55 protein-coding genes and 2 tRNA genes (1 of these 57 cut by a window edge) are annotated in these 55,882 nt (G+C 60.8%); 19 read left to right on the plus strand and 38 right to left on the minus strand.

Features of this window, described 5'->3' with window-relative positions; translation table 11 throughout:
• Positions 1-295: 295 nt before the first annotated feature.
• From R1W01_RS16820 to R1W01_RS16835, 4 genes are all read right to left on the minus strand, one after another.
• Positions 296-1,090 carry a MaoC family dehydratase gene (locus tag R1W01_RS16820; protein ID WP_297756709.1) on the minus strand — a complete coding sequence of 265 codons (795 nt, stop codon included), beginning with the start codon at positions 1,088-1,090 and terminating at the stop codon, positions 296-298.
• The gene (locus R1W01_RS16825; RefSeq protein ID WP_243614412.1) at positions 1,083-2,294 is read right to left on the minus strand and encodes a beta-ketoacyl-[acyl-carrier-protein] synthase family protein; all 1,212 of its coding nucleotides are present in this window, start codon (positions 2,292-2,294) and stop codon (positions 1,083-1,085) included. The genes R1W01_RS16820 and R1W01_RS16825 overlap by 8 nt, the downstream gene beginning before the upstream one ends.
• Positions 2,291-2,563 carry an acyl carrier protein gene (locus tag R1W01_RS16830; protein ID WP_243614411.1) on the minus strand — a complete coding sequence of 91 codons (273 nt, stop codon included), beginning with the start codon at positions 2,561-2,563 and terminating at the stop codon, positions 2,291-2,293. The genes R1W01_RS16825 and R1W01_RS16830 overlap by 4 nt, the downstream gene beginning before the upstream one ends.
• A gap of 223 nt (positions 2,564-2,786) precedes the next feature.
• Entirely contained in the window at positions 2,787-3,179 is a 393-nt protein-coding gene (locus R1W01_RS16835) for a rhodanese-like domain-containing protein (RefSeq protein WP_243614410.1), read from the minus strand.
• Positions 3,180-3,399: 220 nt separating this feature from the next.
• On the opposite strand from R1W01_RS16835, the gene R1W01_RS16840 reads away from it, so the two are divergent.
• The gene (locus tag R1W01_RS16840; RefSeq protein ID WP_297756706.1) at positions 3,400-3,537 is read left to right on the plus strand and encodes an entericidin A/B family lipoprotein; all 138 of its coding nucleotides are present in this window, start codon (positions 3,400-3,402) and stop codon (positions 3,535-3,537) included.
• Positions 3,538-3,600: 63 nt separating this feature from the next.
• On the opposite strand, the gene R1W01_RS16845 is transcribed toward R1W01_RS16840, so the two are convergent.
• The 8 genes from R1W01_RS16845 to R1W01_RS16880 all read right to left on the minus strand — a co-directional run bounded on the left by R1W01_RS16845 (position 3,601) and on the right by R1W01_RS16880 (position 10,959).
• Entirely contained in the window at positions 3,601-4,284 is a 684-nt protein-coding gene (locus R1W01_RS16845) for a LicD family protein (protein WP_297756705.1), read from the minus strand.
• Positions 4,285-4,369: 85 nt separating this feature from the next.
• Positions 4,370-6,169: a translation elongation factor 4 gene (gene lepA / locus R1W01_RS16850; protein WP_243614407.1), complete on the minus strand. Its 1,800-nt coding sequence runs from the start codon at positions 6,167-6,169 to the stop codon at positions 4,370-4,372.
• Positions 6,170-6,201: 32 nt separating this feature from the next.
• Positions 6,202-7,470: an organoarsenical effux MFS transporter ArsJ gene (gene arsJ / locus R1W01_RS16855; RefSeq protein ID WP_297756704.1), complete on the minus strand. Its 1,269-nt coding sequence runs from the start codon at positions 7,468-7,470 to the stop codon at positions 6,202-6,204.
• Between the two features lie 13 nt (positions 7,471-7,483).
• A complete protein-coding gene (locus R1W01_RS16860) occupies positions 7,484-8,494 on the minus strand; it encodes an ArsJ-associated glyceraldehyde-3-phosphate dehydrogenase (RefSeq protein WP_297756703.1) in 1,011 nt (336 codons plus the stop codon).
• A 12-nt stretch (positions 8,495-8,506) separates the two neighbouring features.
• Positions 8,507-9,556, minus strand: a complete 1,050-nt coding sequence (arsB, locus tag R1W01_RS16865; protein ID WP_297756702.1) for an ACR3 family arsenite efflux transporter — start codon at positions 9,554-9,556, stop codon at positions 8,507-8,509.
• A complete protein-coding gene (locus tag R1W01_RS16870; protein WP_243614403.1) occupies positions 9,553-10,068 on the minus strand; it encodes an arsenate reductase ArsC in 516 nt (171 codons plus the stop codon). The genes arsB and R1W01_RS16870 overlap by 4 nt, the downstream gene beginning before the upstream one ends.
• A gap of 12 nt (positions 10,069-10,080) precedes the next feature.
• On the minus strand, positions 10,081-10,413 hold the full coding sequence (locus R1W01_RS16875) for an ArsR/SmtB family transcription factor (protein ID WP_297756701.1): 333 nt from the start codon (positions 10,411-10,413) through the stop codon (positions 10,081-10,083).
• 78 nt (positions 10,414-10,491) lie between these two features.
• Entirely contained in the window at positions 10,492-10,959 is a 468-nt protein-coding gene (locus R1W01_RS16880; protein ID WP_297756700.1) for an Lrp/AsnC family transcriptional regulator, read from the minus strand.
• Between the two features lie 110 nt (positions 10,960-11,069).
• Here R1W01_RS16880 and R1W01_RS16885 point away from each other — a divergent pair, with 110 nt between their 5' ends.
• The gene (locus R1W01_RS16885) at positions 11,070-12,458 is read left to right on the plus strand and encodes an aminotransferase class V-fold PLP-dependent enzyme (protein WP_297756699.1); all 1,389 of its coding nucleotides are present in this window, start codon (positions 11,070-11,072) and stop codon (positions 12,456-12,458) included.
• On the opposite strand, the gene R1W01_RS16890 is transcribed toward R1W01_RS16885, so the two are convergent.
• The 6 genes from R1W01_RS16890 to R1W01_RS16915 all read right to left on the minus strand — a co-directional run bounded on the left by R1W01_RS16890 (position 12,455) and on the right by R1W01_RS16915 (position 18,108).
• Positions 12,455-12,868 carry a PaaI family thioesterase gene (locus R1W01_RS16890; RefSeq protein WP_243614399.1) on the minus strand — a complete coding sequence of 138 codons (414 nt, stop codon included), beginning with the start codon at positions 12,866-12,868 and terminating at the stop codon, positions 12,455-12,457. The genes R1W01_RS16885 and R1W01_RS16890 overlap by 4 nt on opposite strands.
• A gap of 24 nt (positions 12,869-12,892) precedes the next feature.
• Complete coding sequence (locus R1W01_RS16895; protein WP_297756698.1) at positions 12,893-13,678, minus strand: SDR family NAD(P)-dependent oxidoreductase; 786 nt, start codon at positions 13,676-13,678, stop codon at positions 12,893-12,895.
• Positions 13,671-14,696, minus strand: a complete 1,026-nt coding sequence (locus R1W01_RS16900) for a phosphotransferase family protein (RefSeq protein ID WP_297756697.1) — start codon at positions 14,694-14,696, stop codon at positions 13,671-13,673. The genes R1W01_RS16895 and R1W01_RS16900 overlap by 8 nt, the downstream gene beginning before the upstream one ends.
• Positions 14,697-14,706: 10 nt before the next feature.
• Positions 14,707-15,375 carry a histidine phosphatase family protein gene (locus R1W01_RS16905; RefSeq protein WP_297756696.1) on the minus strand — a complete coding sequence of 223 codons (669 nt, stop codon included), beginning with the start codon at positions 15,373-15,375 and terminating at the stop codon, positions 14,707-14,709.
• Positions 15,372-16,361 (minus strand): NAD(P)H-dependent flavin oxidoreductase, encoded by a 990-nt coding sequence (locus R1W01_RS16910; RefSeq protein WP_243614395.1) that lies wholly within the window; start codon positions 16,359-16,361, stop codon positions 15,372-15,374. Before R1W01_RS16910 ends, R1W01_RS16905 begins: the two co-directional genes overlap by 4 nt.
• A gap of 115 nt (positions 16,362-16,476) precedes the next feature.
• On the minus strand, positions 16,477-18,108 hold the full coding sequence (locus tag R1W01_RS16915; RefSeq protein WP_243614394.1) for a long-chain fatty acid--CoA ligase: 1,632 nt from the start codon (positions 18,106-18,108) through the stop codon (positions 16,477-16,479).
• Between the two features lie 220 nt (positions 18,109-18,328).
• Between R1W01_RS16915 and R1W01_RS16920 the strand changes: the two genes are divergently transcribed.
• On the plus strand, positions 18,329-19,240 hold the full coding sequence (locus tag R1W01_RS16920; RefSeq protein ID WP_243614393.1) for a pirin family protein: 912 nt from the start codon (positions 18,329-18,331) through the stop codon (positions 19,238-19,240).
• A 20-nt stretch (positions 19,241-19,260) separates the two neighbouring features.
• Here the strand turns inward: R1W01_RS16920 and R1W01_RS16925 are convergent, their stop codons facing one another.
• Positions 19,261-19,848 carry a TetR/AcrR family transcriptional regulator gene (locus R1W01_RS16925; protein ID WP_243614392.1) on the minus strand — a complete coding sequence of 196 codons (588 nt, stop codon included), beginning with the start codon at positions 19,846-19,848 and terminating at the stop codon, positions 19,261-19,263.
• A 97-nt stretch (positions 19,849-19,945) separates the two neighbouring features.
• Between R1W01_RS16925 and R1W01_RS16930 the strand changes: the two genes are divergently transcribed.
• The 7 genes from R1W01_RS16930 (at position 19,946) to R1W01_RS16960 (ending at position 25,346) form a co-directional block, all read left to right on the plus strand.
• Positions 19,946-20,191 (plus strand): hypothetical protein, encoded by a 246-nt coding sequence (locus R1W01_RS16930; protein WP_317275375.1) that lies wholly within the window; start codon positions 19,946-19,948, stop codon positions 20,189-20,191.
• Positions 20,192-20,311: 120 nt separating this feature from the next.
• Positions 20,312-21,598 carry a homoserine dehydrogenase gene (locus R1W01_RS16935; protein ID WP_243614390.1) on the plus strand — a complete coding sequence of 429 codons (1,287 nt, stop codon included), beginning with the start codon at positions 20,312-20,314 and terminating at the stop codon, positions 21,596-21,598.
• Between the two features lie 182 nt (positions 21,599-21,780).
• On the plus strand, positions 21,781-22,743 hold the full coding sequence (gene glpX, locus R1W01_RS16940; RefSeq protein ID WP_243614389.1) for a class II fructose-bisphosphatase: 963 nt from the start codon (positions 21,781-21,783) through the stop codon (positions 22,741-22,743).
• Between the two features lie 5 nt (positions 22,744-22,748).
• Positions 22,749-23,312, plus strand: a complete 564-nt coding sequence (locus tag R1W01_RS16945; protein ID WP_297756692.1) for a cysteine hydrolase family protein — start codon at positions 22,749-22,751, stop codon at positions 23,310-23,312.
• Positions 23,309-25,051, plus strand: coding sequence for a single-stranded-DNA-specific exonuclease RecJ (gene recJ / locus R1W01_RS16950; RefSeq protein ID WP_297756691.1), 1,743 nt, complete (start codon positions 23,309-23,311; stop codon positions 25,049-25,051). The genes R1W01_RS16945 and recJ overlap by 4 nt, the downstream gene beginning before the upstream one ends.
• A 93-nt stretch (positions 25,052-25,144) precedes the next feature.
• Positions 25,145-25,219, plus strand: a tRNA-Glu gene (locus R1W01_RS16955).
• 52 nt (positions 25,220-25,271) lie between these two features.
• Positions 25,272-25,346 (plus strand) — tRNA-Glu (locus R1W01_RS16960).
• Between the two features lie 147 nt (positions 25,347-25,493).
• Here the strand turns inward: R1W01_RS16960 and cydX are convergent.
• The 9 genes from cydX to R1W01_RS17005 all read right to left on the minus strand — a co-directional run bounded on the left by cydX (position 25,494) and on the right by R1W01_RS17005 (position 37,006).
• Complete coding sequence (cydX, locus tag R1W01_RS16965; protein ID WP_243614386.1) at positions 25,494-25,613, minus strand: cytochrome bd-I oxidase subunit CydX; 120 nt, start codon at positions 25,611-25,613, stop codon at positions 25,494-25,496.
• A 15-nt stretch (positions 25,614-25,628) separates the two neighbouring features.
• Positions 25,629-26,792 carry a cytochrome d ubiquinol oxidase subunit II gene (cydB, locus tag R1W01_RS16970; RefSeq protein ID WP_297756690.1) on the minus strand — a complete coding sequence of 388 codons (1,164 nt, stop codon included), beginning with the start codon at positions 26,790-26,792 and terminating at the stop codon, positions 25,629-25,631.
• Between the two features lie 5 nt (positions 26,793-26,797).
• Entirely contained in the window at positions 26,798-28,396 is a 1,599-nt protein-coding gene (locus R1W01_RS16975) for a cytochrome ubiquinol oxidase subunit I (protein ID WP_297756689.1), read from the minus strand.
• Positions 28,397-28,528: 132 nt separating this feature from the next.
• Entirely contained in the window at positions 28,529-30,172 is a 1,644-nt protein-coding gene (locus R1W01_RS16980; protein ID WP_297756688.1) for an amino acid ABC transporter ATP-binding/permease protein, read from the minus strand.
• A complete protein-coding gene (cydD, locus tag R1W01_RS16985) occupies positions 30,169-31,845 on the minus strand; it encodes a thiol reductant ABC exporter subunit CydD (RefSeq protein ID WP_297756687.1) in 1,677 nt (558 codons plus the stop codon). Before cydD ends, R1W01_RS16980 begins: the two co-directional genes overlap by 4 nt.
• 129 nt (positions 31,846-31,974) lie before the next feature.
• A complete protein-coding gene (locus R1W01_RS16990; protein WP_243614381.1) occupies positions 31,975-32,400 on the minus strand; it encodes a universal stress protein in 426 nt (141 codons plus the stop codon).
• Positions 32,401-32,412: 12 nt separating this feature from the next.
• Complete coding sequence (locus tag R1W01_RS16995; RefSeq protein WP_297756686.1) at positions 32,413-35,046, minus strand: TRAP transporter permease; 2,634 nt, start codon at positions 35,044-35,046, stop codon at positions 32,413-32,415.
• Positions 35,047-35,131: 85 nt separating this feature from the next.
• Positions 35,132-36,094 carry a TAXI family TRAP transporter solute-binding subunit gene (locus tag R1W01_RS17000; RefSeq protein WP_297756685.1) on the minus strand — a complete coding sequence of 321 codons (963 nt, stop codon included), beginning with the start codon at positions 36,092-36,094 and terminating at the stop codon, positions 35,132-35,134.
• Between the two features lie 42 nt (positions 36,095-36,136).
• Positions 36,137-37,006 (minus strand): MurR/RpiR family transcriptional regulator, encoded by an 870-nt coding sequence (locus R1W01_RS17005; RefSeq protein ID WP_297756684.1) that lies wholly within the window; start codon positions 37,004-37,006, stop codon positions 36,137-36,139.
• Positions 37,007-37,100: 94 nt separating this feature from the next.
• On the opposite strand from R1W01_RS17005, the gene R1W01_RS17010 reads away from it, so the two are divergent.
• The 3 genes from R1W01_RS17010 to mnmH all read left to right on the plus strand — a co-directional run bounded on the left by R1W01_RS17010 (position 37,101) and on the right by mnmH (position 39,673).
• Entirely contained in the window at positions 37,101-37,241 is a 141-nt protein-coding gene (locus R1W01_RS17010; RefSeq protein WP_297756683.1) for a hypothetical protein, read from the plus strand.
• Positions 37,238-38,566 (plus strand): aspartate aminotransferase family protein, encoded by a 1,329-nt coding sequence (locus R1W01_RS17015; protein ID WP_297756682.1) that lies wholly within the window; start codon positions 37,238-37,240, stop codon positions 38,564-38,566. The genes R1W01_RS17010 and R1W01_RS17015 overlap by 4 nt, the downstream gene beginning before the upstream one ends.
• A gap of 66 nt (positions 38,567-38,632) precedes the next feature.
• On the plus strand, positions 38,633-39,673 hold the full coding sequence (gene mnmH, locus R1W01_RS17020; protein WP_297756681.1) for a tRNA 2-selenouridine(34) synthase MnmH: 1,041 nt from the start codon (positions 38,633-38,635) through the stop codon (positions 39,671-39,673).
• Here the strand turns inward: mnmH and selD are convergent.
• The 7 genes from selD to R1W01_RS17055 all read right to left on the minus strand — a co-directional run bounded on the left by selD (position 39,651) and on the right by R1W01_RS17055 (position 47,459).
• Positions 39,651-41,849: a selenide, water dikinase SelD gene (gene selD, locus R1W01_RS17025; RefSeq protein ID WP_317275376.1), complete on the minus strand. Its 2,199-nt coding sequence runs from the start codon at positions 41,847-41,849 to the stop codon at positions 39,651-39,653. The genes mnmH and selD overlap by 23 nt on opposite strands.
• 74 nt (positions 41,850-41,923) lie before the next feature.
• A complete protein-coding gene (locus tag R1W01_RS17030) occupies positions 41,924-42,787 on the minus strand; it encodes a metal ABC transporter permease (RefSeq protein ID WP_297756680.1) in 864 nt (287 codons plus the stop codon).
• Positions 42,787-43,668 (minus strand): metal ABC transporter permease, encoded by an 882-nt coding sequence (locus R1W01_RS17035; RefSeq protein ID WP_243614373.1) that lies wholly within the window; start codon positions 43,666-43,668, stop codon positions 42,787-42,789. Before R1W01_RS17035 ends, R1W01_RS17030 begins: the two co-directional genes overlap by 1 nt.
• Positions 43,665-44,585 (minus strand): manganese/iron ABC transporter ATP-binding protein, encoded by a 921-nt coding sequence (locus tag R1W01_RS17040; protein ID WP_411028171.1) that lies wholly within the window; start codon positions 44,583-44,585, stop codon positions 43,665-43,667. Before R1W01_RS17040 ends, R1W01_RS17035 begins: the two co-directional genes overlap by 4 nt.
• Positions 44,586-44,651: 66 nt before the next feature.
• Positions 44,652-45,554: a metal ABC transporter substrate-binding protein gene (locus R1W01_RS17045; protein ID WP_411028172.1), complete on the minus strand. Its 903-nt coding sequence runs from the start codon at positions 45,552-45,554 to the stop codon at positions 44,652-44,654.
• A 122-nt stretch (positions 45,555-45,676) separates the two neighbouring features.
• On the minus strand, positions 45,677-46,279 hold the full coding sequence (locus R1W01_RS17050) for a TetR/AcrR family transcriptional regulator (protein ID WP_243614372.1): 603 nt from the start codon (positions 46,277-46,279) through the stop codon (positions 45,677-45,679).
• A gap of 28 nt (positions 46,280-46,307) precedes the next feature.
• Positions 46,308-47,459, minus strand: a complete 1,152-nt coding sequence (locus R1W01_RS17055) for an acyl-CoA dehydrogenase family protein (RefSeq protein ID WP_297756679.1) — start codon at positions 47,457-47,459, stop codon at positions 46,308-46,310.
• A gap of 165 nt (positions 47,460-47,624) precedes the next feature.
• Between R1W01_RS17055 and R1W01_RS17060 the strand changes: the two genes are divergently transcribed.
• The 5 genes from R1W01_RS17060 to R1W01_RS17080 are packed head-to-tail and all read left to right on the plus strand — an operon-like array spanning position 47,625 to position 53,949.
• Positions 47,625-48,479, plus strand: a complete 855-nt coding sequence (locus R1W01_RS17060; RefSeq protein ID WP_297756678.1) for a 3-keto-5-aminohexanoate cleavage protein — start codon at positions 47,625-47,627, stop codon at positions 48,477-48,479.
• A 22-nt stretch (positions 48,480-48,501) separates the two neighbouring features.
• Positions 48,502-50,109 carry an acyl-CoA carboxylase subunit beta gene (locus R1W01_RS17065; RefSeq protein ID WP_297756677.1) on the plus strand — a complete coding sequence of 536 codons (1,608 nt, stop codon included), beginning with the start codon at positions 48,502-48,504 and terminating at the stop codon, positions 50,107-50,109.
• An 11-nt stretch (positions 50,110-50,120) separates the two neighbouring features.
• Positions 50,121-51,275, plus strand: coding sequence for an acyl-CoA dehydrogenase family protein (locus R1W01_RS17070; RefSeq protein WP_297756676.1), 1,155 nt, complete (start codon positions 50,121-50,123; stop codon positions 51,273-51,275).
• A 17-nt stretch (positions 51,276-51,292) separates the two neighbouring features.
• The gene (locus R1W01_RS17075) at positions 51,293-53,293 is read left to right on the plus strand and encodes an acetyl/propionyl/methylcrotonyl-CoA carboxylase subunit alpha (RefSeq protein WP_297756675.1); all 2,001 of its coding nucleotides are present in this window, start codon (positions 51,293-51,295) and stop codon (positions 53,291-53,293) included.
• Positions 53,290-53,949 (plus strand): glutathione S-transferase family protein, encoded by a 660-nt coding sequence (locus R1W01_RS17080; RefSeq protein ID WP_297756674.1) that lies wholly within the window; start codon positions 53,290-53,292, stop codon positions 53,947-53,949. Before R1W01_RS17075 ends, R1W01_RS17080 begins: the two co-directional genes overlap by 4 nt.
• Positions 53,950-54,097: 148 nt before the next feature.
• Here the strand turns inward: R1W01_RS17080 and R1W01_RS17085 are convergent, their stop codons facing one another.
• Positions 54,098-54,271 carry a hypothetical protein gene (locus R1W01_RS17085; RefSeq protein WP_243614365.1) on the minus strand — a complete coding sequence of 58 codons (174 nt, stop codon included), beginning with the start codon at positions 54,269-54,271 and terminating at the stop codon, positions 54,098-54,100.
• Between the two features lie 83 nt (positions 54,272-54,354).
• Positions 54,355-54,528 carry a hypothetical protein gene (locus tag R1W01_RS17090; RefSeq protein WP_243614364.1) on the minus strand — a complete coding sequence of 58 codons (174 nt, stop codon included), beginning with the start codon at positions 54,526-54,528 and terminating at the stop codon, positions 54,355-54,357.
• Between the two features lie 86 nt (positions 54,529-54,614).
• Here R1W01_RS17090 and R1W01_RS17095 point away from each other — a divergent pair, with 86 nt between their 5' ends.
• The gene (locus R1W01_RS17095) at positions 54,615-55,115 is read left to right on the plus strand and encodes a toxin-activating lysine-acyltransferase (RefSeq protein ID WP_243614363.1); all 501 of its coding nucleotides are present in this window, start codon (positions 54,615-54,617) and stop codon (positions 55,113-55,115) included.
• A 5-nt stretch (positions 55,116-55,120) separates the two neighbouring features.
• Here the strand turns inward: R1W01_RS17095 and bhcD are convergent, their stop codons facing one another.
• Positions 55,121-55,882, minus strand: partial view of an iminosuccinate reductase BhcD gene (gene bhcD, locus R1W01_RS17100; protein ID WP_297756672.1) — the 3' portion only. The gene runs 204 nt beyond the window's last position; 762 of the gene's 966 nt are visible here — the last part of the coding sequence; its start codon lies off the right edge, out of view; its stop codon occupies positions 55,121-55,123.

A 55,882-nucleotide genomic window follows, 5' to 3' on the forward strand; every position in this document is an offset into this window, starting at 1 on the left:
CCGAAACTCCCGAACCTCAGTCCGTCGCCCCGTCTGGCGTCCCGTTGTGCGCCTCAGCGCCGCCGGTGAGGGGGTATTTACGGATAACACCAAACACCCGCAACCCCTTTTTCGCAATTTCGTCAAAAAAATCGACAAAGGCATGAAAACAAGGTGTTTGGCACACTACCCTGCCTGTGGAATGGGCAGTCTTTCTGACGTAGATGACTGACTTCCTATGAAACTTCGCTGATTTGGCCCTGAATCGGGGCAGAATCCCCGGAATCGGTCCTCGAAAATCGGTCAAACGAGTCGCCTAGTACCCGGAATCACGAGTCGCGTCAGAAATCGCGACGATCCGATCCTGTGTATCGATCGCAAAAATGCGCGCACGCGCCTTTGGGCCCTGTTCCTTGATCTGTACTCCAAGGCGCAGAGCAGCCCCAATCGGTAGGGGGGCGAGATATCGCGTCCGCATCTCCTCCGCATCTATCCCTACAGATTTAAGCGCCACCTCACAAAGTCCCGCGATCAGCATTCCGGGAACCACAGCTTGCGCCAACCCAACAGCTTGGGCCGCGACATCATCTCTGTGAATTGGATTCGGATCATGAGACAGAGTGAGATAGCGCTCGACACGATCGCAAGAGATTGGTGCGGTCTTTCTCCACACCATGTCTGGCGTATTCATTTCCTGTCGAAATGCCGCCCCTTTAAGGGAAGCCATGACATCTGGGGTCACAAACCGAAGACGTGTTTCCATTTGTCCGAGACCACCCTGCTCGTCTTCCAGGGTGAAAGCGAAACTTCTAGCTGCGCCGCGCTCTTCTTCTGTTCCGCGAATGGTCAACGGGCGGGATGGCGTCAGGCATCGAGCGCGACGAAATACTTGGCTCTCATGAAGCACCGCCATGCCCGGAGGTGGCACCATGCGTCTACGCACGGGGTCAAGCCCCGAAGCACCCAGAAGCATTGCAGGAGCGATAAGGGGAGTCGTATCCCCCTCTTCGCTGTTGAACCGAAGCACCGCTGCAAGCAAGTCCCTAAGATCGTCAACGTCTTGCGCCTCGAGGCCTTTCGAAACGACCGTCGCAAACTCCGCCTCAACCATCAAAGGCCTTGAACACGAGAGAGGCATTTACCCCGCCAAAGGCGAGCGAGTTCGACATAACGGCCTTTGTTCGAAGTGGGCGAGCCTCATTCCCAACCGGGTCAAACCCGATCTTCGGATCGACCTCGTTAAAGTTGATGGTTGGCGGAGCCAACTGGTTCTTGAGCGCTTGAATCGAAACGATGGCCTCGATCGCACCAGCGGCGCCGAGCGTGTGGCCATGAATCGGTTTCGTCGAAGACACCTCAAGCCCCGCAAGCTCATCTCCAAAGACAGTCTTCAATGCAGTCGTTTCGGTCACGTCATTGGCAACCGTTCCGGTTCCGTGCGCGTTCACATACCCGATGTCGCGCGCTTCAAGCCCTGAGTCTGCAAGGGCTGCGCTCATACAAGCGGCCGCACGATCCGGGTTGGGGCGCAACAAGTCACCTGCATCAGAGTTGGTCGCATAGCCGGCGAGCTCACATATGATTGTTGCACCGCGCGCTTGCGCACTTTCAAAACTCTCGAGCACCACGACCCCTGCGCCCTCCCCTAGGGTCATGCCGTTTCGGTCCTTGGAAAAGGGGCGGTTCTTCTCGGCCGTCATGACCCGGAGCAATTCCCAAACACGGAAAACCCCTCCAACCAAACAGGCCTCAGCCCCCCCGGCAAGGCACCGCTTCACTGCGCCTGCCTTAATAAGTTGATATGCAAGCCCAATGCTCTGGCTGGCGGAGGAACAGGCGGTTGAGGGGCTATAAATCGGACCACTTGCCCCGGTTTCCATCGATACCCAGGAAGCTGCCGCATTGTTCATGATCTTGGGAACGGCCATTGGATCAAGCCGCATGTTCTTGTCCACACCAAAGGCGATGTAGTTATCGTCAAGCGTTTGGGCGCCACCAAAGCCAGACCCAATCACGACGCCGCATTCGTCTCCGAAATCGTTCGGCCCCAAGCCTGCCTGTTCAATCGCCTCACGCGCTGCGACAAGGGCATATTGCGCAACGGGATCACGCATTCGGTGCCCCTCGCTTTCGGTCACGCGCGTCTTGTCCTCATCCGAGAGCCGCGCAGCGGTCCCAACACGCTGGTTCGGCAACGCCTCAAACGACAAGGGCCGGACACCGCTCTGCCCCTCGGCCACGCCTTTCCAAAGAAGGTCTGCACCAAGACCGCAGGCCGAAACAGCCCCCAGCCCTGTCACCACAACACGTGTCATGCGGTGGCGTCTTTCTGGCCTTCACGAATTTTCGTCTCGGCGAGGGTGAGGAGGTCTTGGACGGTTTGGACTTCGGTGAGTTCGTTGTCGACGGAGATGTAGACGCCGTATTCCTCTTCCAAGGCCATCAGGATCATGACGAAATCGGCCGATTGGATATCAAGATCCTCGAGCCGGCTTTCGGGGGAGATCTCGGACATATCAACCATGCCCTCACGGGCGACGAGTTCAAGAAGCTCTTGGGAAATATCGGTTTTTTCGGTGCTCATATCCTGCCTTCCATCCCTGGTCAGGGGCCTTGTCTTCATGCGTTGCCCCGAGTTTAGGGGCGCTTTGCGCAAGATGCCAGCAAGAAGCGCCCTGTGCAATAATTCACCGCACCCACGCTTTTCGCTGCCATACCCGGCAAAAAATCACATATGTATCACGTCGGTATTACGTCGGTATTGCGTATGTGCGGGTTCTGGCCCGCTCACACGGACCAGAATGACCTTACATGCCACGGTCAACCGGTGCAGAGGCGGGTCCGCCGCCCTCGACCCAGTCTTTCAGCCCCCCGAGATTGTAGACCTCGGCAAAGCCCATGTCCTTGAGAAGCTTCGCCGCCAGAACGGCCCGCCCACCAGAGGCACAATAGAGAACGACCGGGCGATCGGTGCGGAACTCGGGATCGTGAAAAGGGCTTGCCGCATCGGCGCGGAACTCAAGCATGCCGCGCGGCACGTGATGCGCCCCCTGCGCACGGCCATGCATCTGCAATTCGGGCGCATCGCGCACATCCAAGAGCATCGCCCCCGCCTCAATCTTGGCCTGTGCTTCGGGCACAGAAATCGCGGGGACAACAGAACGCGCGGCTTCGAGCATGTCGGCGAGTGACTGGGGCATGTAGGTTCCTCCGGTTTGCAGTCTGACCAGAGCCTAGGCCAGCCGGACCCCGTTTGAAAAGAACCTGAACATGAAACCTGCAAGACAGAGCGTGCCGCCTCCCCTTTCGACACAGGTTGCACGCAGAAAAAGCAAACTCTTGCCGATCCCGCGCAGGCCGGTTGCAGCCGGTTCGCCCCCTGCCCTAGCCATGGAGGGCGCGAACAGAAAGGAGACCGCAATGAAACAGTATCTTGTGATTGGACTTGCCCTCGTCACGCTGGCCGCTTGCGAAACGGCCAAAGGGGCCGGTCAAGACCTCGAGAACGCCGGCGACGCGATCAGCGACACCGCCGAAGAGGTTCAGGACGACCTTTGAGGTGACGCCACAAGGTTCAGCAACAAGGCGGGGCATGTCCCCGCCTTTTTCATCTGCCCCGCGTCAGGTCTCTGGAGCGCGCAGTCGCAACCAGAAGATGGCCCGAAGAGCACCGCGCAGGGCGGACCAACCCGTAAGGGGTTTGCCATTGGGAGATCTTGCATCCTGAAATTTGTACGCGGCCGAAAACAGGGTCTTTAGCCCGCCTGTACAGCACAGAAGGGCCCGATGATCGAATACGCCATCCCAAGCGGAGATCGGCGTTTGCCACGTCGCGCCGTAGCATGCGATGAGATCTGCCTCGGCTCTCTTTGGCACGGAAAGAGACAGGTTCCTGAATACACGTTCTTCAACCCCATGGAAGGGGACGCAATACGTGAGGTAGCCGTCCTTGTAGATGATATGAAAGACAGCCGCACCGGCAGAGAAATCTGTGCCGTAGAGATCAACGGCAATGCCATCACGGGCAAGGCCAATGCTTGCGAGATGTCCTTTGACAGAGCTGCGTTTGAATAAGGTAAATCCCGCAGTTTGCAGGGCCAATACCAGATCGTCGGTCAGGGCCGAACGATCAACCCGAAAATCGATATCGTTGTCATCAGCGATGAAGCCACCTTCACGCACAATGCCAAGCAAGGTGCCATCGCAGACGTGATGGAGGGCGTGATGTGCGGTAAGAACCGAAGTGATGTCGTGCAGCGCATCGAGTGCTGCCGCTTCGTTTCTTGAAGGAGTGACCAGCCCCAATTCGGTCTCTGTTTGGTAGAACTCGCGATGACAAGGCCTACCCCATCGCCAAAGCAGTAGAAGCTTTTCCCGAAAGGGGGCTGCCCTAGTCATCCATCTTCAAGGCAGAGATGAACGCCTCTTGCGGGATGTCCACCCGCCCGAACTGGCGCATCTTCTTCTTACCGGCTTTCTGCTTGTCGAGCAGTTTGCGTTTCCGGGTCGCGTCGCCGCCGTAGCATTTGGCGGTCACGTCCTTGCGGAGCGCCGAAAGGGTTTCGCGCGCGATCACCTTGCCGCCGATGGCCGCCTGGATCGGGATCTTGAACATGTGGCGCGGGATCAGATCCTTGAGCTTTTCGCACATGGCACGGCCTCGCATCTCGGCGCGGTCGCGGTGCACCATGGTCGAGAGCGCGTCCACGGGTTCATCGTTCACGAGGATCGACATCTTCACGAGGTTGTCCTCGCGGTAGCCTTCCATCTGGTAGTCAAACGAGGCGTAGCCCTTGGTCACGGATTTCAGACGGTCGTAGAAATCGAACACCACTTCGTTCAGCGGCAGATCATAGACCACCATGGCGCGCGAGCCTGCGTAGGTCAGGTCGAGCTGAATCCCGCGACGGTCCTGACAGAGTTTGAGCACGTCCCCGAGGAATTCATCCGGCACCATGATCGTCGCCTTGATGCGCGGTTCTTCAAGGTGGTCGATGGTCGAGGGATCGGGCATATCGGCGGGGTTGTGCAACTCGAGCATCTCCCCGTCTTTCATGTAGATATGATAGACCACGCTCGGCGCGGTGGTGATCAGTTCGATATCGTATTCGCGTTCGATCCGGTCGCGGATCACCTCGAGGTGCAAGAGGCCGAGGAAGCCGCAGCGGAAGCCAAAGCCGAGCGCGGCAGAGGTTTCCATTTCGTAAGAGAAGGACGCGTCGTTGAGCGCGAGTTTCTCGATTGCGGAGCGCAGGTCTTCGAACTCCGCGCTATCGACCGGGAAGAGACCACAGAACACCACCGGCACAGAGGGCTTAAAGCCCGGCAGCGGGGTTTCGCAGCCTTTCTTGTCGGTGGTGATCGTGTCGCCCACCTTGGTATCGCGGACCTGTTTGATCGAGGCGGTCAGGAAACCGATCTCGCCGGGGCCAAGCTCATCAACTGTGGTCATGGCCGGGCGGAAGACGCCGATCCGGTCAACGCCGTAGCGGGCACCGGTCTGCATCATGCGGATTTGGTCGCCCTTCTTGAGCACGCCATCCATGATCCGCACAAGGACCACAACACCGAGATAGGCGTCATACCAGCTATCCACCAGCATCGCCTTGAGCGGAGCATCGCGTTCCCCTTCCGGGGCGGGCAGGCGCGCGACGATGGCTTCGAGCGTGTCTTCGATGCCAATGCCGGATTTGGCAGAGACCTGAATCGCGTCGCTGGCGTCGATGCCAATCACGTCTTCGATCTGTTCCGCGACGCGGTCACAATCGGAGGCTGGGAGGTCGATCTTGTTGAGGACGGGGACGATCTCGTGGTCGGCCTCGATCGCCTGATAGACGTTGGCCAGGGTCTGGGCTTCGACGCCTTGGGTCGAGTCGACGACGAGCAGCGAGCCTTCGACCGCGCGCATGGAGCGGGAGACCTCATAGGCAAAGTCGACGTGACCGGGGGTGTCGATCAGGTTGAGCACATAGGTCTCGCCATCTTGCGCGGTATAATCGATGCGCACGGTATTGGCCTTGATCGTGATGCCACGTTCACGCTCAATATCCATCGCGTCGAGAAGCTGATCCTTCATGTCGCGCTCGGCCACCGTATTGGTGGATTGGATGAGCCGGTCGGCCAGGGTCGATTTCCCGTGGTCGATATGGGCGACGATGGAGAAGTTGCGGATTTTCGAAAGCTCAGTCATGGATCGGCATATGAGCGCAAATCAGGGTTTGGTCAAGCGGGATACGTGTTTGCCGTCACGGACCGGAGCCGGTTTGCCGCCAATGTCGAGGCCGCGGCCATGAGGGCGGCGGTCAGGAGGCAGAGGGGAAGCCCGCCGAGTTGGTAGGAGAGCCCCGACAAGAGCGTGCCGATCAGGCGGCCTGCGGCGTTGGACATGTAGTAGAACCCCACATCCATCGTCACCCGCTCGCCCGTGGTGAAGGCGAGGATAAGGTAGGAATGGACCGAGGAATTCACCGCAAAGACAAAGCCGAAGACAAGGAGCCCTGCGACGAGGATCGGTGTCAGGCCGGGCAGATCGGCATAGACGGCGGCGGCGAGCGCGAGCGGGATCAACGTCAGGACGGCGACCCAGAGGATCGCCTTGCGGGTGATCTCGGGCGTGGTGGCGGTCTTGGCCTTCAGGAGCTTCGGGGCGAGGCCCTGAACAAACCCATAAAGGATGATCCACGCGGCCATGAAAGTACCGATGATGAAGAAGGCGGCGCGGTTGCCCTCCTCGGAGCCATCCGAGAGGACGGCATAGAAATAGATCGGGATGCCGACCACGAACCACACATCGCGCGCCCCAAAGAGGAACATGCGGGCAAGCGAGAGGCGGTTGACGTTCTGGTCCTTGGAAAAGACATGGCTGAACTTGGCGGATTTCTTGCCCTGCGGCAGGCCCGGCGGCATGAAGGCGATGACACCGACGAGGATGACGGCAAGGACGGCAGCCATGACGCAGACCGAGGCCTGAAATCCCCAAACCGCGAGGATCACCGCACCGAGAAGAAAGCCAAGCCCCTTCACCGCGTTCTTCGATCCGGTCAGGACAGCGACCCATTTGAACAAGCCCCCCTCGCCTTCGGGTGCGAGGAGTTTCACGGCAGATTTGGCGGACATCTTGGCGAGATCCTTGGCCACGCCGGAGAGGCCTTGCACGACCATCACGAAGACAACGGAGGTGGTGAGCGACCATGTGGGATCGAGTTGCGCTAGTGCAATGAGCGCAATGATCTGAAGCCCGAGCCCGGCATAGAGCGTCGAGGTCAGTCCAAACCGCGCCGCGAGCCAACCTGCAGAGAGGTTCGTCACCACGCCCATCACCTCGTAGAGGATAAAGAGATAGGCGAGCTGCACCGGCGAAAAGCCGAGTGTGTGGAAATGCAACAGGACCAACATCCGCAGCGCCCCGTCGGTGAGCATAAAGGCCCAATAGGCGGCGGTCACCGTGATATAGGCGGCAAGCCCTTCGGGGCGGTGCGGTGCGGTGGTCATGGCGAGAGTCCGATCAGAGCGTATCGACGACCATGCGGGTCACGTCAGCAAGACGCCACGCATAGCCCCATTCATTGTCATACCACGCGTAGATCTTGACGTGTTTGCCGCCGATCACACGGGTCGAGAGCGCATCGACAATCGTCGAGCGGTCGTCATTGGTATAGTCACAGGAGACCAGCGGCCGCGTCTCGAAACCAAGGATGCCGTCAAGATCGCTATTCGCGGCCTCTTCGAGCATGGCGTTGACTTCTTCCGCCGTTGTTTCGCGCGAGACGTTGAAAACGATATCGGTCAGCGAGGCATTGAGAAGCGGCACGCGCACGGCATGGCCGTCGATCTTGCCCTCAAGGTCTGGGAAAATCTGAATGATGGCCTTGGCCGAGCCCGTTGTCGTCGGGATCAGGGAATTGAGCGCAGACCGGGCACGGCGCGGATCCTTGTGGGCGCGGTCCACGATGACCTGAGTATTGGTCACGTCATGGATCGTTGTAAAGGACGCCTCTTCGATGCCGAGCTTTTCGCGGATCACCTTGACGATGGGTGCGATGCAGTTGGTGGTGCAGGAGGCGGCGGTGATGACATTGTGGGCCTCTGCGTCGTAAATCTCGTGGTTCACGCCATAGACGATATTGGCCACATCGTCCTCTTTCACAGGGGCCGACACCACGACCTTTTTCACACCCGCATCGAAATAGGGTTGAAGCTTTGCGTTGGTCTTGAACGCGCCAGTGCAATCCACGACGAGATCGACGCCGAGCTCTTTCAGCGGCAGCTCCGAGAGGTCGCGCGTCGAGGTGAAGCGCATCTTCTGGCCGTCGATCGTGATGCTTTCGTCGTCATGGGTGAAGTCCGCGCGCCAGCGGCCATGCACCGTGTCGAATTCGAGAAGATGCGCGTGCAGTTCAGCATCGCCCATCCCATCGTTGAGAAGCACAATCTCGGCGTCGATGCCGACGTCAAAGAAGCTCCGGATCACGAGTTTGCCCATGCGGCCGAGGCCATTGATGGCGATTTTGGTCATTGAATTCGTCCTTTAATTCGGGAACCAGCCGCGCGTCCGGTTGGCGAAGGCGACAAGCGAGAGCATCACGGGCACTTCGACGAGCACGCCGACCACCGTGGCCAATGCCGCCCCGGAGCCGAGGCCGAACAGCGAGATCGCCACGGCGACCGCCAGTTCAAAGAAGTTCGATGTGCCGATCAGAGCACAGGGCGCGGCGACATTAAACGGCACGCGCCAGAGTTTCGCCGCACCATAGGCGACGAAGAAGATGCCATAGGATTGGATCAACAGAGGGATCGCGATCAAGAGGATCACGAGCGGGCGGTCGAGGATCACCTGTCCCTGAAAGCCAAAGAGCAGGACCACGGTGACGAGGAGGCCCGTGATCGAGAAGGGCGCCACGCGGGCCTTGAAGGCGTCCACGGCGGCCTCCCCGCCCTGCTTGACGAGGCTGCGGCGCGTCAGCAGTCCTGCCGCGAGCGGCAAAAGCACGTAGAGGACGACCGAGAGGATCAGGGTTTCCCAAGGCACGGTGATGTCGCTTACGCCCAAGAGAAAGGCGACGATGGGGGCGAAGGCAAAGACCATCACCACGTCATTCACGCTCACCTGCACGAGCGTATAGGTCGCATCGCCGCGCGTCAGGTTGGACCAGACGAACACCATCGCCGTACAGGGCGCCGCACCAAGGAGGATCACCCCGGCAAGATAGGCCTGCGCATCATCCGGCGGGATCAGATCCGCGAAGACATAGTTGAAGAAGAGGACGCCAAGCGCGGCCATGGTAAAGGGTTTGATGAGCCAGTTGACGACGAGCGTGATGACAAGGCCCTTGGGGCGTTCCCCGATATGAGAGAGCGCACCAAAATCCACGCCGACCATCATCGGATAGACCATCGCCCAGATCAGCACCGCCACGGGAAGGTTGACCGAGGCGACCTCCATCGCGGCCAGCGTTGCGAAGACGCCGGGGATCAGGCTCCCAAGGATCAGCCCCGCCGCAATGGCGAGGGCGACCCAGAGGGAAAGGAGGCGTTCAAAGGTGCCGAGTCCGGCGTCAACTTGGTCTGAAGTGCTCATACGTCCTCCGAGAGTGCCGTGTCCTTGCCGATCTCGTCGAGACGCTCTTGCAGGGCGAAACGGTCGAGCGTGTCCAGCGGCAGGTTGGTGAAGATCGAGATGCGATTGCGCAGCATCCGGTAGGTTTCGGTAAAGGCGACGCGCTTTTCGGCCTCGCTGCCGATGGCCTGTGTCGGGTCCGGCACGCCCCAATGGGCGTTCATCGGTTGACCGGGCCAGACCGGGCAGGTTTCCGCGGCAGCCTTGTCACAAACGGTAAAGACAAAATCCATCTTCGGTGCGTCGGGCCTCGCGAATTCATCCCAGCTCTTGGAGCGGGCAAAGCCTGTGTCGTGGTTCAACCCTTTGAGGAGGTCGATTGTATAGGGATGCGGCGCGCCGCGCGGGTTGGACCCGGCGGAAAAGGCGCGGAACCGGCCCGGCGCCTCACGCGCGAGGATGGCCTCGGCCATGAGGGAGCGGGCGGAGTTTCCGGTGCAGAGGAAAAGCACATTGTAGGTCGTGTCAGTCATCTTGAAGCCCTTTCAGCAGCTACAGGCGATGTCTTCGATGAGGGGGTCACAGATTTCGGGGCGCCCGCCGCAGCAGTCGCGCAGGAGATAACCCAGAAGGCCGCGCAGGCCGTCGGTATCGGCGAAATAGCGGATGCTGCGCCCTTCGCGCAGGTTGCGCACGAGCCCTGCATGCAGGAGCACCGAGAGGTTGGCCGAGAGCGTGTTCTGGCGCACGTCGAGGGCGGTGGCGATTTCACCTGCACTCATCCCTGCCTCACCGACTTCGACCAGCAGGCGAAACACGTCAAGGCGCGTGGGCTGGCTCAGGGCCGAGAAGGCTGCGAGGGCGTCATTCTTTTCCATATTTCAGGAATTATTGAAATGTTGTCCGATTCTCAAGCTCATATGTGGCTCTTGGCGGTGAATGTTTTGTGACAGGGCCTAGCCAAACACGTCGAGGGGGCGGTCCTCGAGCATGGTTTCCATCGAGAAGAAGCCGGTGACGGTTTCAAGTTCGATCCCCTTGGTAAGGCGTTTGTAGACGCTGTCGTACCCGGACATGCCGCGGGTGACGACCTTAAGCATATAGTCCCAGTCGCCGCCGATCCGGTGCATCTCGGCCACTTCGGGGATGCGGGCGACATGGGCGCGGAAGGCCTCGATCCAGTCGTCGGAATGGTTGCGGGTGCGGACCATGACGAAGACCGTCAGATCGAGGCCAAGGCGCTCCGCATCGACCCGGCGGCGCGCGCCGAGAAGAAGGCCCGTCTCCTCAAGCCGATGCAACCTCCGCCAAAGGGCGTTTTGGGACAGGCCGATCCTTTCGGCCATCTCGCGTTGCGACAGCGCACCGTCGCGTTGGGCAAGGTCGAGAATGCGGCGGTCAATTTGATCGATTTTTTCAGCCATATACGATCATATGACACAATATTTTCGAAAATGCCAAAAGTATCGGCATCAGTTTCGCATGTATTCGGGACTAATCTTGGCAGAACATCATTAAGACCCAAAGGTGTCCCATGTTCGATCTGCCCTCTCCCCTCGCCCGTTTCAAAGCCGGTCTCTGTGCGTCCCCTGACCCGGTTGCGGCGCTCGGGCAAGGGCAGATCGGCAAGGGGATGATGATCCCGACACCGACAGGGCCGAAGCCTCTGATCTACGCGGATTACATCGCGTCAGGGCGGGCGCTTCGGCAGGTGGAGGATTTCATCGCGGAGGAAGTGCTGCCCTTCTACGCCAACAGCCACACCGAAGACAGCTATTGCGGTGCGGTGATGACGCAGATGCGCGAAGAGGCGCGCGCGGTCATCGCGGCGCATTGTGGCGCGACACTTGAAGAACACGCGGTGATCTTCTCGGGGTCTGGCGCGACGGCGGCATTGAACCAACTCGTGCATCTCTTCAGCATCGGCGCGGCCTTGGTGCGCGGCGAAAAGGTGCGGGTGATCGTCGGGCCATATGAACATCACTCCAACCTGCTGCCGTGGCGTGAAAGCGGGGCGGAGGTTGTCGAGGTAGCGGAAGCGGCAGAAGGCGGGCCGGATATGAAGGCGCTAGAGATCGCGCTCAGGACTCCTGCGGATCTTACGATTGCGGCCTTCTCGGCGGCTTCGAATGTCACGGGGGTTTGCACCGATGTGGCGCGCGTCACGGCGCTAGTCAAAGCGCATGGGGTCAAGATGGTCTGGGACTACGCGGGCGGCGGCCCCTACCTGCCGATCACCATCGGCAAGGCGGACGCAATTGCCCTTTCCCCGCACAAGTTCATAGGCGGCCCGGGCGCGAGCGGGGTTCTGATCCTGCGGCGCGATGCGGTTGCAACGACACGGCCCAGCCGTCCGGGCGGCGGCACGGTGACCTTCGTCAACGCTTACCGGCACGACTATCACACGCGGCTCGAGGAGCGCGAGGAAGGTGGCACGCCGAACGTCATTGGGGATATTCGTGCAGCCCTTGCGATGATCGTGAAAGAGGTGATCGGAGAGGATCGGATTACGGAGCGCAACAGGGTGCTGACACAGCACGCTTTCGAGGCGTGGCGCGATGTGCCGGGAATCGACATCCTTGCGCCCGAGAGAACCGAGCGCCTTCCTTTCTTCTCATTCGTGCCGCGCGATGCGGACGGAAAGGCGATAGATCACCGCGTCTTTACCCGCGCGCTTTCAGAGCAATTCGGCATTCAGGCGCGCGGCGGCTGTGCCTGTGCAGGGCCCTATGTGCATCGTCTCTTGCAGATCGGGGACGCGCAATCGGACGCTCTGCGCGCAGAAATCCTCGCGGGCGACGAGAGTCATAAGCCGGGCTTTGTCCGCCTGAACCTCAGCGTGTTGATGGAGGACGATACGGTCGACACGATCCTTGGCGCCGTGGCCACCCTCGTATCGGAGGTGCGGGAGAAGGCGGCCTAGAGCGTCGTCTTGCGATACTTGAACGCGCCAGAGCCGCGCGCGATCAACTCGTCCGTTTCATCAAGCACGGTCGCCTCGGCAAAGAAGGTCGAAGCACCACCGCCGACCTTGCGCCCTTCAGCAATGAGGACGTGCCCCTTGGGGCGTGACAGAAAGTTCACCGTCATCGAAAGGGTCAGGGCAAGGCGTTTGTGATCGGGATCACCGGTAAAACAGCCCGAGTAGCCCATCACCGTATCGAGAAGCGTCGCATAAATCCCGCCATGTGGCAGGCCGGCGCGATTGCCGAGGTAATGCTCAATCGGTAGCTCGATCCGGGCGAAATCCTCGCTCCAATGTGTCAGGCGAAAGCCAAGATGCTTTTGCAGCGGATAGGGGCTTTCGTCGAGGGCGGGATCAAGCGGTGTCATGCGGGTCTCTCCAATTGGCAGGCGTCAGACGGCAGTCAGGCCACCATCCAGTGCCACGGCCTGTCCGGTCATGAAAGTGTTTTCCGGCGAACAGATCCAGAGCATGGCCTGCACGATCTCGTCCGTGCTTGCCATGCGGCCCATCGGGATACGGGCTGTGATCTGGCGCGCGGCGCCTTCAGAGTCGAGGCCGGTGCGGGCGCTGACCATGTTCGTCATGTCATCGACAAGCGGCGTAGAGGCGAAGGACGGGCAAAGCGCGTTGACGCGGATATTCTTGCGCGCGTTCTCATCGGCGGCGGCACGCGTGAGGCCAACCACCGCATGTTTTGCCGCCGAATAGGCCGAGAGGTTGCCAGAGCCGACGAGACCCGCCGCAGAGGCGACATTGAGGATCGCCCCCTGCCCCGCCGCGCGCATGAGCGGGATCTGGTATTTCATACCGAGGAACACGCCTCGGGCGTTGACGGCGATGTTGCGGTCGAAATCCTCGGCGGTGAGCATATGGAGCGGGGCGGGTTCATGGCCCATCCCGGCGTTGTTGATCGCCACGTCGAGGCGGCCATAGGTCTCGGAAATGCGGGCGATATGGGCCTTGAGCGGGGCCTCTTCGGAGACGTCGAAGGCGTCCGCAGTGACCTCGGCGCCTTTGGCGCGCAGGGTTTCGGCATGGGCCTCGAGTGCTTCGGTGGAAATATCGGAGAGCGCGAGGCGTGCGCCCTCGGCGGCGAACATCTCGGCGGCGCGCTTGCCGAAACCGCTTGCGGCGCCGGTGATCATGACCACCTGATCCTTGTAGCGTTTATCCATTCTTGGCCGCCTCCAAACCGGCCCTGGCGAAAAGCGGGACATATTCCCCCATCTTGCGCCCGCGTTCGGGGTTCGAGGCGTTGCCATCAAGGGCGCGCTTCAGCACGCCTTGGATGATCGCGGCCATGCGGAAGAAACAGAAGGCGAGGTAGAAGTTGAACCCTTCGATGCCGGGCGTTCCGGTGCGGCGGCAATAGGCCTCGATGAAGGCCTGATCCGAAGGAATACCGAGCGCGGCGCGATCCACGCCCTGCAAGCCCCTCCCCGAGCCACCGGGCGGCATTTGCCATTGCATGATGACCGCGGCGAGGTCGGCGTAGGGGTGGCCGATGGTTGACAGCTCCCAATCCAGAACCGCGATGCAGTCAGTGCTGTCTTTGGCGAATAGGAGGTTGTCGAGGCGATAGTCGCCATGTACCAACGTCCGTTTGCCATCATCCTCGGGCATGTTCGCGGCGAGCCAGTCGATCAGGGCGTCCATATCCGCTACGGTCTCGGTCTCGGAGGCGCGGTATTGCTTGGTCCAGCGGCCGACCTGACGTTCGAAATAGTTGCCTTCGGGGCCATAGTCGGAAAGGCCCACAGCGTCGATGTCGACCGTATGGATCGCGGCGAGGACGGTGTTCATCTGGTCGAAAACGGCGCTGCGCTCGGCGTTGGTCAGGTCCGGCAGGCGCGGGTCGTCGAAATTGCGGCCATTGACCCGGTCCATGACGTAGAACATCGAGCCGATCACATCATCGTCGTCGCACAGCACATGCATCTTGGCGACCGGCACGTCGGTGTCGGCAAGCGCAGTCTGAACGCGGAATTCACGATCTACCGCGTGGGCGGATTTGAGGAGCGTTCCGGGCGGTTTGCGGCGTAGCACATAGTCACGCGCAGGTGTCTTGAGGAGGAAGGTCGGGTTGGACTGGCCCCCGGGGAATTTCTCGGCCTCGATGGGGCCTTCAAACCCATCAAGATGATCGGTGAGCCATGCCGCGACGGCTTTGGTGTCGAGTGTGTTCGTGGCCATGCGGGTCTCCTCAGCTATAGGTGAGCATTTCCGCCGCGTTGTCGGCGTTGATATGGGGGGTCTCGTTGAACCCATGCAACCATGTGCCGGTCGAGGCGATCACGAACCGTGCCACAGCGCAGTTCTTGACCTGAAGTTGCAGGGCGATCATCTGGTCGGCGGGGGCGCCCATGACAGACGCGACGCTCTGGCCGATGGCACCACCGGAAGAAACAGCCACCGGGGTCTTCGCCCCGCTCGCAGCGACAATATCGCGGGCATCGCGGACGCGGGCGGCGAAATCGGCGAAACGCTCGGGCGGGTTGGTGATCTCGTCCCGCTGCCACATGAGGACCGTTTCGCGGAGTTTGCGAAAATGCGTGCGCCGGTCGCTATGGATTCCCTCCGGCGCAGGCTCTTCTGCAAAACGCGCGTCGAGCAGGCCTTTGAAGTCAAACTCGTTGAACCCCGGCAGGATCACAGGCTCGAGGTCACAGCCCATCCCATTGGCCATACCCTCCCAAGTCTGGCGATGGCGCTTCTGCGCGCCGATGAAGACCGCGTCAGGCACGACACCTTGCCGCGCCATAGCTGCGCCCAGTGCTTCGGACTGGCGATGACCGAGGGGAGAGAGGTTGTCGTAGTCCGCCGCCCCGAAAGAGGCTTGGGCGTGGCGGACAAGATGGAAGACCATGCTCATGACATGCGGTCTTTCAGGCGATCAAAGGCGGCGTGGTATTCGCGTTCAATCCGGGCGACGAGATCGGCCGCCGGGCCAACAGATTTGACCGCGCCGATGCCCTGCCCCGATCCCCAGATATGTTTCCATGCCTTTGGCTTCTCACGATCGCTACCAAAGCTCATATCGGCCACATCACCAAGCGGCAGGTTATCAGGGTCCATGCCAGCGTTGCTGATAGAGCCTTTGAGGTAGTTGCCCCAGACGCCGGTGAAGAGCGAGGAATAGACGATATCTTCGGCACTGCTCTCGACGATCATGTCCTTGTAGCCCTGCACGGCGTTGGCCTCATCCGTGGCGATAAAGGGCGTGCCAATATAGCCAAGATCAGCCCCCATCGCCTGTGCTGCGAGGAGCGCGTCGCCCGTTGCGATGGAACCGGAAAGAAGAAGCGGACCCTCGAACCATTCACGGATTTCGCGCACGAGGGCAAAGGGCGATTGTGGCCCTGCGTGGCCACCTGCCCCTGCGGCCACGGCGATCAGACCGTCGGCGCCTTTCTCGATCGCTTTCTTGGCGAAGGTGTTGTTGATGATGTCGTGCAGCGCAATGCCGCCACAGCTATGGGCGGCCTCATTGACCTCAACACGCGCACCAAGCGAGGTAATCCAGATCGGAACCTTCCAGCGGGCGCAAATCTCGAGATCGCGATCCAGTCGGGTATTAGAGCGGTGCACGATCTGGTTCACGGCAAACGGCGCCGCAGGCGTGTCGGGATTCGCCTGATTATGGCGGTCCAGCTCTTCGTTAATTTCCTTGAGCCATGCTTCGAGAAGCGGCGACTCGCCCTCGCCTTCGCGGGCGTTCAGGGCCGGGAAACTGCCAACGATGCCGGCCTTGCATTGGGCGATGACCAGCGCCGGGGTGGAAACGATGAACATCGGCGACGCCACGGCGGGAATCCGAAGCCCTTGCAGGGCCTTGGGCAAATGATGGTCTTTGGACATGCGCTCCTCCTCATGCACGTTTCAAGCAACGGTATAATCTGCCCCAATCAACGCAAGCCCCCGGCGGAGCGAAGAACCCTGCGTCACATTGGGAAACAAGCGAAGTAACGCGTCGTTATTCCGTCTCCGGCGCAGGCAGTTGATTCTCGCCATACATGCGGCGCAGGGTCAGCTTGGATACCTTGCCGGTTGCTGTCAGCGGCAGTTCCTCAACGAACACCACGCCATCGGGCAACTGCCATTTGGCGAAATGCTCGCCCAGCATATCCATCATCTCGGCGATCGGCGGTTTGCCATCGCTCCCCGGCACCACGACCAGAAGCGGGCGCTCGTCCCATTTCGGATGAGGCACGGCGATCACCGCACAATTTGCCACCTTGGGATGCGCCATAACCACGTTCTCGAGGTCAAGCGAGCTGATCCATTCGCCGCCAGACTTGATCAAGTCCTTGGCACGGTCAGTGATGGTCAGGAAGCCATGTTCGTCGATTGCGGCCACGTCACCGGTTCCGAACCAACCATCGCCGTCAAAGGCGTCCTTATTGGCCGCGTCATTGTTGTAATAGCCGGCCGTGATCGTATTGCCGCGCACGAACAATTCGCCCGTGGCCTTGCCATCATGCGGCAGGCGATTGCCGTCTTCATCAGAGATTTTGAGATCCACCCCGAAGACACGCCGCCCCTGTCCGCTTTTTTGGGCGATGCGTTCGTCCATCGGCAGATGCGCGAGATGCGGCGGCAGGTTGCCTTGCGTGCCAATCGGACTCATCTCGGTCATGCCCCAGGCGTGGCAGACATTGACGTCTCGTTCTTCGAAGTAGCGGATCATGCTCGTCGGGGCGGCAGAGCCGCCGATGACCACATCTTCGAAGCCTTTTGGCAGGCGTCCTTGCTTGTCGATCTCACCTTGCAGCCCAAGCCAAACGGTTGGCACGCCCCAGGCGGAGAAGACCTCTTCGCTGTCCATGAGGCGGAACAGGCTTTCGCCGTCCAACGCGCCGCCGGGGAACACCAGCGAGGCCCCGGTCAGGGGGGCCGTGTAGGGGAGGCCCCATGCGTTGACGTGGAACAAAGGCACCACCGGCAGGATGCGCTTGCCCGGTTGCAACGCCTTGGGCAAGGACAGGCCCACCATCATGGCATGCAGCACGGTCGAGCGCTGGGTGTAGAGCGTGCCTTTGGGATTGCCCGTGGTGCCAGAGGTGTAGCAGAGACCAGAGGCCGTTTCCTCGGGCAGGTCCGGCCAATCGCGGGCGTCGGGCTGCCCCTCGAGCAGGTCTTCGTAGCAGAGGTAGTCCCCAGCCGGCATGTGGGCGCGGTCGGTCATCACCACGATTTTGAGATCGGCGGGCCAGTCGTGGCGCTGTGCTTCGACAATCGGCACGAAGGTGGTGTCGACAAAGAGCACCCGATCTTCGGCGTGATTGACGATATAGGTCATCTGTTCGGCCGAGAGGCGAGGGTTGATCGTGTGGCAGATCGCGCCGATGCCGGAGATCGCGTAGTAGAGCTCGAAATGGCGATAGCCGTTCCACGCCAGCGTCGCGACCCGGTCCCCGATCTCGATGCCAAGCGCCTCGAGTGCGTGCGAGAGTTGCGACACGCGGCCAAGGGTTTCTGCATACGTCGTCTTGTGGATGTCGCCCTCGGTGCGCACGGAGACGATCTCTCCGGTTGGGTGCACTTCGGCGGCATATGTCAGGATGTCCGCGATTTTCAACGGACGCATCATCATGGAACCCAGCATGAACGGCCCTCCCCTGCCGATGATGTTGGTGAAATTTGGTTCGGGCACGTTAAACGCGTAAGCAATGGGACTCCAAGGGGGTTTTGTATTTGCCGTGGCGTCGAAACCGTTCATCGCCGCACAGTCGCCGTTCAGGGCGACACAGATCCCCCCATTGGCGTCGGCACAGAACGGCTTAGATTGGTGTCAGCGAACAGACGTCCATGAAAGGAGACACGTGATGTCGATCAGGCCGGTTCTCGAACAAAGACAAGCGGTGCCGACGATGGAAGGCGCCGGGGTGCATCTTCACCGGGCTTTCGGGTTCACGGACCCTGAAGAACTCGATCCGTTCCTGATGATGGACCATTTCCGCAATGAAGACCCCGAAAAGTTCATGCGGGGGTTTCCGTGGCATCCGCACCGCGGGATCGAGACGATCACCTATGTGATCTCCGGCTCGGTCACCCATCAGGACAGCCTTGGCAACAGCGGCACGCTCGGTGCGGGGGATGTGCAGTGGATGACGGCCGGGTCGGGCATCCTGCATCAGGAAATGCCACAGCCGGACATGACGGGCGGCAACCACGGCTTTCAGCTTTGGGCGAATCTGCCGCGCGACCTGAAGATGACGACGCCGCGCTATCAGGACGTCGGATCGGGAGAAATCCCGGTTATCATGGAAGACGACGGCACGCAGGTGCGGGTCATTGTCGGCAGTTTCTGGGGCCAGACGGGGCCGGTCGACGGCATCGCGGCAGAACCGCTTTACCTCGACATCACGATCCCGGCGGGCGTCAAGAAGACCTTCCCGGTCGACACTTATCGCAAGGCGTTTGCCTATATCTTTGAAGGCGAAGGCGCCTTTGCGGATGCGTCCAAGCCGACGGGTGTCCTTCTTGAAAAGGAGGTTGCGGGCGAAGAGGTGCATATCCGTGACATGTCCGGCGACCGGACGCTGATCCGCTTTGGTACGGGCGATGAGGTCACGGTGCAGGCGGGGCCACGGGGAATTCGCTTTCTCCTGATCTCGGGCGCGCCGATCCGAGAGCCTGTGGCCTGGCATGGGCCGATCGTGATGAACACAAAAGACGAACTACGTCAGGCGTTTCGCGATCTGCAGAACGGCACCTTCATCAAAGAAGCGCCGTAGCCTCCAAGAAAAACGGTGCGTCAGGCCGCGACGGCCTTGCGCACCATATCCCAATAGATTCGTTCCACCTCAACCAACGACAGGCGCCCGCCTTCGCGGAACCAAGTATTGACCCCAGTCAGCATAGCAATCACCGCCAGAGTCGCGATCTTTGTATCCGAGATGGCGAAAGCGCCTGAGGCGACACCGTCGTTGAGGATATTTTCCAACTCGTCCTCATAACGGCGACGCAGGGATTCGATCTCGGCGAAGTTCTCGGGCGTGAGATTGCGCAGCTCCATATAGGCGATAAAGACCTCGTCGAGGCGTTCGGAGTGGAACCGGATGTGAAAGCGAGTAAAGGCTTCGAGCCGCGCAAGCGCCGATCCGCCCTCGTCCACGGCGGCACGCGCGTCGAGCAGGTCTTCCATGTGGCCGCGCATCAGATCGAAGAGCAGACTTTGTTTATCAGGCGTGTAATTGTAGAGCGCCCCGGCCTGAACCCCGACCTCGCGGGCGATCTGGCGCATGGAAACCGCGGCAAAGCCGTGGCGCGCAAAGAGCGAAAGGGCCGCCTCTCGCACGCGCGGGCCAGTGATATCGGAATGTGATCCAGCGGTTCTTGCCATGACGTGAGATTAACTGAACACATGTTCATTTGAAAGCCCTGCTTGCCCTTTGAGCCGCTCTCGGGCAGAAACAAGGCATACTGAATGAGCCGATGCCATGCGACCTGCCTTTGTTTTCTCTTTTTCGATGATCCTCGCCGCAGGTTGCGCGCAATTTCCAGAAGTGGAAGGCGCCACGGACCCGGCGCTTGCAGATGCGCCTTATCCGACACTTGTTCCAGTCGAAGACGTGCTTGATCAAGAACCTCCACGACTCGACGAAACCAGCGAAGCGGCGCTGCAAGGCCGGGTGAACCGACTGAAGCGACGCGCGGCGGATCTCAGCAACACACCAATCGAGTAATTCACAGGCAAGTGAGCCCGTGAAGACGCGTCCTGCGCGATGCTTGGCGACAAGCCGCGTTGCACCGTGCGAAGGAAGGCGCTACACGGCCTGAGAAAAGCGTTTGCAAAGGAGAATGCGATGTCCGCTCCCCTGCGTCTCGGCATTGCCGGATTGGGCACCGTTGGTATCGGTGTCGTGAAAATCGTGCGTCAGAAGGCGAACCTTCTGGCCGAACGCACAGGACGCCCGGTGGTCATCACAGCCGTCTCCGCCCGCACCCGCGATAAGGATCGCGGCGTGAGTCTTTCCAACTATGACTGGGAAGACGATCCCGTAAAGCTCGCGACGCGCGACGATGTAGATGTGTTTGTCGAACTCATGGGCGGATCGGACGGACCGGCGAAGGCCGCGACCGAAGCCGCCATCGCAGCCGGTAAGGACGTTGTCACTGCGAATAAGGCGATGCTTGCAATGCACGGTCAGGATCTTGCGCTTGCCGCCGAGGCCGCGGGCCGTGTGATCCGGTTTGAAGCTGCCGTCGCGGGCGGCATCCCGATCATCAAGGCGATGCTTGAGGGGCTTGCCGGGAATGACATCACCCGGGTGATGGGTGTGATGAATGGCACCTGCAACTATATCCTGACGCGGATGCAGGATGCGGGCCTTCCCTATGATGAGGTCTTTGCCGAAGCCGATGCGCTCGGCTATCTCGAAGCAGACCCCGAACTTGATGTGGGGGGGATCGATGCGGGCCACAAGCTCGCGCTTCTCTCCTCGATCGCCTTTGGCACCAAGGTCGACTTTGGTGGCGTCGAACTTGAGGGCATTCAGCGGATTTCAATCGAGGATATCCAACAGGCAGAAGATCTCGGCTACCGGATCAAGCTTCTTGGGGTGACGCAGATGACGGGGCGCGGTCTTGAACAACGCATGTCGCCCTGCCTCGTTCCGGCGGACAGCCCGCTTGGCCAATTGAAGGGTGGCACCAACATGGTTGTCGTCGAAGGCGATGCCGTGGAACAGATCGTACTGCGCGGTCCCGGCGCGGGCGAAGGCCCGACGGCAAGCGCGGTCATGGGCGATGTGTGTGACATTGCGCGGGGCATTCGTGTCCCGACTTTCGGTGCGCCCGCGAGCGGCCTTCAGGATGCGAAATCGGCAAAATCCAACTCGCCTGCACCGTATTACCTGCGCCTGACGCTCAAAGATCGCCCCGGTGCGCTTGCCAAGATCGCCACAGTTCTCGGAGATCATGGCATCAGCATCGACCGCATGCGCCAGACCCGCCACAATGACGAGAACGCCCCGGTTCTTATCGTGACGCATAAGACGCAGCGCGCGGCGCTCGACAGCGCGATTGAGGCGATGAAGGATACGGATGTGATGGCAGGGGAACCTGTCGCCCTGCGGATCGAATCTGTCTAAGGCGTCGTTTCGCGTCCGCGAGAACCATGAACTGACCGACACGGGGAAGCGGACCGCTCCCCCGCCGCAAATCATGACAATGATACCGCTCACGGGCGCCGCCAAGTGGGCTTCGATGCTTGTCTGTGGGGTTCACTGAGTCTAAACCCCATTGTTAAAGCCTCAATCCAAGGACAGTTTTCATGACCTCCCAAGCTGAATTTCACGACCGTATGCTCTCGCTCGGTCTTGCCCGCGTCGCGGAACAAGCCGCCATCGCGTCTGCGCGCCTCGTGGGCCGCGGCGACGAGAAAGCCGCCGACCAGGCCGCCGTCAACGCCATGCGCGACCAGCTCAACCTGCTCGACATCGCGGGTGTGGTCGTGATCGGTGAAGGCGAACGCGACGAAGCGCCGATGCTCTATATCGGTGAAGAAGTCGGCACCGGAAATGGTCCCGGCGTTGATATCGCGCTCGACCCGCTTGAGGGCACGACGCTGACCGCCAAGGACATGCCGAACGCGCTTACCGTGATCGCGATGGGGCCGCGCGGCTCGATGCTGCATGCGCCGGACGTCTATATGGAAAAGCTTGCCATTGGGCCGGGTTATGAAAAAGACGTGGTGTCCCTCGACATGAGCCCGAAGGAGCGTGTTGCGGCGCTGGCCAAGGCCAAGGGCTGCGATATGTCGGACATCACCGTCTGCATCCTTGAACGCCCGCGCCACCAAGACATGATCGACGAAGTCCGTGAAACGGGTGCCGCGATCCGTCTCATCACCGATGGCGACGTGGCGGGCGTGATGCATTGCGCCGAGGCCGAGATCACCGGGATCGACATGTACATGGGCGAAGGCGGCGCGCCGGAGGGTGTTCTCGCCGCGTCCGCGCTCAAATGCATGGGCGGCCAGATCTGGGGCAAGCTCTTGTTCCGCAATGACGACGAGAAAGGCCGCGCGGCCAAGGCGGGCATCACCGATCTCGACCGTGTCTATAGCCGCGACGAGATGGTCACGCAGGACGTGATCTTTGCCGCAACCGGCGTCACCAATGGGTCGCTGGTGAACGGTATCAAACGCGAGCCGGGTTGGTTCACCACCGAGACGCTCATCATGCGCTCCAAGACGGGGTCCGTGCGCCGGATGCAATACCGCACCCCGGCCTAAGCCTCATGTCGCGCGCGCTCTTGCTCATTGATATCCAAGAGGGGATGGACAGTCCCCTCTGGGGTGCGCGCAACAACCCAGACGCAGAAGACAACGCGGCGCGGCTCCTCGCCGCGTTTCGCGACTCTGGTGCGCCGCTCTTTCACGTGCAACACTTTTCCAAACGCCCCGCCTCGCCGCTTCATCCAGACAATGGCGGCACTGCGATCAAATCCATCGTCGCCCCGCGCGAGGGTGAGCCTGTTTATGCCAAAGACACCAACTCGGCCTTTATCGGAACGACGCTCGAAGCGGACCTGCGCGCTGCGGGCGTGGACGGCGTCGTGGTCGCAGGGCTTTCGACGCCGCAATGCATTTCGACCTCGGTGCGCATGGCGGCCAATCTTGGCTTTGAGACATGGCTGGCCCATGACGCCTGCGCGGCGTTCGAGACCCATGCCGCATATGACTGGGCCGAGGGTCTGCCGCGCATGAGCGCAGACGATATTCACATCATGGAGGTATCGATGCTGCATGGCGAGTTCTGCCGTGCAATGTCTACCGATGCGATCCTTGAGGCGCTGGCATGAGCGATTTCCTAGACGTCTCCGCTTCCATAACCGGGCGGCGCTGGGTTGGCCCCTCCGTCGAGGTCAGCCGCGCAGCAGAAGCGCTGCAGCAAGCGACCCCCCTGCCCCCGGCGCTCTGCGCGGTGTTGGCGCGGCGTGGGGTTGAAGCGGCAGAGGCGGACGCGTTCCTTGACCCGAAGCTCGCCGACCTCCTGCCCGATCCGCGCAGCCTGCGTGATATGGAGGCGGCAACGGAACGGTTCCTTCGGGCCGTGAAGGCGCGGGAACGGATTGCCGTTTTTGCGGATTATGACGTGGATGGCGGGTCGTCAGCCGCGCTCTTGATTGTGTGGCTCCGGTCGATGGGACGCGAGGCGACGCTCTATATTCCCGACCGGATCGACGAGGGGTATGGCCCAAACGTGCCCGCGATGCAGAACTTGGCACGCGATCACGACCTGATCATCTGTGTGGACTGCGGCACCCTTAGCCACGAGCCGATTGCCGCCGCAGAGGGCGCGGATGTGATCGTTCTCGACCACCACCTCGGCGGCGAGACGCTGCCGCCCGCCTGTGCAGTGGTGAACCCGAACCGACAGGACGAGGATGGTGCGCTGGCGCATCTCTGTGCGGCGGGAGTCGTGTTCTTGATGCTCGTCGAGGCGAACCGGAGCTTGCGCGAGGCCGATGTGCGCGGGCCGGACCTAATGGGGCTCCTTGACCTCGTGGCGCTTGCCACGGTTGCGGACGTCGCGCCGCTGATCGGCGTGAACCGCGCGTTGGTGCGGCAGGGCCTCAAGGTCATGGCGCGGCGGGATCGTCCGGGGCTTGTCGCCCTTGGCGACGTGTCGCGCATGGATTCGGCACCCAATAGCTATCACCTCGGCTTCCTCCTTGGCCCACGGGTCAACGCAGGCGGACGGATCGGCAAGGCCGATCTTGGCGCGCGCCTGCTTGCGACGGACAACGAACAGGAAGCCCGTGCGATCGCCGACCGTCTCGACGCGCTCAACACCGAGCGACGCGAGGTCGAGGCCGCCGTACGTGCCGCAGCGCTGGCTCAGGCCGAGGAACGGGGTCTCGAGGCACCGCTTGTCTGGGCTGCGGGCGAGGGCTGGCATCCAGGTGTGGTCGGCATCGTCGCCAGCCGCCTCAAGGAAGCCACCAACCGACCCGCCATCGTGATCGGCTTTGACGGCGACGAAGGCAAGGGATCGGGGCGTTCGATCTCGGGCGTGGACCTCGGCGCGTCGATCCAGAAACTCGCGGCGGAAGGGCTTCTTGTGAAGGGGGGCGGGCACAAGATGGCGGCGGGCCTCACAGTGATGCGTGATCAGCTTGAGCCGGCCATGGCACGGCTCTCAGAGCTTCTCGACAAGCAAGGCGCGGGCGCGGCCGGTCCGGCGGATTTGCGGCTCGACGCGATGCTCATGCCGATGGCGGCGACGCCGGAACTTGTTGAGGATATCGAGAAGGCCGGCCCCTTCGGAGCAGGCGCCCCTGCCCCACGCTTCGTCTTTCCGGCGATGGAGATTCGTTTCGCCAAACGGGTCGGCGATAGCCACCTCAAACTGACCTTTGGGGACGAGAGCGGCACACGGCTCGACGCGATTGCCTTTGGTGCGTTTGACACCGCACTTGGGCCGGCACTCATGGCGCATGGCGGGGCGCGGTTCCACCTTGCCGGGCGCATCGAGATCAATAGCTGGGGCGGGCGGCAATCGGTGCAACTCCGGCTTGAAGACGCGGCGCCTGCATGATCCGCACGGGCAGGGAAAAAATCCGTCCGAGTCCCAAATTTCCGCTTGCGCCCAGAAGGCCCATTGCCTAAATACCGCCTCACGCTTCGGCACGGCCCGTTCGTCTATCGGTTAGGACGCCAGGTTTTCAACCTGGAAAGAGGGGTTCGATTCCCCTACGGGCTGCCACCGAAGCAATGTTCTCCGGACAGTTGGATTGAATAAGACCAACCGTTCCTGTGGCCCGTTCGTCTATCGGTTAGGACGCCAGGTTTTCAACCTGGAAAGAGGGGTTCGATTCCCCTACGGGCTGCCACTTCCCCCAAACATCTGATCTATCGCTGTAAGCTTCGGGATTGAGGCTGCTGCGTTGCGCCTTGGGGCCGTGTCTCCAAAAGAAAAGGAGGCCGATCTCCCGGCCTCCTTTCCAGTCCAAATCCGTCAAGGGACGCAAAGCGACGGATCAGTCCTTGTCTTGATCGTTCATCAGGCGTTGGTCTTCGCGCATCTCGAGCCACATGGCGTTCAACACGGCGAACATCGCGGCGAGCGGAAGGCCCAGGAGCCAGGCAAAATACCACATCTTCGGTTCCTTTCCTTAGTAAACAGAATGCGAGTTTTCGGTGACGTCGGCCTCTGTGACCTTGCCCCAGAGCACTTTGTAGACCCAGGCCGTATAGGCGAGGATGAGCGGCATAAAGATCGCCGTCATCACGAGCATCACGAAGAGGGTCTGGTGCGACGAGGAGCTGTCCCAGACGGTCAACGAGCTGTTGGGGTCTTTCGACGAGGGCAGGATGAAGGGGAACATTGTCAGGCCCACCGAGGAGATGATGCCCGTGATGCCCAGCTTCGACCATAGAAGCGTCGAAACCTCGCGCCCGGCGCGCAGGCCAAGGACGGCCATGGCGATCCCGGCAAAGCCCATAATCGGCGCGACGATGATCCATGGTCGCGCGCCATAGGCCGCCATCCAGGATCCGCCCTTGAACACCTCGCTATGGAGAGGGTTGGCGGGGCCATCGGTCACCGCTGCGTTCACGAAGCTATATCCATCGACGCCGAGTGCGAGCCAGACACCGGCCAACGCGTAAGACGCGAAGGCGACGATCCCGGCGACGGTCCCGATGCGCGTTGCGCGGCCCTTGACCGGGTCTTCAGCCTTGAGGCTCAGCCACGCGGCACCATGCATCAGGAGCATGGAGAGCGAGACCACACCTGCCAGAAGCGCGAAGGGATTCAGGAGGCCAAGGAACTTGCCGTAGAACGTGCCATCATACATCGGCATCAGGCTGTCGGTGAGGTGGAAGGGCACGCCTTGCAGGACGTTGCCCACGGCCACGCCAAAGATCAGCGCGGGCACCGCACCGCCGATGAAGAGCGCCCAGTCCCAGCCGTTGCGCCAAGATTGCCTATCGCGCTTGGAGCGGTACTTGAAGCCCACGGGACGCAGGATCAGCGCCGCGAGGACGACGAACATGGCGAGATAGAAGCCCGAGAAGCTCACCGCGTAGAGCGGCGGCCAAGCGGCGAAGATCGCGCCGCCGCCAAGGATGAACCACACTTGGTTCCCTTCCCAGACCGGACCAATCGTGTTGATGGCGATGCGGCGTTCCACGTCGGTCTTGCCGACAAAGGGCAGCAGCGCTCCAACGCCCATGTCAAACCCGTCGGTCAGGGCAAATCCGATCAGCAGGACACCCAGCAGCGCCCACCAGATCACGCGAAGGATTTCGATATCGATCAATTCATGCAGGATCATGTCTCTTACTCCGCAGGGGTTGCGTTATCCGCCGACAGGCGGGCGGTATGCGCGGCTGTCCAGGCGTCGGTTTCGTCCACGTCCATATACGGGCCCTTCCGGATGTATTTCACCATCAGGCTCATCTCGATGACGAACAGGACAGAATAGAAGGTGACAAAGCCCGCGAGCGTAATGAGAAGATCCGCGATACTCAGGTGGCTTGCCGAGAGCGCCGTGGGCAGGATGCCGTCCACGGTCCAAGGCTGACGCCCGAATTCCGCCACGAACCAACCAAGCTCGGCCGCGATCCACGGCGCCGGGATCATGATGACTGCAAGGCGCAGGGCGGGACGCGGGAACTCCATCTTGCGGAACGAAGCCCGGTAGAAGAAGTAGAGCATCGTGCCGATAAAGCCGAAGCCAAGCGCGACCATAATGCGGAAGGCCCAGAAGAGCGGCCAGACAGTCGGCACCGTGTCATTGGAGGCCAGAGCGATCTGATGCTCGGTCGCTTCGCGCGGGTCGTCCACATAGCGTTTGAGCAGGAAGGCAAAACCAAGATCGGCGCTATGCGCTTCGAACTGCGCCTGAAGGTCTTCCGGGATCGGCGCGCCCTTGAGGGCTTGGATCTTCATCAGGGCGTCATAGGAGATAAGACCGGTGCGAATCCGCGCCTCGGCGTTCTCAACGAGCTCTGCAATGCCGGGGATTTCCTTGGTGAGCGACCGGGTGCCGATAAGGCCCATCACCGCAGGAATATGCACGGCGTAGTGGGTCTCACGGGCGAGATCGTCGGGGAAACCGAAGACGGTAAAGGAGGCCGGAGCCACTTCGGTGTGCCACATGCCTTCGATCGCCGCGAGCTTCATCTTTTGGCTGTGCGTTGCGGAGTAACCGGATTCGTCCCCAAGGATGACCACCGAAATCGCCGCCATCAGGCCGAAAGACGCAGCCACGGCGATGGACCGACGGGCAAGTTCGAGGTGACGACCTTTGAGCAGATACCAAGCCGAGACACCGAGAACGAAGACGCTCGCCGTGACGTAACCTGCCGAGACGGTGTGCACGAACTTGGCCTGTGCCACTTCGTTGAACACCACGTCGAAGAACGAGGTCATCTCCATACGCATCGAGAGCGGATTGAATTCAGCACCAACCGGGTTCTGCATCCAGCCGTTGGCAATCAGGATCCAGAGCGCCGAGAAGTTTGAACCGATGGCGACGAGCCACGTCACGATCAGGTGGCCAATATTGCTCAGCTTGTCCCAGCCGAAGAACATCAGGCCCACGAAGGTCGCTTCAAGGAAGAACGCCATCAGGCCCTCAACCGCGAGCGGCGCACCGAAAATGTCACCGACGTAGTGGGAGTAGTAGGACCAGTTCATGCCGAACTGAAATTCCATGGTGATCCCGGTCGCCACGCCCAGCACGAAGTTGATGCCGAACAGGGTTGCCCAGAATTTTGTCATCTGCCGCCAGATCGGGCGGTTGGTCATGACATAGACCGTCTCCATGATCGCGACGATGATCGACAGACCAAGCGTCAGCGGCACGAAGAGGAAGTGATACATCGCTGTCATCGCGAATTGCAGCCGCGACAGCTCGACGAGATCCAGCTCCATAACGAGCGCTCCTCAATAGATTGCAACACAAAGGTGCGTGAATAATTCACCTTTTCAGTGTTGGCATACTCTCGTCGGGCGCCAATGCCTTTGATCTAGGTCAAAAGATAAATCAAAGATAAATGTTTTTCGTTAAGAAAGGCGGAACACCCTGTCGACACTCGAGATTTCGGCACGACGATGCGAGGCCATGAGGATCGCCGCTTCGGGCAACCAGGCTCGGATGCCTGCAAGAACCCTCTCCGCGGTCTGGGTATCAAGGCCCTCTGTCGGCTCGTCGAGCAGCAGGACGTCCGGGCGGCGCAACAAGGCGCGGGCAAGGACGAGGCGGCGACTTTCGCCTCCGGAAAGCCCTGCCCCGCTTTCGCCAAGCGTCCCATCAAGCCCCCCCATACGGGCGACAACCTTGGCAAGTTGCACGGCTTCGAGCACGGCGTCGGCCTCTTGCGTGGTGAGGTCCGGCTTGGCGAGGGCGAGGTTTTCAAACACGGTACCCCCGACCAGCGCGCTTCGCTGAGGCACCATGGTGAGTACGGCGCGCAGTTCGCGTTCGCCAAAAGCGCGCAGGTCCTGACCAAGCACCTCGATCTCGCCGCGATAGCCCGGCTCGGTCCCGGCCAATAGCGCGAGCAGGGTCGATTTGCCTGAACCACTCGGCCCCACGAGAGCGACGGTCTCGCCGGGGGCGATACGCAGGGAGAGGTCATGGATCAGGTCGGCGGAAGCCCCCTCACGGCGGAATGAGAGCGCCTTGGCGGCGATCCCCGCCCCATGTGCTGCGCCACCAATGCGGGGCGCTTCGGTGCCTTGCTCTTCGTGTTCGAGGATACGTTCAGCGGCATCGCGGATGCGCCCGATCTCGGCGATACCGCGGCGCAGGGGCATCACGGTTTCACCAAGCGCGAGGGCGACGAAAAAGCCGATCGCCGCGCGGGCGGGATCGAGTGCCTCGGTCGCCACGAGATGACCCCCAAGCGCCAGCGCCGCGCCTGCGATCACGGTGACGAGAAGCGACAGGATGAGACCTGCTTCGCGGTCCACGCGGTCGAGGCGTGTCATGGCTTCGCGCATCGCGTCATCGGTTTCGCGCAGGGCGGCAAGGTGCGTTTGCAGGCGTCCTTGGACGAAGAGATCGGCACGGCCCCGCATCATGCCGATGGTGTCTTGCCGCAGTGTCTGATTGGCGCGTTCGGCGTCGCGGGAGGGGGCAAAGGTCACCCCCACAAGGCGCAGCATCACGAGCCCCCCACCAAGAAGGTAGCCAAGCGCAATCGTCAGCGCCATTTCCGGCGTTGTCAGCCAGCGCAGCACGAGGAAGACAAGCGCATGCGTCAAGAGCGCGGCAGCGACCGGCAGGCCCAGGCGCAACACGATCCCGTCAAGCGCATCCACATCCGCCGTGATCCGCGTCAGGGCGAGAGGGCCACGCAGGCGCTGCATCGCGGGCAGAGACAGGCGCGACAGGCGGCGCATGAGGCTCGTGCGCAGGGCCGAGAGCGCACGCAGCGTCGCATCATGGGTCAGGAGGCGTTCGCCATAGCGTGTGCCGGCCCGTCCAAGGGCGAGAAGGCGCACACCGGCGCTGGGGCGGAAGACATCAAAGGCGATACCGATCCCGGCGATGCCAGCGAGACCCGTTGCGGTGATAAACCACCCCGAAAGGCCGAGAAGCGCGGCGCCCATGAGCAGCACGGCGACAAACATCAACGCCCCGCGCCACATCGCACCGGGCGCGGCGGACCAGATCAAACGAAAGGCGGTCCAGAGGAGTTTCATGCGCTGCTCTCCCCTTTTTGCGCAGGCGCCATATCGATATGTCGATCCATCGCCGCAAGGACTTGGGGATCATGAGAGGCCACAAGCACGGTTGCGCCCGCCTGTGCGAGGTCTTTGAGGCTGGTGATCAAGGTCGCGGCTGTGTCGGAGTCGAGGTCAGCGGTTGGTTCGTCGGCAAGGACCACATCGGCCCCACGCAGGATCGCACGGGCCACGAGGAAGCGCCGCGCCTCCCCGCCTGAGACGCCTGCGCCGGTTTCACCAAGCCGGGTTTCGAGCCCGTCAGGCAGCGCAGCAACGATGCCGTCCGCATGGGCCGCTTTGAGGGCTGTGTCGAGGCCACCCCCAGTCGCGTCCGGATCGAGGAAGGCGCGCAAGGTCATGTCGGGCATGTGGACGGCTTGCGGGATGAGTGTCAGGCGCGTGCGCCATGCGTCGGCAGTGGCCTCGTCAAGATCGGTACCCGCAACAACAATCCGCCCCTCCGCGAGCGGTGCAAGACCGGCCAGCGCCAGAAGACAGCTTGTCTTGCCAGCACCGCTTGGGCCGCAGAGAGCCACGGTCTCGCCCGGTACGAGATCAATTTCGGGAAGCGCGACGGGCTGCCCGCCACGTAAGACCACTGCGCCGCGGGTCGACAGCGTGGCGATACCTGCCAGCGGCGCAGCTTTGCCCCCCTGCCCCGGGACGGTGTCGCTTTCGATGGCTTCGAGCGCGTCCATCTCCTCGGCCACGGCCAGCGCGGCGGCGCGGTCATGCCAAGCGGCGGCAAGATCGCGCAGGGGTTGGAAATATTCGGGCGCAAGCAAGAGGATGAAGATGCCGTGATAGAGCGTCAATTCACCGCCCCACGTGCCGAACTGCATCTCGCCGAGAAGCGAAAAGCCGACATAGACGGCGACCATCGCCACCCCAAGCGCAGAGAAAAGCTCGAGCACGGTGGAGGAGAGGAACGCCACGCGCAGCACCGCCATGGTGCGATGGCGCAGGCCTTCGGCGCGGGCCTCGAAATCATCCTCGGCCTGTTTCGTCGCATCGAGAAGACGGATATCGGCGAGCGCCGAGAGGCGGTCAATCAGAAGGTCGTTCAAAGCGCCGATCTCGACCATCTGGCGTTCGCTCGCCTGCTTCGCCGCCATGCCGATCAGGGCCATGAAGACCGGGATCAGCGGCCCGGCCACCAGCAGAACCAGCCCTGCCGCCCAGCTTATGTAGAAAGTCAGCGCAAGCAGGACGACCGGCACCACCTTAACGCGGGTCATCGCCGGGCGGTAGCGCGTCAGATATGGCGTTAGAAGCGGGAGTTTCTGCGCCGCCAGCGCGGCCAAGGCCGCCGAACTCGCCGCTTGCTCGGCGCGCCCGGCCTCGCGGGCGAGCAATTCGTGACGCTCATCCGAGATGAGGCCGTCCGCCATGCGAAATAGAACTCCACCGGCCCAATGATCAAGGAGCGCGCGCAGGGCACCGATCGCGACAAAAAGCAGTGCTGCCCAAAGAAGTCCCTCGGGGTTGCCTTGGGCCCACGCTTGAATGGAAAGTGCGGCGGCACCTGCCTGAACCGGCCAGAGCACTCCCGCCAACGTCAGCGCGTAAGAAGCGCGTTTGAGCGCCGGGCGCGCGGCGCGATCAATCCTAGCCAATGCGGCGGATTTTGCAGACGAGTTGCGGCTCATGGGATCTAGCGTTGGTTTTGTTCGCGTCTCGGGTCCCGCAAGCTTTACTGGATTTTTTCCCAGTTTGACCAGCGGCCAGCCGCGACAAAAGCGCCCTGCACCGCATGGTCAACCGAAGAGCGTCACCTCTTATCGCACCACGAAGACCGATTGGGTCGCATGGCGTGCAATGCGCGAGGCATTGGGGCCGATCAGATAATCCTGAAGCTGGGACTTATGAGCACCGACCACGATCGCCTTGGCATCCACTTCGCGCGCGACCTTCAAGACACGATCATAGATCGTGCCCTGATCCACGTGTAGCGTCACCGGGCCGATGTCCTTGAACGTGTCACCGGCCCATGCCTCGAGCGCCTTTTTCGCGTCGGAGAGGATTGTCTTGTTGTGCGATTTGTCAAAGTAACTCCCGACGATAGACATGCCGAAGTCAGGCACGACGTTGACAACGTGCAACGTGGCGCCCTCGGTCTTGGCCATGCGCAATGCCGCCTGCGCCGGGCGTTCCGAGCCCTTGAGGTCGTTCAGGTCGACGGTCAGGAGAATGGTGTCAAACATCTCGTTCACTCCTCAAAAGGCCGGCTGGGTCGCACGGCGACGCTGGATCAAGACTATACCGGCCAAGAGCAGCAAGGCCGGGATGAAGAAGATTTCCTTGGGCAAGCGATCATTCTCGACCTGCACCTCGGCGATGATCACTGGGCTGTCGCCATAGAAATCATACTCTGTGCCAAGCGTCTCGAAATGCGGTGTGCCGGGGAACGGCTCTTCCAGAAGAAGCGCCTCGCCCTCGGCAAAGGCCGTGAGACCCTCGGCAGAGAGCGCACCGCTCGCATCGCCAGACAACGCCGGGATGACGACGGTGGTCGGGCGGACCTTCGCCGTGTCGAAATCCGGACCTTCGATCAGGAGGCGGATATCCTTACCGGTCTCTTGCGCCTCGATGAGCTCGAAGGCGGCGGGACCGGAGGCGCTCATGTATTTCTCTGACACTTGGTCGAGGAAATAGCCCGGTCGGAACAGGGTAAAGGCGATGACCAAGAGCACGGCGCTTTCCCAGCGGCGCGACTTGGCAATGAAATAGCCCTGAGTCGCCGCGGCGAAGAGCAACATCGCCAGAAGCGCCACGAAGAACACCACAACGGCCTTGAGCGGCCCCACGTCGATCAAGAGAAGATCGGTGTTGAAGATGAACAGGAACGGCAGGAGCGCGGTGCGGATGTCATAGGCAAAGCCCTGCACACCGGTCTTGATCGGGTCCCCGCGCGAAATCGCCGCCGCCGCATAGGCGGCGAGACCCACAGGGGGCGTATCATCCGCTAGGATGCCAAAGTAGAACACGAACATATGCACCGCGATAAGCGGCACGACGAGGCCAGCCTGTGCGCCAACAGTGACAATCACCGGGGCCATCAGGGAAGAGACCACGATATAGTTTGCCGTGGTCGGCAAGCCCATCCCGAGGATCAGCGACAGGACCGCGACGAGGATCAAGAGGATCATCAGGTTCCCCCCCGAGATCACCTCGATCACTTGGCCAATGACTTGATGCGCGCCGGTGAGAGAGATGGTGCCGACGATGATACCGGCCGCACCTGTTGCGACGCCGATGCCGATCATGTTGCGCGCGCCCATGATGAGGCCCTGCACAAAGTCTTGCCAGCCAGCGCGGGCTTCGCCGCCGATATCGCCACTGCGGAAGAAGGCTTTCAGCGGGCGGTGCGTCAGGGCAATGATGACCATAAACACGGTCGCCCAGAAGGCCGAAAGCGCGGGAGACAAGCGTTCAAGCTCCTCCGTGCGCACCATGAGGTTCCAGACCAGGATGAAGATTGGCAGCGCGTAATATGCCCCACCGATGAGCGTCGGCGTCAGGCGCGGTGCCTGTGGCACGGGCGCGTTCGGATCGTCCACCTCGATATCCGGGTAACGCGCCGCCACCGCAACGAGGAAGACGTAGAGCACCGCCACCAGGATCAGAGCGGCATAGACGGTTTCCGCCATGAACGGGCCGAGAAGCATCCGCACCAACACCATCAGATAGGTGGCGGCACCAAGGAAGATAAACCCTGTCAGGAACAGGATCAGGATCATCAACACGCCGATCTTGCGACCGTCCTTCTTGAGGCCTTCGAGGCCCATCTTCAGGCTCTCGAGGTGCACAATATACAGAAGCGCGATGTAGGAGATCACCGCCGGAAGGAAGGCGTGCTTGACCACATCGATATAGGGAATGTTGACATACTCGACCATGAGGAAGGCCGCCGCGCCCATGACGGGCGGGGTGAGCTGACCATTGGTCGACGAGGCAACCTCGACCGCGCCCGCCTTCTCTGCCGGGAAGCCGATCCGTTTCATCAGCGGGATGGTGAAGGTGCCAGTGGTCACAGTGTTGGCAATGGACGAGCCGGAGATCATGCCGGTCATCATCGAGGATAGGACCGAGGCCTTGGCCGGCCCGCCACGCAGTGCGCCGAGGAGCGCAATGGCGACTTTGATGAACCAGTTGCCGCCGCCCGCGCGATCGAGAAGTGCACCAAAGAGGACGAAGAGAAAGATCATCGTTGTCGAAACGCCGAGCGCGACGCCGAAGACCCCTTCGGTCTGCATCCAGTAGTGGCCGAGTGCCTTCGTCAGCGACGCGCCGCCATAGTTGGTGATATTGCGGGCCCATTCAGAATAGCCACCGAAGAAGGCAAACATCACAAAGGCCGAGGCAATGATGACAAGCGGCAGGCCAAGCGAGCGATAGACGCTGATGAGAAGGACGATCATGCCGATCGCGGACATGATGACGTCAGTGTTCGTCCAGAGGCCGGGGCGATCCGCGATTTGGTAGCGGAAAACAACGAGGTAGAGACAGGCGCTCACCCCGAGGATGAGAAGACCCCAGTCATAGGCGGGGATGCGATCACGCGGCGAGGATTTGAATAGGGGAAAGGCCAGCGTCGCCAGCGTTATGGCAAAAGCGAGGTGGATATAGCGCGCCTGCGCAACGACATTGGCGAAATCGGAAAGCCCCGTCAGCTGGGCCACGACACCCGGCACCTTGGAGGCGATGTAAAGCTGAAACAGCGACCACAGGATGCAGATGGCGATGATCGCCCGCCCCTGAATGCCGATTGGATTACGTGCGCCGGTATCGGCTTCTGCCACCATGGCGTCTGCGGCAGAGGTGCCATCGTTCTGATGATCTTGTGCCATGTGTCTGTCCCCGTTGAACTGATACGTGAATGCGCCCCTTCTTTGCGGGGGCGCATTCGTTTGTCATACGTCTCCGAGGAGAAGCTTACTTGAGACCAAGCTCCTTGTAGGCCTTCTCGGCGCCCGGATGCAGCGGTGCAGACAGGCCGTCATTGACCATCTGGTTCGGGTCAAGATGCTTGAACGCCGGGTGCAGGTTGCGGAAATCGTCGATGTTTTCCATCACGGATTTCGCTACGACATAGACCACATCATCCGAGATTTTGGCCGAGGTCACAAAGGTCGCGCCGACACCGAAGGTCGTGGTGTCCTGATCATTGCCAGCATACATACCGCCCGGGATCGTTGCGACACGGTAGTAGGGGTTGTCGGCGACCAGCTTTTCGATCGGTGCACCGGCCACGTCAACGAGGGTCACGTCACAGGTTGTGGTGGCTTCTTTGATGGCAGCGGCCGGGTGACCGATGGTGTAGATCATCGCGTCGATGTTGCCATCGCAAAGCTGCTTGGCCATTTCCGAGCCTTTATACTCGGTCGCGAGAGCGAAGTCGTCCATCGCGATGCCGAAAGCGTCCATCACGACTTCCATGGTTGCGCGCTGGCCGGACCCGGGATTGCCGACATTGACGCGCTTGCCCTTCAGGCCTTCGAAGCTCTCGATGCCGCTATCGGAGCGCACCAGAAGCGTGAAGGGTTCCGGGTGCACGGAGAACACCGCGCGGATATCCGGGAACGGGTTGTCGGCGAACTTCGAGGTGCCGTTATAGGCGTGGTACTGCCAGTCGGACTGGGCCACACCGAACTCGAGCTCTCCGGCCTTAATGGTGTTGATGTTGTAGACCGAGCCGCCCGTCGATTCTACGGCGCAGCGAATGCCGTGCTCTTTGCGCGACTTGTTCACGAGGCGACAGATTGCACCACCGGTCGGGTAGTACACGCCGGTCACACCGCCGGTCCCGATCGAAATGAACTCCTGAGCGGTGGCCGCCGTGGAGAAGGTCATGGATGCGACCAGTGCCGCACCTGCCAGTTTCAGTTTGGAAATCATCTTAAGCTCCCTTGTTGATGACTTTGTTGATTGCGAAATCGTTTATTCGAGCGCCCCGAATTCCCCGAGGCGACGGTTCCGGGCTTCTACATCCCGTATTCTCTGGCTGGCGCTTTCCCCTGACCGCGCCACAAGCATGGCGATCATCGTCTCCATCAGGACCAAGGTCGCCGCGTAGGAGGAGAAGAACTGCGGGCTCTCTGAGGGTACGATGAACGAGAAAGACGCATGTTGTAAAGCCGGACAGGTATGGCTGTCGGTCAATACGATGGTTTGCGCCCCCGCCGCACGGGCCATTTCAGCAGCAAAAATCGCGCGAGAGGCATAGGGTGTCTTGGTCACAACAAGAAGCACATCGTTTTCGTCCAGTGACGAAAGCGAGGCCCCAAGCGAAGCCCCCATACGTCCGGCCAGCGTCCAGTTGGTGCAGAAATAGTTGGCGAGATAAGCCATGTATTCCGCGATTCCCGTCGAACTCAGCGCGCCAAAAAGCACCACGTTGCGCGCCTCGGCAAGAGCATCGACAGCAGCCTCGAGGCGCGCGCGGTCTACGGATTCTGCCAGATCAGTGATGTTCCAGATGCAGGCTCCGGACTGACGCTGAAGGAAGGTGGCGCCCTCATCCTTGTCGAGCTTGAGGCGTTCCGCACGCTCCGAGAAAGACATCGCGCGTCCGCCCATCGCTCCGCGACACAGCTCGCGCATGTCCTCGTAGGTGTCGAACCCAAGGGTCCGCGCAAGGCGCGAGAGAGTTGCAGGGGAAACACCGCTTGCCGCCGAGACCGAGCGCAGAGACCGTGCCGCCACATCCATCTGGTTGGCCACGACATAGTCTGCCGCATCCTTCAGCTTGGCGCTGAGGTCGGCGTATGAATCAGCAATTCGGTCTTCGATCCGAGCAGACAGGTTCACGAATCCCTCCTATTGACTCGCATTTTCCATCCGTATTATTTCAAGTCAACAACAGAAACATTTGTTTCACGTGAGCAAACGGAGTTCGCGCGCCATGCTGGCAGCCGCAGATCGCCTCACCTACCCTGAAGAAAGAAACCTGTTTTTTCAACGGGTTGCCCAAATTTTCCTCGGCATTGCTTGTTACGAAAATCCTGCTCCGCCCCCCAAGCTCAACAAGGTTTTTGAGACATGAGCCACATTTTTCCCCGTCACTGCCACAAACATCCGCCCGTCGTTTCGCATGGTGAGGGTCCATTTCTCTACGACACGACCGGCAAAGCCTATTTCGACGGGTCCGGCGGCGCGGCGGTCTCTTGCCTTGGACATTCCGACGCTGAGGTGATCGCCGCCATCAAGGGACAGGTCGACCAAGTGGCATTTGCCCATACAAGTTTCTTTACCTCGGCTCCGGCAGAGGCACTTGCGGATAAGCTCATCGAGAATGCGCCGGAGGGGCTAGAACGGGTGTATCTCGTCTCTGGCGGATCGGAGGCGATGGAAAGCGCCCTTAAACTCGCCCGGCAATACATGCTCGAGAAGGGCGAACCGAACCGCCGTCATATCATCGCGCGGCGACAAAGCTATCACGGCAACACGCTCGGCGCGCTTGCGACCGGTGGCAATGCATGGCGGCGCGAACCCTTTGCGCCCCTCCTCATGGAAACACATCACATCGCCCCCTGCTTTGCCTATCGCGGACAAGAGCCGGGCGAGAGCCTCGAGGCCTATGGGCTACGGGTCGCCAACGAACTTGAAGCAAAGCTCGAGGAACTAGGCGCGGAAAATGTTCTCGCCTTCGTCGCCGAGCCGGTGGTCGGTGCGACGGCGGGCGCAGTGCCTCCTGCCCCGGGGTATTTCAAACGTATCCGTGAGATTTGCGACCGCTATGGCATCCTTCTGATCCTTGACGAGGTGATGTGCGGGATGGGGCGCACTGGGACGCTCTTTGCCTGTGAACAGGACGACGTTGCGCCCGATATCTGCGCCATCGCGAAGGGGCTTGGTGCGGGATATCAGGCGATTGGTGCGATGCTTTGCACCGGCGAAATCTATGATTGCATTCGCGACGGCAGCGGTTTTTTCCAGCACGGCCACACCTACCTAGGGCACCCCACTGCGGCGGCGGCGGGGCTGGCCGTGTTGAACCGTCTTGTTGATCAGGGCATCGCCGAGCGCGTGGCCCCGATGGGCGAAAAACTCCGCACAGCCCTTGGCGACGCTTTCGAGGATCATCCTCATTTGGGGGACATTCGCGGGCGCGGACTCTTCATCGGAATCGAGCTCGTAGAAGATCGCGACACCAAGACCCCCTTCGACCCGAGCCTGAAGATACAGGACGGCATCAAGGCCCGCTGTTTCGAGGCGGGGCTGATCTGTTACCCGATGGGGGGAACGATTGATGGAAAGCGAGGCAACCACATCCTCCTCGCCCCGCCCTTCATCATGGAAGAGACGCATATCGGGCTGATGGTGGATGCCTTAAATACCGCCATCGCGCCGGACGCGCTTCGGGGGTAAGGCCGCTAGCGCCGGGCGGAAAATCGCGCTAGGACGGATGTTCAACACCTCCTGAAATCGGTCCCCATGCCCGTCAAGATCACCTCCCTCACCGACCTTGCCGCCCTGCCCTTCGATGAGATCATCGACGTCCGCTCGCCTGCCGAGTTCGCCGAGGATCACGTGCCGGGCGCGATCAGCCTGCCGGTGCTTTCCAACGAGGAACGCGCAAAAGTCGGCACGATCTATGTTCAGGAGGATCGGTTCCTTGCCCGCAAGATTGGCGCGGCGCTTGTCGCGCGCAACGCGGCGGCGCATTTACAGGGGCCGCTCGCGGATCGTTCGGGCGGCTGGCGGCCCTTGGTCTATTGCTGGCGCGGCGGTCAGCGGTCGGGGTCTTTCACCTCGATCCTACAACAGGTCGGTTGGCGCGCAGATGTGTTGGAAGGTGGCTACAAAAGCTACCGCCGCCTCGTCGTGCGCGCGCTTTATGACGATCCGCTCCCGCATGAGGTCATCCTGATTGATGGCGGCACGGGAACCGCGAAGACGCGTCTCTTGAGCCATATCGCAGAGCAAGGCGGCCAGGTTCTTGATCTTGAGGCAATGGCAGAGCATCGTGGGTCGCTTTTCGGCCCGATGGGGAAAACACAGCCGTCTCAAAAATCCTTTGAAAGCCATCTTGCCATGACGCTTGCTGGTCTCGATCCATCGAAGCCGGTCTACGTCGAGGCGGAAAGCTCAAAGATCGGGCGTCTCATCCTGCCGCCGAGCCTTTGGAAGCCGATGACCGAAGCGCGGTCGATCGCTCTTGTCGCGCCGGTTTCAGCACGGGCAGCGCATTTGCTGAATGCCTACCCGGATATGATCGAGGATCACGAAAAGCTCGACGCTGTGCTCGGGATGCTGGTGCGGTATCATGGGCATGAGCAGGTTGATGCGTGGCGTGCGCTCGCCAAGGCGGGCGCTTTCGCGTCACTGGCGCAACAGCTTATCGAGACGCATTATGACCCGAGGTATGCGCGCATCTCACGGCAAGAACCTTCTGAGACGATCGCACTTGAGAGCCTTTCGGAGGCCGAGCTTACCAAGACGGCAGCGCGCATTATCGCGTCTCACGGCAGATGATTTCGGGCGCGCCTTCGTCGATGGTCCCGATGATCGCGGCAGAATGACCTGCGGCCTGTAGAGACGCCAATGCCCTTTCGGCCACCTCGGGCGCAAGGGCCGCGAGCAGGCCGCCAGCGGTTTGAGGATCATGCAGAAAGACTGCGCGGGCGTCATGCGCGTTGATCACCGGTGCGGCGGCGAGATTGGCATCATAGATAGAGGAGCGGTGCCCCTCTTCCGCAAGGTCCAGCGCCCCTTCGTAAATCGGTAGATCATCAAGACCCACGCTGGCGCGCACCCCAGAGGCGCGGCACATCGCGAGAAGATGCCCGGCAAGGCCAAACCCGGTTACGTCTGTCATTGCGTGCGCCTCGGCCAAACACGCCGCGGCGTCGGCTTGGGGGGTAGCCAAGATGTTGAGAAGTGAGGCGATATCGCTCCCGTCCGCTTCGCCCTGCATCTCGGCCGCCATTAGCACGCCACTTCCGAGGGGGCGGGTCAGAAGAAGAACATCTCCGGGACGCGCGCCTGCATTGGTGATCGGGTCGCGGCTACAAAGACCGGTCAGGGTCAATCCGAGGGTCATCTCGGCCCCCATGGTCGAGTGACCACCGACGATCTCGGCCCCTTCACGACCAAGCACCTCCTGCGCGGCGCGCATGACCTCGGCCATGGTTCGGCTTTGTAGCGGCTCGGACATACGCGGCAAGGTGATAGAGAGGAGCGCGGCCTGCGGCTTGGCGCCCATCGCCCAGATATCGCCCAGCGCGTGTAGCGCCGCGATACGTGCAAAGAGGCCAGTATCCTCGGTAAAGGCGCGCAAGTGATCTGTTGTCAGAACTTGGCGCTTTCCTCCTATCGACAGGATCGCCGCATCATCGCCGGGGCCGGAAAGCACATCCGTGCGACTCGTTTGTGTGACCTGTTCCAAGGCAGCGCTCAGAGCGCCCGGCGCAACCTTCGCGCCACATCCCGCACAGAGGGGTTTTCCTGTTCCCTGCAATTCTTCTGCCACGCCGAGAGTCACGGGGGCGGGAAGCGCAGGTGGTTTCATCTTTGGCAGGCTGCGGAACTGCTCCATGAATTTCTGATCGATGCGATTCTTCCAACCCCAGAGGCCGGGGACAGAGATCGTACGCCCCCATTTTTCGGCAAGGGCCTTCTTGCCGCCAAGCGAGATCAGTTTGAGATAGTCCTTTTGCGGCTTGAAGGGCTTCAACGTCCCACCCGAAAGCGCCGCCACGAGGTTGTCGCGCAGAACAGGCGCAGCGCGCACTGCAAAGACCCCGGCCTTGGGGCGTGGCGCGTGCCTCATATGGGCGCAATCGCCGGTCGCAAAGAGGCCATCGCAACCTTCCACACGCAAGGACGGCTCGACCAATACAAAGCCATCCGAGGTCAGGGGCAAAGGGCTTTCGGAGAGCCAGTCGTGCGCGAAAGCCCCTGCCGCGCCAACGGTAAATCGGCTCGGGATCTCTGTACCATCGGCCAGCGTGACGGTCTCCGGCCCAATCCGGGATACTTCGGCATTGGTATGCAGCGCGATACCCGCCTTTTCGGCGGCTTTGGTCAAAAGCGCGGCGGCGGGCCGGTTCTTGCCGGCGATTTCGGTGCTGGCTTCGACGACAGAAACGCGCGCCTCACCAAGATCTCGCCGCAGCGCATGCGACATAGCAAGCGCGAGTTCCATTCCTGCGACGCCGCCTCCGATCACGGCGACCTCCGGGGCCACGTCGCCCGCCACCGCTCGGGCAAGGAAGGCCTGCCAGCGCGTCGCGTATTGATCGAGCGGCTTGGCCCCTGTGGCGTGGTTTGCAAAACCCGGCAAGCTCGCCATCTCGGCGTGGATGCCAACATCGATCGAGGCCACGTCATAGGCGATCTCGCCCCGACCCTCGACATGTACGAGTTTCTTAACAGGATCGATCGCCGTCGCCGCGCCAAGGATCAGGCGAGCCCCGGCAAAGCGGGCAAGCTGCACCAGATCGATATCGAGTTCCTGACGGCTGTAGTGTCCCGCGATATGGCCCGGCAACATGCCAGAATAGGGCGCGGTCGGGCCGGGGTTGATGATCGTCACACGGGTGCCGGGAAGCGGTTTCATACCCCACATGCGCGCAACGAGCGCGTGGGTGTGGCCTCCGCCAATCAACACGAAATCACGGGTCAGGGGCAAAGGGGCCTGCATATGCATCGTGTCTCCCGGCGTTTGAACCCCTCGTGTTTACCCGATCCCACAAACCCATGCCAGCGGCCGTAGCGTCGCGCTTAGCCCTCTTGGGGCGTCTCGGTTCCCTGTCGCGTGGTGCGCCGCGTGAGCACTTGGCGGCGCATGAAGGCGATGATGAAGAGCGCAGTTAGAATCAAGACAATAGTCGGTGCCGGTGCGCTATCGAGGAAGAAACTCAGATACGTGCCTGCGAGCATCGAGGACATACAGACCACGACTGCCACCCAGAGCATGGTCGAGAACTTGCGCACGAGCAGGAAGGCAATCGCGCCGGGCGCGATCAGGAGACCGATGGCGAGGATAAGTCCGACCGCGGAGAGTGTCGCGACAATGGTTAGGGACAGCGCAGCAAGCATGCCGTAGTGCAACCAATGGACCCAGAGACCGGAGGCCTGTGCCTGAGCCGGGTCGAAGCTATGCAGGAGCCAGTCTTTCCACTTCACCACCAGGATAAGGCCGACCGCGAGCGAGATCAGCCCGGCGGTCCAGAGATCGCCCGATCCGACACCTAGCATATTGCCAAAGAGGATATGATCGAGATGCGCATTGGTTTCGACCGAGACGAACAGAACGATGCCGATCCCGAACATGCCAGAAAAGACGACGCCCATCACGGTATCCTGTTTGATCCGGCTATTGCCCGCGAGGTAACCGGTCGCGACCGCGGTGAACATTCCGGCGGCAAAGGCGCCAACAATGAGCGGGATACCAAGTATATAGGCAAGGACGATGCCCGGCAGGACCGCGTGGCTCACTGCGTCGCCCATCAGTGCCCAGCCCTTGAGGACGAGGAAGCAGGACAGGAGCGCCGTTGGGATCGCCACGATCATCGAGATCAGGAAAGCGTTCTGCATAAAGGGAAATTTGAACGGCATGAGCGCCATGGCGAGATCGTATTCCATCACGATGCCTCCTGAGTGGTGTTCGGTCCACTGCGTAGCGCCTGTTCGGCCTTGCGTCGCGCGGCAAGGAGACCGTGCTTGGGAGCGAAGACGAAGGACGCAAGGAAGATCAGAGTTTGCAAGGTGACAATAATGCCCCCTGTCGCGCCATCGAGGAAGTAACTGATATAGGCGCCGAAGAAGCTTGTCAGGGTGCCGATCAAGACCGACAGGACGATCAGGCGCGGGAAGCGGTCACAGAAGAGATAGGCGGTCGCGCCCGGTGTGACGACCATCGCAATCACGAGAAAAGCGCCGACCGTTTGCATTGCCGCAACGACGCAGGCCGACAAGAGAATAAAAAATATGGCCTTGAGCAGCCCCGGACGTAAGCCAATCGCGCGCGCATGGCTTTCATCAAAGAACGTCACCATGAGGTCTTTCCATTTGGCCAAAAGCACAGCGAGTGAGACAAACCCGATCACCGCGAGTTGCAGGGTATCTTCTGGAGTGATGGCCAGGATATTGCCCATAGTGATCGTCTGAATTGAGATCGACATTGGGTTGATGGAGACAATGAAGAGACCAAGGCCAAAAAAGGACGTGAAGATCAGCCCGATGATCACGTCAACCTTGAGGCCCGAGCGCTCCGTGAGAAACAACATAGCCCCAGCGGCCAAACCGCCCGCGATAAACGCGCCGAGCGCGAAGGGAAGTCCGAGCATATAGGCCCCGGCCACCCCTGGCACGACGGAATGCGAGAGAGCGTCGCCGATCAAGGACCAGCCCTTGAGCATGAGATAGGCCGACAAGAAGGCACAAACCCCGCCGACAAGCGCCGAGACCCACATGGCGTTGGTCATGTAGCCGTAGGAAAACGGCTCGAGCATGAGGTCAATCATGCGCCGCCCTCCGGCTCGGTCGGGCCGTCTTCCTGAGTCCGGGTCTTGTCGCCATATTGGACGAAGGGGCGTTCGTCATCGGTCAGGATCGTGACCGAGCGCGCGTCTTCGTCCTCGTGCAAGTCCGTGCCGCCAAGGGTGAAGTGACGCAGGACGCCGCCGAAGGCTTCCTCAAGATTTTCGCGTGTGAAGGTGGTTTCCGTCGGGCCATAGCGCAACACTGTGCCTTTGACGAAGACCGTCCGATCACAGAACTCAGGCACGGAGCCGAGGTTGTGGGTCGAAACCAGCATGACACGACCTTCGTCGCGCAGCTCGCGCAGAAGCGCAACGATCTGATCTTCTGTCTTCACATCCACGCCTGTAAACGGCTCATCAAGCAGAATTACTTGCCCGTCCTGCGCGAGCGCACGGGCAAGGAAGACGCGCTTGCGTTGGCCACCGGACAACTCGCCGATCTGGCGGTGGCGGAAATCCTGCATATTGACCCGCCCCAAGGCCTGATCGACCATTGCGTGGTCTTTCGCGCTCGGACGGCGCAGAAAACCCATATGCCCATAGCGCCCCATCATTACCACATCTTCCACCAACACTGGAAAGGCCCAGTCGACCTCTTCGGCTTGCGGCACATAGGCAACAAGGTTCTTGCGCAGCGCGTCACGGACGCTCATGCCGAGGATGCGGATATCGCCTTTTGCGGCAGGCACAAAACCCATGATTGCCTTGAAGAGCGTAGATTTCCCGGACCCGTTCACCCCGACAAGCGCCGTGACCGTGCCACGCGGGATTTCAAAGCTTGCGTTCCACATGGCGGTGTGGCCGTTGCGATAGGTCACCGTCACGTCACGAGCGGATATCCCTGCCGCGTGGGTGCTGTCCTCCATCGGCTCAACGGAAGCGGTCTTGGCGTCTAGCATTTGGTCGTCCTGTCTTCGTATGTGCGCGGCGCCGTTTCATTATGGTACCGGTGCCGCGCAGGAGATTTAGTTCATGGCCGCCGCAAGCCCATCCGAGACTGTGCGCGAAGTGACGGTCAGAAGGTCCAGATAGGTTGGCACAGGGCCGTCGGCCTCGCTCAGGCTATCGACATAGAGCTCACCCCCATAGGCGACACCCGTCTCGCGCGCGACCTGCTTGGCCGGGGCCGTGTTGACCGTGCTTTCGCAAAAGACCACCGGGATCTCGTTGCTGCGCACCCCGTCGATCACCGCGCGCACCTGTTGCGGCGTACCAACCTGATCGGCGTTCATCGGCCAGAGATAGAGCTCTTTCATACCGAAGTCTCGCGCCAGATAGCTGAACGCGCCTTCACAGGTGACAAGCCAGCGTTGCTGGTCGGGGATGGCGCTGACAGCTTCGCGAAGCGGTTCGATCGTGGCGCGGATCTTGTCTTTGTAGGCTTTGGCATTGGCTTGGTAGAGCTCCGCGTTCTGCGGATCCTGCTCTGCGAATGCAGACGCGATGTTGTCGACATAGATCAGCGCATTGTCGAGCCCCATCCAAGCGTGTGGGTTGGGTTTGCCCTCGTAAGAGCCTTCGGCGATCGGAATTGGGTCGACCCCGTCGCTCAGCGTCGCAGAGGGAATATCACCAAGGTTTGCAAGGAACTGTTCGAACCAGAGCTCGAGGTTCATCCCGTTCCACAGGATCAGGTCTGCATCATAGGCGCGCACGATGTCGCGCGGTGTCGGCTCATAGCCGTGGATTTCGGCGCCTGGCTTGGTGATCGAGACCACCTCTGCCGCATCGCCCGCCACGTTGGCGGCCATATCAGCGAGTACCGTGAAGGTCGTAACAACCTTCATCTTGTCTTCCGCAACTGCAATGCCAGCCGTGGCTGTCAGAGCAGCAGCGAGCGTGGCTGCCTTTAAGAGAGATTGAGACATGCGCGTTTCCTTTCAGTCGAAATATAGACGATCTTTGCGCACTGTAAATGCAAATCACTCGCAACTGTCAAGCTAAATGCGAACGATTCTCAAAAACATCCACCCACCCTCATGATTGCTGTTTACTTGAGCACGAGCGACAACGCGGATTCTTCGAGCTCTTCGAGGCTCATCGCTCCATTCGGATCATACCAGTAGGCGGTCCAGACAACCGCGCCATGCAGCAACTGACGCAGCACGGTCGGCTCGACATCGACAAGGCCCTCGACCTTGGCCTCAATAAAAACTGCGTGCCAGCGCGCGAAGTAGCGATCCCGGCGCTTCAGAAGATCCGCCTGCCCCTCAGGCGAAAGCGCGTTCCATTCATGCACGAGCACCGCCGTCGCATCGGCGCGCGGGCCATGGGTAAAGTGCAACTGATTATGAACGAGTGCGCGGATACGCGCCTCGGAGGTCTCAGCACGCCCCAGGCCTTCTTCCAACGCACGATCCATCTCGAGGATGACCTCTTCCATGACAGCAAAGAGGATCTCGTCTTTGCTCCGGAAGTGGTGAAATAGGCTCCCCGACAGAATCCCCACCTCTTCAGCCAGTTCTCGCACCGTGCAGCGGGCAAACCCATGTTGTCGGAAGAGCCGCGCAGCCGCGTCGAGAATGCGGCGCTTCGCAGCGCTTGGCGCGGCGTGCGACGTCTTTGCATTCGCCTTTGACTGCTCCGCTTTCATAGACGCATCTCCATCCTGTGCCTGTCCCTCATAGAGAGAGTTGTTTCGCAATGATCTCGTTCATGATCTCGCGCGTGCCACCACCGATCGATAGAATGCGCGCATCGCGATAGAGCCGCTCGACCAGTGTCTCGCGCATATACCCCATGCCGCCAAGGATCTGCACAGCGTCATATGTCACCTTGTCGCACATATCTGTGGCGACGTTCTTGGCCATGGAAATTTCCTTGAAGATCACCTCTCCGGCCTCCATCCGAGCGGCGCAGCGGTAGGTAAACTCGCGACTCGCTTCGAGCAACGTCGCCATATCGACAAGCTTGTGGCGGATGGTTTGATGCGCTGTCAGGGCTGCGCCAAAGGCCTTTCGTTCTTGTGCATACGCGCGCGCCGCCTCAAAGGCGAGTTCCCCGGTCATGTTCGCCATGACAGCGAGTGTCAGGCGCTCTGATTGGAAGTTGGATGTGATGATGCGGAAGCCTTGGTTCTCTTCCCCAATGAGGTTTTCGACCGGCACGACGCAGTTCTCAAAGCTCAACTCCGCAGTGTCGGACGCCCACCACCCCATCTTGCGAAGCGGTGCGCTTGCTGAAAACCCCGGTGTCTCGCGCGGCACAAGCAGGAGGCTCACACCGCCATAGCCTTCCGCACCCGTGCGCACCGCGACCGTGTAGAAATCCGCACGACAGCCGCTCGTGATAAAGGTCTTGGCACCATTGACGACGAAAACCTCTCGCCCATTGACCATCTCGCGGTGGGCTTTGGTCTGGAGGTTGGCGACATCCGAGCCGCCGCCAGGCTCGGTGATTGCAAGGGCCGCGATCTTCTCGCCCGAGAGTACCTGTGGCACGACCTTGCGCCGCAAATCCTCTGACCCAAAGCGCACCATCGGCGGCAAGCCGATATCGAGTGACCCAAGGCTCGCGGCAAGACCACCTGACCCCGCACGCATCAACTCTTCGATCCAAGCAACCTTCTGAAACACGTCGCCACCTGAGCCACCAATGTCTTCTGGATAACCAATGCCAAGAAGACCGAGCGCACCGGCCTTTTCATATAGGTCGCGCGGAAAGTGCCCGGCCTCTTCCCAATCATCTACGTAGGGTTTCACCTCGCGTTCGACAAAGCGCCGCGCGGTATCGCGCACCATCTCGTGGGTCTCGTTGAAATAGCTCAGGGACATGGGCCATCATTCCTTTTCTCACAAACCCGCACCCAGCTGTGACCCAACGTCATAGAAAGATTCCCAACCAAGCGCTTGCTTGGTATACTGTTTGAACTTTACCCTGATGGCAAGATCAACCGGGAATCGCCGTTGCGTCCTGCTGGTTCCGTGGGAGGGAAAGCAATGTCAGACAAAGTCGTTATCACCTGCGCCGTCACGGGCGTCCTCACCAACCCAAAGCAACACCCGGTCCCCGTCACTCCGGAGGAAATGGCGCAGGCGTCGCGCGAGGCCTATGATGCCGGGGCCTCCGTCATTCACATGCATTTCCGCCAGCAGGAACCGGGCAAGGGGCATCTCATGTCATGGGATCCGTCTGTCGCCACCGAGATCGCAGACGCGGTGCGCGCCGCCTGCCCCGGCGTGATCCTGAATTTCACCACCGGCACCATGGATAGCGACCAAAGCGGCCCGATCGCCTGCCTCAGGGCCGCGAAACCCGAAATCGCCGCCTGCAACGCCGGGAGCCTCAACTACCTCAAAGCCAAATCCGACGGAAGCTGGGCCTGGCCGCCAATGCTCTTCCAGAACCCGGTAGAGAAGATTGAGGAGCTGCTCGCTGTAATGCGCGAAACAGGCACGCGGCCCGAGTTCGAGTGCTTCGACCTTGGGATCGTGCGCTCGGTCGAGATGTTCCGGCAAGTTGGCCTTGTCGATCAGGCCGATATCAACCTCGTGATGGGCGTCGCCTCGGGCATGCCCTGCGATGCGGAGCTCCTACCGCTCCTGCGCAAATACATGGCCAAGGACGCACGATGGCAGGCGACATTGATCGGGCGTCAGGAAATCTGGCCTGTGCACCGCCGGGTCGCCGAGTTGGGCGGCCACTTGCGCACAGGGGTTGAGGATACCTTCTACCTCCCCGACGGGAGCCGCACCTCAGGCAATGGACCCTTGATCGAGGCGCTTGCCAAGATTGCCGAAGAGTCCGGTCGTAGCATCGCCTCACCGGACGAGGCCCGCGCCCTGTTCCTCTGAACCGTTTTCAGGAGAGACCCACATGCCGAAACTCGAGAGCCTCCTTGACCCGCATTCGCCCGAGTTCCACGCCAACGCCGAGGCGATGCAGGCTCATGTCGATCACTTCCGCGCCATAGAAGCAAAGGTCGAAGAGGCCGCCGAGGCTGCACGCCCGAGATACGAGAAACGCGGCAACCTCATGCCGCGAGACCGGCTCAATCTTCTCTTGGATTCCGGGTCTCCCTTTCTCGAGCTAAGCGCACTCGCAGGCTACAAAATGTTCGACGATAGGGACGGCACCGGCGCGGGTGCAGGTTGTATCGCGGGGATCGGGTATATATCGGGGACGCGGGCCGTTGTCATCGTCGATAACTTTGCGATCAAAGGCGGCACGATCTCTCCCGTGGGCCTGCGCAAGAAACTCCGGCTTCAGGAGATCGCGCTCGAGAACAAGCTCCCCGTGGTGACACTTGCGCAATCGGGCGGTGCGAACCTTGCTCATGCGGCGGAAATGTTCGTCGAGGGCGGACGCGCCTTTGCAAATCAAGCGCGCATGTCGGCGGCGGGTCTGCCGCAAATCACGGTCGTGCATGGCTCGGCGACGGCGGGTGGCGCATACCAACCGGGCCTCTCGGATTACATCATCATGGTGAAGCAGCAGGCGACGACCTACCTCGCCGGCCCGCCTCTCCTCAAGGCCGCGACGGGCGAGGTTGCGACAGATGAAGAGCTTGGTGGTGCAGAGATGCATACGCAGATCTCGGGCGTCGGAGACTACCTTGCCGAGGACGATGCCGACGGCATCCGCATTGCACGCGACATTCTCGCCAATCTCGGCTGGCAATCGTCGCACAACACCAACACTGGTTTCAGTGAACCGAAATTCTCCGCCGAAGAGCTTGTTGGCGTGGTGCCCGCCGATCCGAAACAACCTTATGATTGTCGCGAGATCATTGCGCGGATCGCGGACGGCTCGGACTTCCTCGATTTCAAACCCGAATATGACGCCCAGACAATCTGTGGCCATATTCGTATCGAGGGGCAGCCCTGTGGGGTGATTGCCAACAACGGCCCGATCACCGCACCGGGCGCGGCGAAGGGTGGGCAGTTCATCCAGCTTTGTGAACAGGCGGGTATCCCGATCCTGTTCTTGCATAATATCACCGGCTTTCTCGTCGGCACCGACCCCGAGAGGAACGGCATCATCAAACATGGCTCGAAGATGATCCAAGCGGTGGCCAACGCGAAAGTGCCGAAGATCTCAATCAATGTTGGCGGCTCTTATGGCGCCGGGAACTATGCTATGTGCGGTCGCGGCTTTGATCCACGCTTCCTGTTCTCATGGCCCAATAGCCGCACCGCGGTCATGGGCGGGGCACAGGCTGGAATGGTCCTGCGTATCGTGGCCGAGGCAAAGATGGCCAAGGCAGGAGCAGTGGACGAGGCGAAGCTCACGGCGATGGAAGCCCAGACCCGCGACATGATGGAGGCCCAGACCTCCGCGCTCGCCTCTACCGCACGAATGGAAGACGACGGCCTGATTGATCCGCGCGATACGCGGCGCATCTTGGCCTACGTTCTCGACATCTGCCGCTGCGCCGATCGGCGGGATCTCAACGCCAATAGTTTTGGCATCGCACGGTTCTGAGGGAGGACACCATGCTCGAGTCACAGGAACAGAAAGACCTGCGCGAAACGGTCCGCCGTTTTGTCGAAACTGAAATCAACCCGCATTGCGAGGCTTGGGAAGAAGAAGGCGCGATGCCGCTACACGACATCTTTGCCAAGCTTGGCGCGCTCGGCCTTCTGGGTATTTCGCGTCCCGAGGCCAATGGCGGGCTGGCGCTCGACTATAGCTTTGAGACCATCTTTGCCGAGGAGATTGGCGGCGCGCGCGCTGGTGCCATCGGCATGGCGGTGGGGGCACATACCAACATGGCCACCCCGGCACTTGCCCTGCACGGTAGCGACGCATTGCGCGATGAATTCCTGACGCCTGCTATCAGCGGCGAGAAGATCGCTTCGATCGCCGTTTCGGAGCCACATGCCGGTTCCGATGTCGCCGCCATCAAGACCCGTGCCGAGAGCGATGGGGACGACTACATCATCAACGGCCAAAAGATGTGGATCACCAATTCGACACAGGCGGATTTCTTCTGTGTGCTCGCCAATACCGGCGATGCGGATCGGCACAGGAACAAATCTCTCATTATTGTGCCTGCCGACACGCCAGGTGTGAGCACCGGCGCAAAGCTCAAGAAACTTGGTATGCGTGGATCAGACACAGCCCCGGTGTTCTTTGACAACGTGCGCGTTCCGAAACGGTTTCGAATCGGTGAGGAAGGCATGGGCTTTACCTACCAGATGCAACAGTTCCAGGAGGAGCGCCTCTTCGGCGCCGCGATGACGATCAAGGGGTTAGAGCTCTGTGTGAGTTCGACCATCGAGTACACGCGAGACCGCAAAGCCTTTGGACGTTCGATCCTCGACAATCAGATGGTGCATTTCCAGCTCGCAGAGATGCAGACCGAGGTCGAGGCTCTACGTGCGCTCACGTACCGTGCGACCGAGGCGTATGTTGCCGGGCAGGATGTCACGCTTCTGGCGTCGATGGCAAAGCTCAAGGCTGGGCGCCTGACGCGCACGATCCCCGATCAATGCCTGCAGTTCTGGGGCGGGATGGGATATGTTGAGGACAGTCTCGTGAACCAGCTCTACCGCGACCTGCGCATCGTGCCGATTGGCGGCGGTGCGGATGAGATCATGCAAGGCATCATCTGCAAACTGATGGGGATCGCGCCGGGGCGCGGCTAGGATCTAGGGAGCGCAAAATGACGAGGTTCGATAAGATCCTGATCGCCAATCGCGGCGAGATCGCTATGCGGGTGATCCGCACTGCTCATGATTTAGGGTTTCGCACGGTTGCAGTCTACTCAGAGGCCGACAAGGACGCACCACATGTGCAGGCTGCCGACGAAGCGGTGCTGATTGGTGCTGCCGCGGTCGGAGAGAGCTATCTGAACGCCGAGGCCATCCTCGACGCGGCGCGCAGCACTGGTGCCGAGGCTGTGCATCCCGGCTACGGGTTCCTGTCTGAGAACGCGGATTTCGCGCGTGCCTGCGGCGAGGCCGGGCTGGTCTTTATTGGCCCCTCCCCGGAAGCCATCGCGCTCATGGGGTCGAAACGCCTCTCCAAGCTTGCAATGCTCGAGGCGGGCGTGCCCTGCGTGCCGGGCTACCAAGGTGCGGATCAATCGGATGACACGCTTCTCGAAGAAGCCGCGCGCATCGGATTTCCCTTGATGATCAAGGCCTCCGCCGGAGGAGGCGGACGCGGCATGCGGATCGTAACGGAACCGTCTCAGGTCGCCGAGAACCTTGTGGCCGCCCGCTCAGAGGCGCTTTCTGCCTTCGGTTCGGACGAGTTGATCCTCGAACGCGCCGTGCTTAGCCCCCGCCATATCGAGATTCAGGTCTTTGCCGATGCCCAAGGCAATGTCGTGCATCTTGGCGAACGCGATTGCTCTATTCAACGCCGTCACCAGAAGGTCGTCGAAGAAGCGCCCTCTCCGTTCGTCACCCCGCAGTTGCGCGCGAAAATGGGGGCGGCGGCGGTTGATGCGGCGCGTGCCTGTGACTATCGCGGCGCAGGCACGGTGGAATTCCTCGTCGATGCCGAGGGCGCGTTCTACTTCCTCGAGATGAATACACGCCTCCAGGTCGAACATCCGGTCACCGAAGCGATCACCGGTCTCGACCTTGTCGAGTGGCAACTTCGTGTGGCGCAGGGAGAGACCCTGCCCCTTGCACAAGACGAGATCACCTTCTCTGGTTGGGCCATGGAAGTACGCTTGTACGCGGAAGATCCACAGAACGGGTTCTTGCCGCAGACCGGGCCTATTTTGCATTGGCAGCCTGCCGAAGGACCGGGGCTGCGGATGGATAGCGGTATCGCGACCGGTCAAGCGGTCTCATCGCACTATGACCCGATGCTTGCCAAGCTCGTGGCATCGGGCGCGACCCGCGAGGACACCCGGCGCAAGCTTGCGCGCGCGGTCGAGGAGACATCTTTGCTTGGCGTGCGGAACAACCTCGCGTTCCTAGCGAAAGTCTTGCGTCACCCGACATTCGCCGAGGGAGAAGCGACTACCGACTTCCTAGGGTCCGTCTTTACGGAGGACACCACATTGCGCGCTGCTGCGCCGGATATGGAAAGCTGTGCTTTGGCCACAGCTCTCACCCATACTTCCACAAGGGCCGCTCATCAGGACTTGCAAGATTGGCGAAACACGCCAGCCACACCTTGGCGCTACCGTTTCCGGAGCGAGACTGGAGAGGTCGCGCTAAACCTCTCAGTTGTGCGCGTGAGGGACACGCTCTCATACGAAGTGCGAGGCGATGCGGGAAAAGTCAGCCTCGACCTTATCGAGGTGGGAGACCACCAATGTATCTATATGTTGGACGGTGTGCGCCGTAAGCGCTCATTCGCCCTAGATGGCGATATTCTACACCTTGAGACTCCTTCTGGGGCGGTCCAGTTCGAGAACATCACCCATGCCCCGAAGGCCAGCGCGCGAGCCACGGGAAGCGGGCGCCTCTTGGCCCCCATGGATGGCGCAATCGTTGCATTGCGCGCCAAACCCGGCGAGCGGGTTGCAAGGGGTCAAACCCTCGCGGTTCTTGAAGCGATGAAGATGGAACATCCCATCAAAGCAGATATCGACGGCACTCTTTCAGAGCTACCAATCCGCGAAGGAGATCAAGTCCGGATGCGCCAGCTTCTTGCGACTGTTTCACCCGACGCCACAGATTCATCGGAGTCACACGTATGACCGTTACCCTATGGCATTGTCTCGATGCCCGTTCTTTTCGACCGCTCTGGGCCTTGGAGGAAATGGAACTGGACTATGACCTTGTGGTCCTTCCTTTCCCACCGCGCGCCTTTCACAAACCCTATTTTGATGTGAATCCACTGGGCACCGTGCCATTCCTCAAGGACGGAGAAACCGGTATGACCGAGAGCGCCGCGATGTGCCAATACCTCGCAGATCTCTATGCGCCAAATCTTTCCGTTGCCTCAAATCATCCCGACTATGGCGCCTATCTCAACTGGCTACATCAAAGCGACGCAACGCTTACATTTCCGCAAGCGCTCATGCTGCGCTACGGCGTCTTTGAGCCGGACGAGCGCAAACAGCCACAGGTCGCCGGGGACTATCGGGCATGGTATCTCGCGCGGCTAAGGTGGCTCGATCAGCATATTGACGGTCGGGAATGGCTTGTCGCGGATCGCTTCACAGTCGCAGATATCGCAGTGGGCTATGCGCTTTACCTTGGAGAGTTCACCGGGGCGGCCTCAGACTATGCGCCGCAAACACGCGCCTATCTTGACCGCTTGAAGGATCGCGACGGGTTCAAGCGCGCGCAATCCCGGCAAGCGGAGGCGAATACCAGCGGTGCTGGCTCAGCACTGCCGAGCCCCGGATGAGCAGATCACCGTAGGACACACTTTTAGGCTGCTTTAGGCTGCGAACGGCACGCGCCCAGTACCGCCAAATCTGTAGCCTTCAAAGAAAAACCGGCAGCGTGTGATAGCGCGCTGCCGGTTCAAGATCGATGTAATCGGACGAAAAACCTTAGGCCGTCTGCGGCGGGCCTGTCATGGTCAGAAGCTCTTCATACTGTTCCTCGGTCAGAGGCTCGGTAATACGTACTTCCTTCTTGAGATCGCCCAGTTCGCGCGGGATCTTGAACGCGCTTTTCTCGAGAGAGATAGAGTTCTCAATAGCTTCTTTAACTTTGGTATACATTGCTTTCCTCCTGATTATCTCTTGATCGGACAAAAGGGACAGCGAACCGCGCGCCATCAAAACACGGAACAGCCCAGTGCCCCTTAGGCCGTCTGCGACGTACCGGTCATGGTCAGCAGTTCTTTGAACTGCTCTTTCGAAAGCGGCTCAGCAATACGCCGTCCCTTCTTGAGGTCTTCAATCTCGCTCGGCCATCTTGGTCTGCTTTGGATGAGGTCTTTGGCGCTCTCAGCCGCAGCGGTCATTTTGCTATACATTTTCGCTCTCCAATGAATTATCGTTGGCACTAGTCCATCTACCCTGCCCCAACTTCCTTCATTCTCAAAGCGTTTTTGATAGTCCTGTGACCAAACTCACCTACCTTAATGCCAATCCGAAAGAAAACCCGGCTGACTATGACCGCGATTTGGGCAGGCTTGCCCTATTGGCTGCTACGACGCCCTCTTTTGGCGCCTACCGGCTGGATCAGGCCATATCGATCCTGCACGCGGCTCTAATGACGGGGCAGTATCGTATCTATCTCGATCAGAACGAGCGCCCGTCTGCAGCGTTGATCTGGGCGTTCTTGAATGACGAGATGACAGAAGAATACCTCAGTCGAGGGCGCCTGCCCAATGTTGCAGCTTGGACTTCGGGGAAAGACTTGTGGCTGCTGAGCATGATCGCGAATGGCGGCCACTACCGGCAGGTTGTTGATGATATCAAGGGCGACCTGTTTAAGGATCATGACCCGATTCATGTGCTGCGCCCCTCCCGCCACGGAGACCGTCGGGTTGTTGCCTTTGGCCATGATGGGAAGGTGCGCGTTCTACGACGATTGCCGTCAATCCGCGAAGACGATTAAGCCGCTTAGAACTCAACTTCTATGGCGCTTCCTGCTTCCGACGCGCGCAACACGACGCTGTTTGCGACGGCTAAATCCTGTAGTCCAACACCGGTGCCATCGAAGAGCGTGATCTCCTCCGCAGACTGGCGTCCTTTTGCGGTGCCATTGATGACCGCGCCCAATTCGGTGATCGCCATCTCTTGAAGCAGGCCGTCGCGAATGGCGTGCTGGCATTCGCCTATACTCACCGCTTGCGCGTGCTCATCTGTGAAGACGCGTGCCGCCGCAACCAATCCGGCGTCAACCTCCTGCTTGCCTTTCGTATCCGTTCCCATACACGCCACATGCGTTCCTGGTCGCACCTGTGCGTCAGAGAGGATCGGGGCATAGGACGATGTGATCGTGATAATCACATCCGACTGCGCGCCCAGAGCGTCAAGATCAACGGCCTCGAAGGGGAGACCCATCTCTTCTGCCGCCTCAGCCAAGCGTACCAGGCGTTCAGGACTGCGGTTCCAGCCCACGACCTTCTCGAAAGGGCGTTGCTCCGCAGCGGCACGGAGTTGGAACGCGGATTGGTGTCCAGCCCCGACGATGCCGAGAACCCGAGCATCCTCGCGCGCGAGATGCGCGATCGATACAGCGGAGGCGGCTGCAGTCCGCACTGCGGTGAGGTAGTTCCCGCCGACGACCGCTTTGACGCGCCCGGTGTCGGCATCGAACAGGAAGACGGTCGATTGGTGGTTGGTCAGGCCCCTAGCCTCATTGCCCGGCCAATAGCCACC

The organism is Shimia sp. FJ5, from assembly GCF_032918335.1.
Taxonomy (GTDB): domain Bacteria; phylum Pseudomonadota; class Alphaproteobacteria; order Rhodobacterales; family Rhodobacteraceae; genus Shimia; species Shimia aestuarii_A.

Excerpts from the sequence above, each read along its gene's own strand:
- R1W01_RS16880 (WP_297756700.1), bottom strand. The coding sequence starts at position 10,959 with ATGGCTGAAAAAATCGATCAAATTGACCGCCGCATTCTCGACCTTGCC.
- R1W01_RS17080 (WP_297756674.1), top strand. The coding sequence starts at position 53,290 with ATGACCGTTACCCTATGGCATTGTCTCGATGCCCGTTCTTTTCGACCG.
- mnmH (WP_297756681.1), top strand. The coding sequence starts at position 38,633 with ATGCCCGTCAAGATCACCTCCCTCACCGACCTTGCCGCCCTGCCCTTC.
- R1W01_RS16830 (WP_243614411.1), bottom strand. The coding sequence starts at position 2,563 with ATGAGCACCGAAAAAACCGATATTTCCCAAGAGCTTCTTGAACTCGTC.
- R1W01_RS17015 (WP_297756682.1), top strand. The coding sequence starts at position 37,238 with ATGAGCCACATTTTTCCCCGTCACTGCCACAAACATCCGCCCGTCGTT.
- R1W01_RS17085 (WP_243614365.1), bottom strand. The coding sequence starts at position 54,271 with ATGTATACCAAAGTTAAAGAAGCTATTGAGAACTCTATCTCTCTCGAG.
- R1W01_RS16980 (WP_297756688.1), bottom strand. The coding sequence starts at position 30,172 with ATGAAACTCCTCTGGACCGCCTTTCGTTTGATCTGGTCCGCCGCGCCC.
- selD (WP_317275376.1), bottom strand. The coding sequence starts at position 41,849 with ATGCATATGCAGGCCCCTTTGCCCCTGACCCGTGATTTCGTGTTGATT.
- R1W01_RS17070 (WP_297756676.1), top strand. The coding sequence starts at position 50,121 with ATGCTCGAGTCACAGGAACAGAAAGACCTGCGCGAAACGGTCCGCCGT.
- R1W01_RS16840 (WP_297756706.1), top strand. The coding sequence starts at position 3,400 with ATGAAACAGTATCTTGTGATTGGACTTGCCCTCGTCACGCTGGCCGCT.
- R1W01_RS16875 (WP_297756701.1), bottom strand. The coding sequence starts at position 10,413 with ATGGAAAAGAATGACGCCCTCGCAGCCTTCTCGGCCCTGAGCCAGCCC.
- R1W01_RS16835 (WP_243614410.1), bottom strand. The coding sequence starts at position 3,179 with ATGCCCCAGTCACTCGCCGACATGCTCGAAGCCGCGCGTTCTGTTGTC.
- R1W01_RS16820 (WP_297756709.1), bottom strand. The coding sequence starts at position 1,090 with ATGGTTGAGGCGGAGTTTGCGACGGTCGTTTCGAAAGGCCTCGAGGCG.
- R1W01_RS17075 (WP_297756675.1), top strand. The coding sequence starts at position 51,293 with ATGACGAGGTTCGATAAGATCCTGATCGCCAATCGCGGCGAGATCGCT.
- arsB (WP_297756702.1), bottom strand. The coding sequence starts at position 9,556 with ATGAGCACTTCAGACCAAGTTGACGCCGGACTCGGCACCTTTGAACGC.
- R1W01_RS17050 (WP_243614372.1), bottom strand. The coding sequence starts at position 46,279 with ATGAAAGCGGAGCAGTCAAAGGCGAATGCAAAGACGTCGCACGCCGCG.
- R1W01_RS16995 (WP_297756686.1), bottom strand. The coding sequence starts at position 35,046 with ATGGCACAAGATCATCAGAACGATGGCACCTCTGCCGCAGACGCCATG.
- R1W01_RS16990 (WP_243614381.1), bottom strand. The coding sequence starts at position 32,400 with ATGTTTGACACCATTCTCCTGACCGTCGACCTGAACGACCTCAAGGGC.
- R1W01_RS16870 (WP_243614403.1), bottom strand. The coding sequence starts at position 10,068 with ATGACTGACACGACCTACAATGTGCTTTTCCTCTGCACCGGAAACTCC.
- R1W01_RS16905 (WP_297756696.1), bottom strand. The coding sequence starts at position 15,375 with ATGAGCATGGTCTTCCATCTTGTCCGCCACGCCCAAGCCTCTTTCGGG.
- glpX (WP_243614389.1), top strand. The coding sequence starts at position 21,781 with ATGACCTCCCAAGCTGAATTTCACGACCGTATGCTCTCGCTCGGTCTT.
- R1W01_RS17040 (WP_411028171.1), bottom strand. The coding sequence starts at position 44,585 with ATGCTAGACGCCAAGACCGCTTCCGTTGAGCCGATGGAGGACAGCACC.
- R1W01_RS17000 (WP_297756685.1), bottom strand. The coding sequence starts at position 36,094 with ATGATTTCCAAACTGAAACTGGCAGGTGCGGCACTGGTCGCATCCATG.
- cydX (WP_243614386.1), bottom strand. The coding sequence starts at position 25,613 with ATGTGGTATTTTGCCTGGCTCCTGGGCCTTCCGCTCGCCGCGATGTTC.
- R1W01_RS16890 (WP_243614399.1), bottom strand. The coding sequence starts at position 12,868 with ATGACACCGCTTGATCCCGCCCTCGACGAAAGCCCCTATCCGCTGCAA.
- R1W01_RS16925 (WP_243614392.1), bottom strand. The coding sequence starts at position 19,848 with ATGGCAAGAACCGCTGGATCACATTCCGATATCACTGGCCCGCGCGTG.
- cydB (WP_297756690.1), bottom strand. The coding sequence starts at position 26,792 with ATGATCCTGCATGAATTGATCGATATCGAAATCCTTCGCGTGATCTGG.
- R1W01_RS17045 (WP_411028172.1), bottom strand. The coding sequence starts at position 45,554 with ATGTCTCAATCTCTCTTAAAGGCAGCCACGCTCGCTGCTGCTCTGACA.
- arsJ (WP_297756704.1), bottom strand. The coding sequence starts at position 7,470 with ATGACCACCGCACCGCACCGCCCCGAAGGGCTTGCCGCCTATATCACG.
- R1W01_RS17010 (WP_297756683.1), top strand. The coding sequence starts at position 37,101 with ATGCTGGCAGCCGCAGATCGCCTCACCTACCCTGAAGAAAGAAACCTG.
- cydD (WP_297756687.1), bottom strand. The coding sequence starts at position 31,845 with ATGAGCCGCAACTCGTCTGCAAAATCCGCCGCATTGGCTAGGATTGAT.
- R1W01_RS16945 (WP_297756692.1), top strand. The coding sequence starts at position 22,749 with ATGTCGCGCGCGCTCTTGCTCATTGATATCCAAGAGGGGATGGACAGT.
- R1W01_RS16885 (WP_297756699.1), top strand. The coding sequence starts at position 11,070 with ATGTTCGATCTGCCCTCTCCCCTCGCCCGTTTCAAAGCCGGTCTCTGT.
- recJ (WP_297756691.1), top strand. The coding sequence starts at position 23,309 with ATGAGCGATTTCCTAGACGTCTCCGCTTCCATAACCGGGCGGCGCTGG.
- R1W01_RS16915 (WP_243614394.1), bottom strand. The coding sequence starts at position 18,108 with ATGCTGGGTTCCATGATGATGCGTCCGTTGAAAATCGCGGACATCCTG.
- R1W01_RS17035 (WP_243614373.1), bottom strand. The coding sequence starts at position 43,668 with ATGATTGACCTCATGCTCGAGCCGTTTTCCTACGGCTACATGACCAAC.
- R1W01_RS16895 (WP_297756698.1), bottom strand. The coding sequence starts at position 13,678 with ATGGATAAACGCTACAAGGATCAGGTGGTCATGATCACCGGCGCCGCA.
- R1W01_RS16900 (WP_297756697.1), bottom strand. The coding sequence starts at position 14,696 with ATGGCCACGAACACACTCGACACCAAAGCCGTCGCGGCATGGCTCACC.
- R1W01_RS16975 (WP_297756689.1), bottom strand. The coding sequence starts at position 28,396 with ATGGAGCTGGATCTCGTCGAGCTGTCGCGGCTGCAATTCGCGATGACA.
- R1W01_RS16935 (WP_243614390.1), top strand. The coding sequence starts at position 20,312 with ATGTCCGCTCCCCTGCGTCTCGGCATTGCCGGATTGGGCACCGTTGGT.
- R1W01_RS17030 (WP_297756680.1), bottom strand. The coding sequence starts at position 42,787 with ATGGAATACGATCTCGCCATGGCGCTCATGCCGTTCAAATTTCCCTTT.
- R1W01_RS16860 (WP_297756703.1), bottom strand. The coding sequence starts at position 8,494 with ATGACCAAAATCGCCATCAATGGCCTCGGCCGCATGGGCAAACTCGTG.
- R1W01_RS16930 (WP_317275375.1), top strand. The coding sequence starts at position 19,946 with ATGCGACCTGCCTTTGTTTTCTCTTTTTCGATGATCCTCGCCGCAGGT.
- R1W01_RS17090 (WP_243614364.1), bottom strand. The coding sequence starts at position 54,528 with ATGTATAGCAAAATGACCGCTGCGGCTGAGAGCGCCAAAGACCTCATC.
- lepA (WP_243614407.1), bottom strand. The coding sequence starts at position 6,169 with ATGACTGAGCTTTCGAAAATCCGCAACTTCTCCATCGTCGCCCATATC.
- R1W01_RS17065 (WP_297756677.1), top strand. The coding sequence starts at position 48,502 with ATGCCGAAACTCGAGAGCCTCCTTGACCCGCATTCGCCCGAGTTCCAC.
- R1W01_RS17060 (WP_297756678.1), top strand. The coding sequence starts at position 47,625 with ATGTCAGACAAAGTCGTTATCACCTGCGCCGTCACGGGCGTCCTCACC.
- R1W01_RS17055 (WP_297756679.1), bottom strand. The coding sequence starts at position 47,459 with ATGTCCCTGAGCTATTTCAACGAGACCCACGAGATGGTGCGCGATACC.
- R1W01_RS16910 (WP_243614395.1), bottom strand. The coding sequence starts at position 16,361 with ATGTCCAAAGACCATCATTTGCCCAAGGCCCTGCAAGGGCTTCGGATT.
- R1W01_RS16920 (WP_243614393.1), top strand. The coding sequence starts at position 18,329 with ATGTCGATCAGGCCGGTTCTCGAACAAAGACAAGCGGTGCCGACGATG.
- R1W01_RS16825 (WP_243614412.1), bottom strand. The coding sequence starts at position 2,294 with ATGACACGTGTTGTGGTGACAGGGCTGGGGGCTGTTTCGGCCTGCGGT.